The organism is Streptomyces sp. NPDC005811 (genome assembly GCF_040630405.1).
In the GTDB taxonomy this organism is placed as follows: domain Bacteria; phylum Actinomycetota; class Actinomycetes; order Streptomycetales; family Streptomycetaceae; genus Streptomyces.
The window spans coordinates 114,331-167,501 of the sequence record NZ_JBEXXK010000021.1; the positions used below are offsets into that span (position 1 = coordinate 114,331).

A 53,171-nucleotide genomic window follows, 5' to 3' on the forward strand; every position below is an offset into this window, starting at 1 on the left:
TCCCGCTACCTGCGGCACTTCCTCTCCCTCGTGCCGAGCGCCTGATGAGCGTCTGGCTGCCCGGCGCGCCCTGCACCCCGCGGGCGTGCGTGGAGGGTACGGCGTCCTGGACGGCCGTACCGCGGGCCGTACTGCGGCTCGTCGCGGTGGTCGTCCTGGTGCTGGCCGGGGTCGCCCTGTCCCCGCTCGGCCGGCGGATCCCGGCGGCGGCGATACGGCGCTGGAGCCGGGCCGTCGTCCGGGCGGCCGGGGTGCGGATCCGGGTGACCGGCGAGCGCGCGCCCGCCACCGGCGGACTGCTCCTGGTCGCCAACCACATTTCCTGGCTGGACATCCCGCTGCTGGCCGGGGTCCGCCCGGCCCGGATGCTGGCCAAGAAGGAGATCCGCGCGTGGCCGGTCGTGGGAGCGATGGCCGCGAACGGCTCCCTGTTCATCGACCGGGACCGGCTGCGCGCCCTGCCCGGCACGGTCGCCGCCATCGCCGGCGTGCTGCGCTCCGGGCAGGCGGTCGCGGTGTTCCCGGAGGGCAGTACCTGGTGCGGCCGCGCCCAGGGACACTTCCGGCGCGCGGTGTTCCAGGCCGCGCTCGACGCGGGGGTCCCGGTCCAGCCGGTCCGGATCCGCTACCGGGACGCCGCCGGGGCGGCCAGCACGGCGCCCGCCTACGTCGGCGACGACTCGCTGCTCGCCTCGCTGTGGCGGGTGACCTCGGCGCGCGGCCTGGTCGCGGAGGTCGAGGTGCTCCCGCTGCTCGCCCCGGACGGCGCCACCGACCGCAAGGCCCTCGCGGCGGCGGCCGGGGAACGCGTCCTGGCCGGTCCGCACGAGCACTGGCGCAGGTCCCCCGAGGACCGGCGGGCGGCCCGGGAATTCCCCGCAAGCGAGGGGCCGTCGGCCGCCCGGGATGGGATCATGGCGCGCGTCCCGACCACCTGAGGGGAGCGCGCGTGAGCACAAGCCCGGCCGGCCGAACGGTCCTGGTCACCGGAGGCAGCGGCTTCGTCGCGGCGCACCTGGTACGGCAGCTCCTCGAGCGCGGCCACCGGGTGCGCACGACGGTCCGCAGCAAGGCGAACACGGCGAAACTCGCCCCGCTGCGCGCCCTCCAGGACGCCCACCCCGGCCGGCTCGACCTCTTCGAGGCGGATCTGCTGCGGGAGGGCTCCTTCGACGAGCCGGCGCAGGGCTGCTCGGTCGTCTTCCACGTGGCCTCGCCCTTCCTGATGCCGGAGAGGATCAAGGACGGGCAGCGGGACGTCGTCGACCCGGCCCTGCACGGCACCCGTAACGTCGTCGGGGCCATGGACCGCGCGGAGACGGTGGAACGCCTGGTGTTCACCTCCACCGTGGGCGCGATCTTCGGCGACTACGCGGACGTCGACCGCATGGACGGGCGGGTCCTGTCGGAGAAGTACGTCAACACCACCAGCACGGTGGCGAACAACCCGTACCACTACGCCAAGACGGTCGCCGAGCAGGCCGCCTGGGACGCCGAGGCCGCGCAGAGCCGCTGGCGGATGGTCTCCCTCAACCCCGGCCTGATCCTCGGCCCCTCCCTCACCCCCGCCTCCGACTCGGGCAGCCTGTTCCTCCTCGACGAGCTGTTCAAGGGCTACTTCTTCTACGGCGCCCCCGACTTCAGCTTCACCACGGTCGACGTCCGGGACGTGGCCGCCGCCCACGTGGCCGCCGCCGAACACCCGGACGCCCACGGCCGGTACATCCTCGCGGCCGAGGAGATGACCTCCTTCCACCAGATGGCGACCCTGCTCCGCAAGCACCACCCGCGCGATCTGCGGCTGCCCCGCACCGCCCTCCCGCACTGGCCGGTCCGCATCCTCGGCCCCGCGTTCGGCCTCTCCCAGGACTACATACGCAAGCACCTCGGCATCCGCTTCCGCGTCGACAACCACCGCAGCACCGCCGAACTGGGCCTGACCTACCGCCCGGTCGAGGAGACCCTCGTGGACCACCACCGGTCCTGGAGCGAACAGCGCCGCCGCTGACCCCCTACCGGTGGACGATCCCGGCCAGCCGCCGGTGGGAGTCCAGCAGCGCCGTACGGTCGTACGTGCTGGTCGTGACGAGGACCTCCTGGGCGCCCGTCTCCTTCAGCAGGCTTTCCAGCTCGTCCGTCACCTGCTCCTCGGTACCGGCGATGTGGCCGGTCAGGCCGGACTCGTAGAAGCCGCGTTCCTTCGCGGTCATCGTGCGGGTCTCCACCGCCTCGGCGGGCGGGAGCGGCGGGAAGGTGCCATGGGTGCGGGAGTACGCCATCGACCAGGCCTCCGGGAGCAGCAGCCGGCGGGCCTCCTCGGGGCTCGCGGCCACGGCGACCGTGCCGGAGACGACGACGTACGGCTCGGACGCCCAGGGGGAGGGGCGGAACAGCGCGCGGTAGGTGTCGATGCCGTGCCGCATCCGCTCGCGGTTCCTGAGGTCGCCGATCACCAGGGGCAGGCCCGCGCGGGCCGCGATCGCCGCGCCCTCGCCCATGGCCAGCACGAACGGCGGCACGGTCAGCCCCTCGGCCGGGTAGGCGTGCACACCGGTCGGCGAAGTGCCCCGGAACCAGCCGAGGAGTTCCCCGAGCTGGGCGGCGAAGTCGTCGGCGTCGTCCTTGTCGCGGCCGAGCGCCCGGCGCACCCCGTCGGTGAAGCCCACCGACCGGCCCAGACCCATGTCGATCCGCCCCGGGAAGAGGGACTCCAGGACGCCGAACTGCTCGGCGACCACGAGGGGCCGGTGGTTGGGCAGCATCACCCCGCCGGTGCCGACCCGGATGGTGCGGGTCGCTCCGGCGACGGCGGCCGCCAGGACGGTGGGCGCGGAGCCCGCGACGCCGGGGACACCGTGGTGCTCCGAGACCCAGAACCGGTGGAAGCCGAGGCTCTCGGCCTCCCGGGCCAGCGCCACCGTGTCCCGCAGCGCCTGAGCCGTGGTGTGGCCCTCGCGGACCCGGGAGCGGTCGAGGACGGAGAAGCGGGCCGAGGCGATCACGGAGCTCATACCTCGTTCAACACCTGACGGGCCACGGGATTCCCGCGGGTCCGCCGCCGTGCGCGCTGGAGGAAGATGGGTCCGTGACCGACAGCAGCCGACGGCCGATCGCCGTGTTCGATCTGGACAACACCCTCGCCGACACGGCCCACCGCCAGCGGTTCCTGGAGCGCAGGCCGCGCGACTGGGCCGCGTTCTTCGCCGCCGCGCCCGAGGACCCGCCGATCCCGCAGGGCGTCGCCCTGGCGCGGGAGCAGGCCGAGGAGTGCGAGGTCGTCTACCTCACCGGCCGGCCGGAGCGCTGCCGACGGGACACGCTGGCGTGGCTCGCCGCGCAGGGGCTGCCCGAGGGGCGGGTGCACATGCGGCGCAACGACGACCGCAGGCCCGCCCGCCACACCAAACTGGAGATCCTGCGCCGGCTCGCCCGCGACCGTGAGGTGCGGATGCTCGTGGACGACGACGCGCTGGTGTGCGAGGACGCCGAACGGGCGGGATTCCGGGTCGTACTCGCGCGCTGGAGCGCGCCGTCGCCGGAACTGCGCGAGGCGCAGGAGGGGGAGGGCCGGACCTGATCGGCGCGTACCTGATCGTCGATCGGGTCCGTCACTCCGACTCGTCCAGGCGGAACCCCACCTTCAGCCCCACCTGCCAGTGCGCGATCTCGCCGTTCTCGAGCTGCCCGCGCACCTGCACGACCTCGAACCAGTCCAGGTTGTGCAGGGTCTGCGAGGCGCGGCCGATGCCGTTGCGGATGGCCTGGTCGACGCCGTCGGGCGAGGTGCCGACGATCTCCGTGACCCGGTAGGTGTGGTTCGACATCGGGTGCTCCTCTCGGCCGTGTCACTCCACCGTGCCCCAACCCGCGACGCACCGCCATGCCACGCCGCTCGAAACCACGCGATAAAAGCCTATTTTCCTACCCACGCGGTGATATAAGGATCATGTGAGGAATATGAGCTGCGAGTGGGGGTTCGAAGGAAACCATGCGCCGGTTCAGAATCGCGATGTCCCGGCAGACGCCGATGCCCGTGGCGCGCCACCCCGTCCCGCGTGTGCGGTCCAGGGCCCGCTGGTACGGCCCGTTCTCCGTCGGTGTCGACCTGGCCGCCGCGGCCCTGCCGGTCGCCGCGACCATCGTGGAGGTCCATGAGCCCCACCCCCTGCGGCTGGCGGCCGCCGCGGCCCTGCTGTGGCCTCTCATCGGGGTGGTGAGCAAGAGATACACCCCCGTCGCCTGGGGCGACGGAGGCGGGCTGCGCGCCGTGGCCCGGGACTGGCTGGTCCTGGTCGGCGCCCTGGCGACGCTGCGGGTGGTCTGCGGACTGCAGAGCGTGCCCGCCGAGGCGTTCACCGCGCTCATCCCCGCCCTGGTGGCCACCGGCGTCTGCCAGAAGCTGATCCACCGTCATCTGCTGGCCGCCCGCCGCAACGCCCGCGCCCTGCGCCATGTCCTGGTCGTCGGCGAGGCCTCGGCCCTCGACGCCGTGGTCGGACAGCTCGCCCAGCGCACCGACCACGAGTACGTCATCGTCGGCGCCTGCCCGGTGGGCGAGGACGAGGTGACCTCGGGCGTCCCCGTGTACGCGCAGCTGACCCGCGAGGCACCCGACACCCCCGACACGGACGCCGCCGTCGTCCTCGGCGCGGCCGACGAACTCGGCGCCGACCTGGTCTTCGTGGCACCCGGCCCGCACCTGGACGGCGAGCGGATGCGCCGGCTGTCCTGGGCGCTGCACGACCGGGGCCGCTCGCTCATGGTGCTGCCCGGCATCACCGACGTGGCCCGCCGCCGGGTGCGGCTGACCTCGGCGGCCGGTCTCACCCTGCTGCACATCGCCCCGCCGCTCCAGCGCGGTGCGCACACCGTCGCCAAGACGGCGGTGGACCGCACGGGCGCCCTGCTGCTGCTCCTGCTGCTCTCGCCGCTGCTGCTCCTGCTGGCGCTGGCCGTCCGGCTCGGCTCACCGGGCCCGGTCCTCTACCGCCAGACCAGGGTCGGCCGGCACGGGATGCGGTTCGCCATGTGGAAGTTCCGCACCATGGTGGTCGACGCGGACCGGCTCAAGGGCGGGCTGGAGCAGCAGAACGAGAACGACGGACACATGTTCAAGATGCGCCGCGACCCCCGCGTCACCCCCGTCGGACGCGTCCTGCGCCGCTACTCCCTGGACGAGCTGCCCCAGCTCTTCAACATCCTCTTCGGCCACATGTCCCTGGTGGGTCCCCGCCCGCCGCTGCCCGAGGAGGTCGTCAAGTACAACGGCGTCGAGATGCGCCGGCTCAACGTCCGGCCGGGCCTGACCGGTCTGTGGCAGGTCAGCGGACGTTCGGACCTGTCCTGGCGCGAGACGGTCGCGCTCGATCTGCGCTACGTCGACAACTGGTCGCTGTCCGGCGACGTCAACGTGATGGCCCGCACCGTCCGCGCGGTCCTCAACGGCCAGGGCGCCTACTAGCGGGGCGTCCCTCGGGAAGGAGCGATCGCGGCCCCCGGGTTCCGGCCCGGGGGCCGCGTCCGCCATCCGGGCAGGTCTGCCGTCAACACGCGGCCGGCGCGGGTCCTTCGTCCCCGCCGCCGTGAAGGATCGCGTCATGGTACAGACCACTTCCGTCGCGGACCCGGCGCACCGGCCCCTCGTGGACCGCCGGCTGCGCGGCTTCACCGGAGCCGGATACGACAAGGGCCGCCCCCCGCTGGTGCAGGCCGCCTGGTACGCCGCCCAGCATCTGCTCTTCACCCAGTGGTGGTTCCCCGCCCGCTGGCGGCCGCCGCTGCTGCGCGCCTTCGGCGCCCGGGTCGGCCGGCGGGTGCTGATCCGGCGCGGGGTGCGCATCCACTGGCCGTGGAAACTGGACGTCGGCGACGACGTCTGGATCGGCGAGGACGCCTGGATCCTCAACCTCGAACCGGTCACCATCGGCCACGACTGCTGTGTCTCGCAGAGCGCCCTGCTGTGCACCGGCAGCCACCGCCGCCGCAGCGCCACCTTCGAGTTCGACAACGGCCCCATCCGGCTGGAGCCGGGCAGCTGGGTCGCGGCCCGCGCGGTCGTGCTGCGCGGGGTCACCGTCGGCCCGGGCGCCGTCGTCGGCGCGGGCGCCGTCGCCCACCAGGACCTCGCGGCCGGCGCGGTGCTGACGACCAGCGCGTCGGCACCCACGCGGGGAGGGGCCGCATGAGGCTGGTCCACGTGGTCACGCTCGTCAGCGACGACGGGGCCTTCGGCGGTCCCACGAGCGTGGCGGCCGCCCAGCTCGAGGAGTGCGCCGCCCGCGGCCACGACGTCCGGCTGGTGTCGCTGTGGCGGGGCAGGGGCGCGGCGCCGGCCCCGCGGCGGGTCGGCACCGTTCCCTTCGTCTCCCGCCCGGCCCGGCGCCTCGTGCCCGGCCGCGGCTGCCTCGGCCTGATGCACCCGCTGCTGCTGTGGGACCTGTGGCGGGAGACCGGCCGCGCCGACGCCGTGCATCTGCACGCGGGCCGCGACCTCGTCTCCCTCGCCGCGCTCGCCGTGGCCCGGCTGCGGGGCAAGGACTACGTCACCCAGACCCACGGCATGGTCGAGCCCCGTGCCTCTGCCGTGGCGCGGGTCTTCGACCGGCTGTTCGTGCCCCTGCTGCGCGGCGCCCGCGCCTGTCTCGTGCTCACCGAGCGGGAGCGCCGCGAACTGGGCGCGGTCCTCGGCCCGGACGGCCCCCCGCTCGTCGACCTGCCCAACGGCCTGAAGGTGTCCACCGCGCCGGACACCGACCGGACGCGCACCGGCCACGAGGTGGTCTTCCTGGCCAGACTGCACCCGCGCAAACGCCCCGAGGCGTTCGTGGAGATGGCCGCCCTGGTCCACAAGGAGTCCGACGGGGCCCGCTTTACGCTCTACGGGGCCGACGAGGGCTCGCTGCCGGGGGTGCGCCGGCTGATCGAGGACCGGGGGATCGGCGACGTCGTCTCCTACGGCGGCGCGCTCGACCACGCGGCGGCCCTCGCGGCCTACCGCAGGGCCGCGGTGTACGTCCTGCCGAGCGTGCAGGAGCCGTTCCCGATGACGGTCCTGGAGGCGCTCGCCGAGGGAACCCCGGTCGTGTGCACGGACAGCAACGGCATCGCGGCCGAACTGGCCCGCAGGGAAGCCGCGTTGGTCACCGACGGCAGCCCGGAGGCGCTGGCCGGCGCGGTGGGCGGGCTGCTCGCCGACCCGGAGCTGAGGGCCCGGCTCGCCGCGGCAGGCCGGCGGGCGATCGACGAGGTCTTCTCCATCCGCGCGGTCGTGGACCGGCTGGAGAAGCTGTACCGGCAAGGGTGACGGAAGCGGTTCGGCCGCCGGGTGCGGCCGAACCGCCGCCCGTTCAGCGCCGCCGCGCGCGGCTCGCCGTACGGAGGATGTCCTCGAAACGCGAGGCACAGTCCTCCAGGGCGAACTCCCGCTCGGCCAGGGCCCGGCTCTCCTTGCCCAGCGACTCGGCGCGCGCCGGGTCGGACAGGATCTCCCGTGCCCAGGAGACGGCCTCGTCGAGCGAGCTCTCCTCCGGCGGGAACACCGCCGACCCGGCGCGGCGCAGCAGGTGCGCCGCCAGGTTGGCGGCCGGCATCAGCCCGAGCACGGGCCGTCCGGCGCACAGGTACGACAGGGTCTTCGACGGCACCGAGAACTCCCCGGCGTCCGTGCCCAGCAGCACCACGAGGAGATCGCCCGAGCCCAGCACCTCCGGCAGCCGCCCGTAGGGCTGGAAGGGCAGCAGGGTCAGCTCGACGCCCCGTTCGGCCGCCGCCCTGCGCAGCACCGGCACCGCCGGGCCGTCGTTGACGACGACCAGCCGCACCGGGGTGCCCCGCGCCCCGAGCCGCTCGGCCAGCCGCACCAGCAGCTCCGGGTTGTGCTTCAGGCCGAGGGTGCCGGAGTACAGCACCGTCCGCACGCCGTCCAGGCCCTGCTCCGCCGACCAGGCGTTGGCCCGGTCCACCGGCACGATCTCGTCCAGCGGCGCCCAGTTGGGGATGACCGTGACCTTGTCGGCCGTCCCCCACTCGCGGTGCACACGCAGGAACGACTCGGCGATCACCACGACGGCCGCGGCCTGCCGCGCCGACCACTTCTCGCCGGCCCCGAACACCTTCGCGGCGACGCCCATGGACCGCGCGACCTTCTCGGCGGCGAAGCTCTTCAGCGCCTCGGCCGTCACGTCCTGGTGCCACAGCACCCAGGGGACGCCCATCCGCCGCAGCACGCCCGCCGCGACCACCAGCACCGGGATCGGCATGTTCGACAGCAGCGCCACATCGGGCTTCTCCCGCCGTACCTGCCGGGCGAGCTCGAGGCCCAGCAGGGTCTCCTGGCGCAGCCGGCGGAAGTAGGCGTCCTTGCGCAGCGCGGTGCCGTCGCCGATGGTGACGAACCGCAGCCCGGGGGTGTCCCCGGCGAGGTTGCCCTTGCCGGAGACGTAGGCCGTGCAGGTCGAGTGGACGACGTCGTGACCGCGGCGCGCCAGTTCACGGCTGAGCTGGGCCTGGAAGGGGTGGCCGCTGTAGTCGTGGACGAGGATCCTCATGGGTTCACCGCCTCCTCTGCTCGCCCGCGGCTCACTGCTGGGAGCGCTTGACCTGGTCGTAGACCCAGGCGTAGGTCGTCTCCAGACCGTCGAGCAGGGTCACCGACGGCTCCCAGCCGTGGATCTCCTGGATCAGGGTGTTGTCGGAGTTGCGGCCGCGGACCCCCTGCGGGGCGTCGAGCCGGTACGTGCGCTCGCAGCGGACACCGGCGATCTCCTCGACGAGGTCGACGAGCTGGTTGATGGTGACCAGCTCCGAGGAGCCGAGGTTGACGGGGATCCCGCTGTCGCCGTTCAGGATCATCTGGCTGCCGTGCACGCAGTCGTCGATGTACATGAACGAACGGCTCTGGAGTCCGTCGCCCCAGATCTCGATCCGGTGCTCGCCGCTGAGGACCGCCTCGGCGATCTTCCGGCACACCGCGGCCGGCGCCTTCTCCCGGCCGCCGGTCCAGGTGCCGTGCGGGCCGTACACGTTGTGGTACCGGGCGACGCGGGTGACGAAGCCGTAGTCCTCGGCGTAGTGCCGGCACATGCGCTCGGAGAACAGCTTCTCCCATCCGTAGCCGTCCTCGGGCTGCGCCGGGTAGGCGTCCTCCTCCTTCAGGGCGGTCAGGGCCGGGTCGGTCTGCTTGCCGGCGGCGTACACGCAGGCGGAGGAGGAGTAGAAGTAGCGCTCCACACCGGCCTCGTGGGCGGCCTGGAGCATGTGCGTGCTGGTGAGCACCGACATCATGCAGGCGGCCTTGTTGTTCTCGATGAAGCCCATGCCGCCCATGTCGGCGGCCAGCATGTACACCTGGCGCGCGCCCCGGACGCCCGCCCGGGCGCTGTCCAGGAGCGAGAGGTCGGCGACCACGTTCTCGGCGTCGGGGTGGACCTGGTACCAGTCCTGGCGCGGCTTGATGTCGACGGAGCGGACGGTCAGGCCCTGGGCGAGAAGGTCGCCCACCAGGTGGCCGCCGATGAATCCCCCGCCCCCGGCGACGACGACGTCTACCTGCTGGCTCATGCGCAACTCCTCTGTGAATCGGGAGATCTGATGGCCGATAAGCTATGCAGACTTGTCATGATTTGGGGTAATTGGCACGCCGAGAATTTTGCGATTTCTGCGCGCCTGGGGTGATTAGGGCGATCTAAGCGCTATATATCCTTCAGTGATGTTTCAGCCTAAATATTCGCTCGACGGAGAGGCCGGGATGCAGGACGCTCGCGTCCGCAGTGTGGCTGCGGTCTCCCTCTGGGCCGTGGCACTGACGGTCCTGCTGCCGGGGCTGATCCTCCAGTCGCACGGTGCGCACCCGTCGGCCGCGCTCCTCCTGCAAGGCGTCGTCGTGGTGCACAGCGGCGGTGCGCTCGCCCGGGTGCTCACCGCGTCCCGGGTACGGTTCGTCGCCCTCGGCTTCTGGGTCTTCGCCTACATCTGGCTGGGGCTGGCGGGCCTGGCGATGCTCGCCGCCGACGCGTACCCCTGGCCGTACCGGACCGACGAGACCACCGCGCTCGTGGCCGTGGCCCTCGTCGAACTCGGCCTCCTCGCCCACAGCGCGGGAGCGGCCCTCGCCGCCCGCCGGGAACGCTCCCGCGGGGACACCGCCCCGCCCGGGCGCCTGGAGCGCGCCCTCGCCCGCCGGGTCGCGCCCTGGCGACTGCTCGCCCTGTGCGCGCTCGCCCTCGGCCTCGCCGCCGTGCTGATCGCCGGCCAACCCGGCCGACTGGGCGCCTACTTCACCAGCCGGCAGGCCATCACCGAGGCCGGCGGGGAGGACGCCTCCCTGCGCTCCCTGCTCAGCTGGTCGCTGTCGGTGCCCGCGTTCTGGGCCCTGCTCGGACTGCTGAGGGTGCCGTGCCGCCCCGGCGGCGACCGCTGGCTGCGCGCCGTGCGCTGGCTGCTGCTGCCGGTGCTGCTCGCGCTCAACGTGGTCGTCAACAACCCCATCAGCAAGCCGCGGTTCTGGGCCGGCATGGTCCTGCTGACCCTGCTGTTCTCGGTGCCCCGGCTGTGCCGGCCCCGGGCCTTCCGCGTCACCTCGGCCGCGATCCTGGCCGCACTGCTGTTCGTCTTCCCCTACAGCGACTACTTCCGCTACAGCGACCGGGAGACGCTCACCGTCGCCTCCCTCGCCGACCAGTTCACCTCCAACGGCGACTACGACGCCTTCCAGCAGATGCAGACCGGTGTCGACTACGCCCACGACCACGGGTTCTCCCCGCAGAACGTCCTCGGCCCGCCGCTGTTCATGGTGCCGCGCGCGATGTGGCCGGGGAAGCCCGAGGACACCGGCATCTCCCTGGCCGAATACGCCGGATACGACTTCCACAACCTGTCCGCGCCCCTGTGGATCGAGAGTTACCTGTGGGCCGGCCCCCTCGCGGTGATCCTCGTCTTCCTCCTGCTCGGCGCGTTCGGCCGGCGCGTGGACGACATCCGCCACCGGCTGCGCGAGAGCCCCGGCGCGCTCGCCGCCCTGCTCGTCCCCGCGTTCGCCTTCTACCAGATGGTCTTCCTGCGCGGCAGCCTGCTCGCCATCGCGGGTCCGCTGACCCTGCTGGTGGCCGTACCGCTGCTCATCACCACCCCCGTCGCCCGGGCATCCCGGTTCCGCTCATCGGCGATGCCGGCCGCAACCCCCCGTCACGCATCGATCCCCGGAACAGGAGGGCACCCGTGACCGGCCCCATCCATCTCGACGACCGGTACGACGAGCCGGACCAACTACGCGACCAACTGCGCCGCATCCTTCGCCACCGCGCCCTGATCGCGCTGGGCCTGGTCCTGGGACTGCTCGGCGGGCTGGCGCTGGCCGAGTACCGCGCGCACACCTACGCCGCCACCGGTGAGGTCCTGGTGCGCTCCACCGCCGACCCGTTCGGCGCGGTCGGGGTCTCCGCCGACAACCAGGTCAGCATGACCACCGAGCAGCAGGTCGCCACCAGCGCCGAGGTCGCCCGCCGCGTCGCCCGCGCGCTGCGCCTGCCCGAGAGCCAGGCGAACGGGCTCGCCTCCCGGCTGCGCGTCACCAACCCGATGAAGTCCAGGGTGCTGCGCTTCGAGTTCACCGCCGGCAGCCCCCGGCGCGCGGCGGAGGGCGCCAACGCCTTCGCCGAGGCCTACCTCACCGACCGCAAGAGCCGCAACGACGCCGCCGTCCGGCGCGCCACCGACGCCCTCGGCCAGCAGATCCGGGTGCTCAACCAGGATCTGGCCGAGGAGAAGCTGGAGCAGAAGGACGCCAAGACCGCCGCGCAGAGCCAGCTCTACACCCTGCAGAAGCGCGTCCTGGACATCAAGTCCCGGGACACCGACGCCGGTGACGTCGTCCGCCGGGCCACCGCCCCCCACCTGCCGGTCGGCCCCGGTCTGCGCATCCTGCTCGCCCTCGGGCTGGTGTGCGGCCTGCTGCTCGGCCTGGTGCTGGCCTGGCTGCGCTCCGCCCTGGACTCCCGGATCCGCTCGGTCGGCGAACTGCGCGGCGCGCTGCAGACCCCGGTGCTCGGCATCCTGCCCGACGACGAGGACGGCCACGACCAGCTGCTGAAGGTCGGCCGCACCGGCGGCGCCCGCGCGGAGGCGTTCCGCGCACTGGCCTTCCGGCTGCGCAAGACCGACGGCCCCTCGGGCCCCGGCCAGGTGCTCGTCGTCGCCCCGCGCGACGCGGAGGCCGCCGAGGAGGTCGCCGCCAACCTGGCCGCCGCCCTCGCCGAGTACGGCGGCGAGGTCCTGCTCGTCGACGCCGACTCCGACGCCTCCGGGCTCGCGGACCGGCTGCCGCTGATGCCGTACGAGGCACCCACCCTGGAGGAGGCGTTCCTGCCCAGCGGGAGCGTCCTCGTCGACGCCGACGTCTCCGGACGGCTGGCCTTCCGCTCCGGCGGCGGGATCGGCACGCACACCCGCTCCAGCCTGTCCACCGAGGCCCACCGGCTGCGCCCGGGCGTCGAGTCCACCACCGTCGTCGTGACGGGGCCGTTCCTCACCCACGCCGACGCGCTCGCCGTGGCCCAGCGCGTCGACGGCGTCGTGCTGGTCGTCGGCCTCGGCGCCACCCGGCAGGACGACCTCCGCCAGGTGCAGGAACTGGTCGACTGCTCCGGCGGACGCCTCCTCGGCACCGTCCTCGACGCCGCCCGGCCTCGCCGGCGCCTGCGGCTGCCGCGCCGCCGCCCGAAGTACCGTCCGGCGTCGCACCCCGCCGCGCCGATGGAACTTCCCGCCCAGGACGGCACCTTCTCCGTCTCCCGGCGGTGACCGCTGCCGACACGACCGCTCCCACCCGCGCCGGGGCCGAGGCCCCGCGCGCGGTGGCGGCGGTCGCCCGGGGCGGGTGGTGGGGGATGGCGGGCTCCGCCGCGAACGCCGTCTTCTCCTTCCTGCTGGTCGGCCTGTTCACCCGCGCCGTCGGCGCGGACGGCTCGGGCGTGGTCTTCACCGGCGTCGCCCTGTTCACCATCCTCAGCAACACCTGCAAGCTCGGCGCCGACGCCGGGCTCATTCGTTTCGTCCCCCGGGACCTCGCCCTGCACGACGGCCGCTCGGTCCCCGACCTGCTGCGGATGGCCGTACTGCCCGCAGCCGTGGTCTCCACCGCGGCCGCCGCGCCCCTGCTGCTGTCCTCCACCGCGGCCCGCCTGCTGCTGCCCCAACTGCCCCCGGCGGACGCCGTCTCCCTGGTGCGGCTCTTCGGTGTCTTCCTGCCCGTAGCCACCGTCGGCATGGTCCTGCTCGGCGCCACCCGGGCCTACGGCACGGTCGTCCCGTTCGTCGCCGTGGAGCAGATCGGCAAGCCCGTGCTGCGGCTGCTGATCGCCCTCCCCGTCGCCTTCCTGCTGCCCAGCCTGACCGCGCTGGCCTCGGCGTGGCTGCTGCCCGCGCTGGCCGGTTCGGTGGCCGCCTGGTTCACCCTGCGCCGCTGCCGGGCCGGCCGGGGCCCGACGACGCCCCCGGCCGACGGCGGGTCCGTGTCCTGGCGGACGTTCTGGGGCTTCGCCGCGCCCCGCGCGGTCTCCTCCGTCTTCGACATCAGCGCCGTGTGGGTCGGCGTCATCCTGCTGTCGGCCATGGCCACCGCGGGGGAGGCCGGCGTCTACACCGCGATCGGCCGCGTGGTCACCGCGGGCACCCTCCTGCAACTCGCCGTACGGCTCGCCGTGGCGCCGGAGGTCAGCCGGCTGCTCGCCCTCGACGAGGACACCGAGGCCCACGCCCTGCACCGCGTGTCGACCTGCTGGATCGTGCTGTTCTCCTGGCCGCTGTTCGCCCTTCTCGCGGCCTTCCCCGGCACCTTCCTGTCCGCCTTCGGGCCGGAGTTCGTCCGCGGCGCACCCGCCCTGGTCGTCCTGTGCGCGGCCTCGATGGTCAATGTCGCCGTCGGCAACGCCCAGACCGTGCTGCTGATGGCCGGCCGCAGTTCCTGGCATCTGGCCGTCACCGCGGTCGCGTTCACGGTGCAGCTGACCGTCGGGGTGCTCGCCGTCCCGGCCCGGGGCGTGCTCGGCGCCGCCGTGTCCTGGGGCGCGGCCATCGTCGTGGAGAACCTCGCGGCGGCCCTGCTGATCCGATGGCGCCTCGGCTTCACCACCGTCGACCGCGGCTATGTCACCGCCCTCGGCATCGCCCTCACCGTCTCCGTGGTGCTGGGAGCCGCCCGTACGAGGGAAGGTGACACTCCATCAGGACTCGCCGTGGGGATGGCCTTGGGAATGTGTGTATTTGCTATTAGTTTGTGGCGATATCGGACGTCGCTGAGAGTGACCGAGCTGGCCGGAGTGCTGCGCCGCCGCGCCGCATGAGGCCGGCCCCGGCCGCAGCGTTCCGGCCCACTCGGTGGGCGTCTTCCGACTCCGTATCTCTCCCACCAACTGCCACCCGGGGTTCCCTTGCACCTGAGAAAGCTCCGTTCGAAGCCGGTCACCAGGGTCGCCGTCACCGCCCTCGTGTGCTCCGCAGCCCTGCTCGACGCCTCCCTCGCCGCGGCCGCCGACAGCGGCCCGAAGACGTTCTCCGCCGATGCGCTGCCGACCTGGCAGACCGAAGGCATCGTCTGGTCGATGGCCGCCGCGAACGGCGTCGTCTACGTCGGAGGATCCTTCGAGGCGGTCCGCCCGCCGGGTGCGGCGCCGGGCCGGAAGCTGGTGGCCCGCCGCAACTTCGCCGCCTTCGACGCGGTGACCGGCAAACTCCTGCCCTGCGCCCCGGCCTTCACCGGGCACAACCACACCGTGCGGGCCATGAAGGCCTCCGCGGACGGCCGGGTGCTGTACATCGGCGGGTCCTTCGACACCGTCGGCTCCGAGAAGGCGGCCAACGTGGTCGCGCTCAACACCGCCGACTGCTCGGTGCGCAAGGACTTCAAGCCGACCGTGTCCTCGACCGTGCGGGCCGTCGAGCCCACGGACCGGGCGATCTACCTCGGCGGTGACTTCGGCCGGGTCTCCGGCGAGACCAGGAGCCGTATCGCCGCCCTCACGCCCAAGGGCGCGCTGCTGCCCTTCAAGGCCGAACTCGACCAGCCGGTGCGCGCCCTGTCGGCCGCGATCTCGCAGGGGCGCCTCTTCGTGGGCGGCGACTTCGAGAGGGTCAACGGACAGTCGGCCCGCTCCCTGGTCACCCTGAACCCCGTCACCGGCGCCACCGTCCTCGCCTACCCCGGCTGGTTCCCGAGCCAGTCGTCGGTGAAGACGATCGCCCAGGACAACTCCCGCTTCTTCGTGGGCGCCGAGGGCCACGGCCCCGGCATCTACGACGGCCGGATCGCGGGCCGGACCGCCACCGGCATCATGGTGTGGAACGACACCTGCCGCGGCGCCACCCAGTCCGTCCTGCCCTACAACGGCGTGCTCTACAGCGCCTCGCACGCCCACGACTGCAACGAGACGCCGGGCGGCTTCCCCGACCGGGGCGACCGTCAGCACTTCCTGGCCCAGCGGGTCGACGACCGCAGGATCCTGCACTGGTTCCCCGACACCAACGGCGGCCTCGGCGAGCAGGTCGGCCCCCGTGTCCTGGTCGCGTCGCGCGGCTACCTCTGGGCGGGCGGTGAGTTCACCGAGGTCAACGAGGCGCCCCAGCAGGGCCTGACCCGCTTCGGCGACAAGGACACGGGTGCTCCGGAGGAGCCGCCCACGCTGTCCCTGTCGGCGGCCGAGCCCGGCAAGGTCACCCTCGCCTGGCGGGCCGCGTGGGACCGCGACGACGCCGTCCTGACGTACCGGATCTACCGCGACGGCAAGCTCGTCGTGACCAAGGCGAAGTCCTCCGCCTTCTGGGACCGCCCGAAGATGACCTGGACCGACTCGGTCGCGGCGGGCTCCCGCCACCAGTACGCCATCGAGGTCACGGACGGCACCAACACCGCGGCCCGGTCCCGTGCGCTGACCGTGAACGTGCCGAAGCCGGCGCAGCAGACCACGACGGCACCGAAGCAGACGGCCGAGGGCGGCGCCCAGACCGGCCAGACCGCCCAGTCCGGCCAGACCGCCCAGTCCGGCCAGACCGCCCAGTCCGGCCAGACCGCCCAGTCCGGCCGGACGGCCCAGGCGGGCAAGTCCGCCCACGCGGGCAAGGCCACCCACTCCGCCCGGACGGCCCACCGTGGAAAGGGTGAGGCGCGATGACCCGCATCGGATTCGCCCCCGGCGTGTACGACCTGTTCCACATCGGCCACCTCAACATCCTGCGCGAGGCCCGGCGCCACTGCGACCGGCTCGTCGCGGGGGTGAGCTCCGACGAGATGACGGCACGGCTCAAGGGCAAGGTCCCGGTCGTCCCGCTCGCCGAGCGGCTCGACATCGTCCGCAGTGTGAAGTACGTCGACGACGCCATCGTGGAGACGGAGGTCGACAAGCTCAACACCTGGAAGCGGGTCGGCTTCCACGTCATCTTCAAGGGCGACGACTGGCGCGGGACCCCCAAGTGGCTGGAGTACGAGCGGCGGTTCGGGGAGGTCGGCGTGCAGGTCGTCTACTTCCCGTACACCATGCACACCTCCAGCACCCTGCTGCGCAGCGCGCTCAGGATGCTGGCCGCCCACGAGCCGCCGTCGATCCCCTCAGCGCAGCTCCCGGAACCACTTCACCAGGAAGGCGGCCATGAACAGGACGTGTGCCAGCAGCAGCGCGGAGTACACCGCAAGGAAGACGTCCTGACTGCCCAGGACTAGGAAGGCCAGACAGGTCAGGCCGTAGTCGACGGGCAGCAGCAGGACGGCCCTGAAGGCCGGGGGCGCACCGGGCGGAACCTCGCCCGGTGTCCGCCGCTTCAGCTTCTCCGTCAGGATCCCGGCGAAGAAGATCACCACGGCCGCCAGCTGGAAGACCATCGGCGCCAGCAGCCAGAGCGGGCTCGGCAGATGGAAGAACCGGTAGAACGACACCAGCACCACCAGGTGCAGGGCGAGGATCTTGACGCAGTCCAGGACATGGTCGAGCCACTCGCCCGACGGACTCCCCGACCGCTGGCCGCGCGCCAGCTGACCGTCCGCCGAGTCCAGGAAGAACCCCACGGCCAGGGCCGCGCCCACGCAGACCGCCATCGACGGCGTGGGCGGCAGCAGGGCCACCGCGGCCAGCGCGGGGAAGGTGAACAGGGCTCCGAGGACGGTCAGTTGATTGGGCGTCGCCCCCACCTGATAGGCCAGCGCGGCCAGGACCCGCCCGGCCGGGCGATTGACGAACCGGGTGTAGAGCGAGACCCCCTTCGCGGGCTTCTGTGCCGCAGACAGGTGGCGGAGAACCTCGACGAACTCGGCCATTACCCTCCTTATTCATAATAATTCGCACTCATTGGGCAAATCGCTGGAAAGAAGGCAATTATGGCAGAGCGGGAAGGCGAGATGTCCCGTGTGAGCCGTCGGCAGCTTCTGCGTGGCGGGGTGACCCTGCTGGGTGCGACGGTCCTCACCGCGCACAGCGCGTCCGCGGCGTCGGGCCCCGCCGGTGCGGTGCGGGCGCCGGCCTCCGCCGGTCTGCTGTCCCGGGTGATCAACGTGCGCGACCTCGGCGCGGTGGGCGACGGACTCGCCGACGACACCGCCGCGTTCGAGTACGCCTACGCCCTCGCCGCCGCCCGGGTCTCCCGGGGCATCGGCCGCACCGTGATCGAGATCCCGCCCGGCGAGTTCCTCATCACCCGCCCGAACGCCCTGCTCAACGGGGCCGCGCCGCTGCGCCCGGCCAACGGGCTGCGCTTCTCCGGCGCGGGCAAGCGCATGACCACCCTCGTCTTCCGCCCGCCGGTCGGCCCCGGCTCCTACCTCTGCCGCAACGAGGACATCTGGGCCAACCTGTCCTTCGAACGCATCCAGTTCCGCTCGGCGACCCCGGGCGCCTCCTTCTTCAGCTCCTATTCCACCGGCCAGGCGCAGGACTACCGGTTCTCAGAGTGCGAGTGGATGGGGGAGTGGGAGTACGGCATCCAGCTGGACGGCACCGACACCAACTCCGAGATGCGCTGGGAGGCGTGCCGGGTCGGCGGCGCCTACCGCAGGGCGTTCCTCTACTCGGGCGTCACCGGCCGGGGGCAACAGCCCAACGACCAGGACCAGTTCCTCAACTACTGGTTCACCGACATGAAGGTCGAGTACGACTGGGGCAACTTCCTGGAGTTCCCCTACGGAGGCTCCATCACCTGCCGCGGCGGCTCGTACATCATCACGGGCACCCGGCCGCCGAGCCAGGAGTACGGCACCACGAGCACGTTCTTCCGGTTCCCCGTCGCCCAGCACCACGACTCGGTGCAGCGCTTCCACGCCCAGGACATCCGGTTCGAGGTGCGCAACCCCGACGCGCGGGTCATCGACTGTGTGTGGAAGAGCGGCACGGTCCACTTCAGCGACTGCGACGACACCGGGCTGGCCTTCAAGGACTTCGCGCCCGAAGTACGGCCGCACCGCTATGTCGTGGGGCCGCGCGGGCCGCTGATCCGGTACGACTCCTGCCAGTTGGTGGGCCGGCACGAGTACCGCACGGACGGGGCGCGCGACTCCCTGCCGACCGTCGCCCGCTACGACATGTGTCTGCTGCGCAGCCATCCGCAGGAGGAGTTCGCGGTCACCGACGGCACCGCGACCCCCGCGTTCGTCAGCTTCGTCGACTGCCTGGACGTCGCCGCCGATCCCGCCGACGCGACGACGGCCCGCACCCCGGAGCCGACGGGCGACGCCCCGCCGTCGGCTCCGGCGGCGCAGGCGGCCCCCGGCACGGCCCCGACCGGTCCGGCCGGAACCGCGAGCCCGTCGGCGGCCCCGGCGCGGACGCCTCCGCCGGCGTGACGGCGCGAGGTCAGCGGACGGTGTGCAGCGTAGGGGAGGCCTACGGTTCCCGGCCCCCCGGGCGGTGGCACCGGGAGCCGGGGCAGGGCGTGCTGCCGCGGCCGGGCCGCGAGCCGAGCGTGATGCTGCTCGTGGTGCAACGGCACGACCCCTGCGATGAGTTCACCGATCACATCCGGCGACAGCCGGGTGATGCGGTACTCCACCACGACCAACTCACACACCCCGGCCCACCGTGCCCGAGGTCGCTAGACCGTGGTGAGGCTGACACTTCCGAAGCTGGGCTGCGGTGCGGGCGCCTCGGGGGCGGCTTCGGCGGCACCCGCCACCGGCTGGGAGACGGACGGCGCGATGGAGATGGTGACCGGCCCGTCCGGCAGCAGGCCCTGCTCGCGCAGCCGCTGGACCTGATCGGTGACGTCGAAGCTCACGTCGTGGCTGCCGTGGTCGTGTGCTGTACCGCCGACGTCGGCCGCGCCGAAGAAGGAGATCCAGCCGACGAAGTAGGGGCCCTCCGGGTCGAGTTCACCGCTGGGGCCGTTGAGGAAGACGTGGAACGGTGTTCCGGGCGGCACGTCGGTGCGCACATTGTGCACGGTGAGGATCAGGGTCTGCGGCGCGCTGCGGGCGGTCATGGATCGCATGGCCTCGCTGACGTCGCCGGCCGGCTCCAGGGACACCTCGGTCGGCCCGTGGACGCTGAGAAGCTGCCGAGGGTTGCCGGCGGCGGACGCCAGAACCCGTTCGCCGGGTGCGGGAGCCGGGGCGGGCGGCACCACCACGGGCCGTGTCCCCGTTCCGTCGGTCAACGACTCGTATCCGTAGTCGAGCGGGTCGACCCCCAGGAACTCCCTGGGGGTGGGCTCCTGGAGCTGCCCGTTCTCGTCGAAGAACATGAACTTGTGGTCCAGCCAGGACGCGTCGTCCGGGTTGCGGTTGTCCTTGCTCAGCCAACTGGACCAGAGCCGGTCGATGTTGCTGTGGTGCAGCCAGAAGATCGGATCACGGGCCGAGCCCTCCACGGTGCCCATCCAGCCGCCGATTCCATCGTGGACCTGATTGTGCGGGACGCTCTCCAGCTCACCGAATTTGTCGGGGCGGAAGTGCTCCATGGAGGTGTAGGTGATCTCACTGCCGAAGCTCGGCTGAACCGTCCGACGGCTGTGCGTCGCGGAGAAGACCGTCTGGCTCATGGCGACGAAGGGATTGATGTCCTTGTAGGGGAGCACTTCGAAAGCCGAGTTCGTCTTCAGGCTGCGGTGCGGCGTCTTCCAGAAGTCTGCCTGAGGCACCTGCATCTCCGGCAGGTAGAGCGGGTTGTCGATCGTCAGGTCCGTGCCGTCCGGCTCGCTCGGCATCATCGGACTGCGGAAGGCTGCCGGAAGGGCGCGCGAGGTGAAGTCCTCGAGCGGGCGCGAGGCGGGAGCGTTCAGCGCGTAGTCCCAGTAGGGCAGGGCCCAGCTTGTGGAGGGGTCGGGGGTGATGTTCTCCTCGGCGGCGATCTCCTTGATGGTCGCCCTGACGATCCGCTCGAAGTACCACAGGTAGCCCCGGTGCCACGGCAGGAAGAACCAGCCACCGTGCGGACACTGGCTGAAGGCCGCGTTCGTCTCGGTGATGGTGGGTGGGACACCGTGGATGCACCCCTGGAAGACCCAGCTCGTCGGGTCCGTGGCCGGCCGCTGCTGCATCCTCCCCACGGCCCGGGCGTACCAGTACAGCGCTGGATCCCAGTCGCTCATGTTGCTCGCGTCTCGCCGCACAAACGCGACACCGTTGGCCATGTTGCTCCTAGCTCTGGTCGGGGCGCCCGAGTGGGACGCCCCAGATCCGTACCGGCGTCGGCGGCCGCCCCACCGCGTTTCGCCCAGAAACGTTCTGAGAGGTGAACCCCGCCGTGCCATCCAGACGAGCGGTACGCGCGGAGCGGGGAACGCCTTCCGTTCGGCGCTGACGCACCCTCGCGTACGGCATGCGGGTGGCATTCCTGCGGTCGCGGAGTCGGGGCGGTCGCAGCACCCACGACTTCAACAAGCTCCGGTTCGCGCAGTTGGAGCTCAGGCTCGCGGTCGATCCGGACGGTGCAATCAGCGGGGAGCTGGTCTTCCCGGAGGAGCCGGGAGCCGACCCGCTCGCCATGGACATGGTCGGCCGGGCATCGGGCTCGTCTCCCTTGGCGTTCACCCTGACCGGCAAGGGCCGGCAGGGTGGCCCCATCGCGGACTTCCACTACGAGTACGACGGCATCGTCCTGCGCCACTGGGAGACCGGGATCGGCCAGCGCATGACCCTCGCCGGGACGGTACTGCGCGCCGAGGACCACGGGAGTGGTCCCACCCTGGCCAAGGCCGGACAGACGGCCGGCTTCCTGGCGGTGAAGCGCGAGGCCTGACCCGGCGGGCTGTTCCGGCTCGGTCCGGTTCCTTTTCGAAGCGGCGTGGTCAGCGCATGACGAGCAGAGCCGTCATGGTGACGAGGGCAGCCGTCCCGAGCGCCAGCAGCACGGGCGGCCCCGCCAGCTCCCCTGTCAGGCGTCGGCGCTGGGCCAGCGCCAGGGACGTACCGGCACCCCGCAGCATCACCCCCGCGACCGCTGCCAGCAGCAGCACATGCACCCATTCCTGAACGGGAGCCACTTCGGTGATCCAGCCGCCCAGGAGCGGGCTCAGGCAGACGGCGAGCAGCCACGGCGTCAGGCGCCGCCGGCCCCGTGCGTCGAGGACCGCCGTCAGCGCGAGTCCCTCACTGACGGAGTGCACGACCAGCGCGGCCACCACGAGAACCGAGGTCAGCAGGACCACCGTCATGCCCTCCACCAGCCGGTGCAGCATGAGGGCCAGGGCTGTCCCGGTACTCACGAGACGCCCCGGCTCACCCCGTCTGTGCATCAGATGCCCCGCCGAGGCGAGTGCGAAAGCCGTCAGCGTGGTCACCGGCACAGCCCAGGCGGACAGCCCCACCTCGCTCGCCTCATGAAGCGCATGCGGCACGATGTCGAACCCGGCCACTGCCAGCAGCACACCCGACGCAGCCCCGAGCAGCACCGTCGAATGCCGCGACCAACGTCGTCCCGACCAGGCTCCGACCAGTGTTCCCGCCGTGATCAGCACCAGCCCCACGTACTGCCCCACACCGAACTCTCCCCATGACGCCGCGACCTGTGCACCTGCCTCGACAACCGCACCAACCACCGTTCGCCTTTCCTGAAGCAAGGGCACCAGCACCGTCGACAAGCCGGGGCCCCGAAGCCCGGCGAGGAAGTGCTGAACGCCGGACTACGGCACTGGGCCGGGTTTTCGTGACGCTGCCACAGCTGCTGCCCGGCCGCATGTTGGCGGCCTGCTCCAGGGGCACTCGGGTGAAGGATTTGACCCGGCGCCGACGACCACGTCCCGTCGACGAGGTCGGTCAGCCGGAGCCACGCGTAGACCCGTGCGGCGGGCGGTCGCGGATCGTCCCGCTCGTGGGCCGGAGGGACCGGGCGAGGAGCCTCGATCTCCTCAGTCGGACTCCTGTGTCGGTCCCGGCATCCCCGCGCCGTCCCCGGTGACGCTGACGCCTGGGACACGGGCCCGCAGGGAGCCCGTGTCCAGTGAGCGAGGAGAGCCCTGTCAGCGGCGGCGAGAATCCCCGTCAGCCGTCCGGCGACAAGGCTGTCGGTCAGGGTATGGATTCGACCGCAGCTGCCGCGTCCACCTTGCCCGCGCCCCAGTCGTTGTTGGGCGCCCCGACGGTGAACGGGTCCAGCCGGGCCGTCTTGGTCAGGAGGAGGACGAGGTCGTCCTGGGTCAGCGTGGGAGTCGACTGCAACATGAGGGCACACACCCCGGTGAGGTGCGGTGCGGCCATGCTCGTGCCCGACATGGGCTGGTATTGGTTCGCACCCGCGGCCCCTACCAGTGCCGAGGTGATGGCCTGGCCCGGCGCGGCGAGTGTCGGCGCGTGGCGGCCGTCGCGCGTGGGGCCCCGACTGGAGAACGTGGAAAGGTTGCCCTGCCCCGCGCCCTTGGTGATGTAGGAGGCGGCGGTGACGACCTTTCGACTGGTCCCTGGTACCGAGATGGTCATCTCGTCGTTTCGGTGTGAGCCGATGAACTGGGGAACGGTCTGGCCTCGTTCTATCCAGGCGTGCCAGCGGCCGTCGTCGGCCACGGTCTGGCCGATGAGCGTGAGGCTCCAGGTGCCGGGCCGGATGGCGGTCTGACTGCCCGGGCTCAGCTGAACGTAGATCCGGTTGTCGCCGTTCTGGGGGTGGTGCACGACCGAGTCGACGAAGGCCGTGTTGCCACCGGGAAGCGCCAGATCGGGGACAGTGGTGCCGGGCGTGACTTCGGCGCTCGCCGTGCCGTTGGGGGTGGTGATCCGCAGGGAGAGACGGTCGGCGCCGGGGTACCAGATGTCCACCGTGTCCGGCGTGTTGTCGCCTACGGGTACCAGGAACTGCACGACGTCGGATTCTCCCTGCGTCACCTGGCCCGTCGCGTGCACGCCGGCGTTCGCCGCGTTGCCCGCGGACTTCACGAGGGCGTGCCCCGGGGCGTTCAGCAGGTTGTCGATTCCGCGTTCCAGCAGGCTGGAACCATCGTGCGGTCCCAGATTGTCGCCCTGACTGATGTTGACGACCGCGGGCCGCCCGAGGGTCTCGGCGACCTTGAAGACGTAACCGACGGCCTCGAGCGTGCTCATGGAATCGCCCAGTGCTTCCGTCGTCGTCTGGTTGGCGACGACGACCAGGTCCGCCTCGGGTGCGACTCCGACAAAGGTGAAGGCCGGTTTGCCGTTGCCGGCCGACGAGCCGTCACCGGCGGCGATGCCCGCCACATGGGTGCCATGGCCGACACTGTCGTCCATGTGTCGCACCACGCTCATCGGGTCCGGAGAGCCCAATGCGGTGTCGATCGCGGAACGTGCGTATTCCACTCCGTGATTGAACGGTGCCGGCGAGGACTCTCCGGGTTCCGGAGCGAGGTTCTGGTCCCAGATGCGCAGAATGCGGGTCTTCCCGGTCGGGTCCCGGAAGCAGCCGTGGCGCCAGTCGATGCCGCTGTCGACCACGCCCACGATCACACCGGCCCCTCGGAGTCCGGGCGGCCCGGTGTGGACCTTGTCGGCCTTGGTCTCGGGCACGGCGGCGTCCAGTTCCGGGTGGGTCGGCCGGGACGCCTCGACGTAGCCGACGGCTTCCAGCTCGTCGAGCTCCGTCAGACGGTCGATTCCGATGTCTCCGCCCACCACGTCCCCAGCCTGGACGAGCACGGTCAGACCCGTCTGCCGGGAGAGGTCTGCCAGGTCGTCGGCGCCGTGTCCCTCGGCCATGTGCAGGAGTACGCGTACACGGGGCCTTCTCACCCCTTCGGTCGTGAGCGCGAAACGGCCGGTGGACTCCAGGTCCGCCAGCTCTGCCGGGCCTTCCTCGGCCCGGGACGTCAGGAACTTCAGCCGTGAGTCGAGCATGAGCGGCCTTCTCTCTGGGGAAATCACCGGCCTGTCACGGTGGCAGGCGGGTGATCACTCTCTCTGGTGTGGCCGGGCGCCTGTCTCGGGGTGGAGGGGCTCGGCCAGCTCCACGTAGTCGACGCAGTCGACCTCCGTCAGGCGTCCGAGATCGCCGGGGGCGATCACCGCGGTCAGGACATCGCCCGCGGCCATCCCCACCCGTGCGCCGGCGTCGGTTATCTGCCGATGCTGTTCCTCGCCAGGCTCCCCTTTCACCCGGATGAGCACCCGGAAGGGAAGGGCGGCGACCGACTCACCGGCGTTCGCCAGCGCACGCCGTGCGGCGGAGCCGAGTTTGTCCGCGCGCATCGTCCCCACCTGCTCCGGTGAGTGGCCCTCGTCCGTAGGAACGCGGTGCGTCGACGTGCTGCTGTCGGCGACTGTTCCGCATTGCCTCTGTTACCACCGTAGGCATGACATGCGTCGCACGCCATTCCGCCGCGGACGGCCTCGGGCGGCTCCTTCAAGCACACCAACTGCCCACCCTCGACACAGGATCGCTTGCATCCGTGTCCCTCCGCGCCCGTCCGGCTTCCCGGCGGAACGCCCGCGCCTCGAGTCGCTGCGCCGATGGAGCCGGAGGCCGAGGTGTGCCACGGGAGGGGCGGGGCGGGCCAGGGCGACGAGCAGGACACGCATCGTCAGGCGACGGGCTCGCGGCAGGTCGTCCCGACCCTCACGCACGGTGGCGTACCCGACCTTCCTCGTGCGCCATGGACGGGGGACACCGGTGGCGTTCTCGTCCAGTAGTCAACCCATCGTGTACCTGCGGCGGTTGACGCACCGCCCTTGCGGCGACCGACGTAGCAGAGGGCGAACCACGCCAAGTTGAACGAGAAACCTCACGGTTGAACCGTGAAACTCTTTCCACGGTCGGCGGCTTGCCACCCTGCTCTGAGCAGCAGAAACTGTAGGTGATGACGTAGAGCCCACCTGCACATCATCCTCACCGAAGAGGACGCGGAAGCCGAACACGTCACGGAGCTGACCGGCTACCTGCGCGAAGAACTGCTCGATCTCGACGTGGACGACGTCACGGCGCTGTCCGGTGGACAGGTCCCGCCCGGAGCCCGGGCCGTGGACGTCACTCAGATCGGTGCCCTGCTGGTGTCCCTGGGCAGCTCGGCAACCGCCCTGAACCAGGTGATGACCGTGATCCGGTCATGGCTGGGCCGGCGCCATGACACCCACCCGTCCTCGCACCTGCAGCTGGGCGACGACGTCCTGGAGGTGTCCGAGGCGACCGGCGATCAGGTCGACGGGCAGAGTCGCTGGGGACCGGGCCGACGATGCTGACCGCCGCCGGCGTCGCCCTCGGGGGCGCGGTGCTGTCGCAGGTGCTGGCCCCCGAGACGAAGGGGAGGAGCCTCAGCGAGGCGGCGGCCGGATATGGGCACTGACGTGCGGTCGGCCGGCGTGGTGCAGTCGGTCCGGGTGCCCTGGACGACGGAGCATCCCCTGGTCGCGGCAGGTCACAGCTCGGGGTGCCGGGTGTGCCAGTCGGTCGCGCGCTGGTAGCGCGCGGCGACCGAGATCACGTCGGCATCGGCCCACAGGTGCCCGATGAACTGGAGGCCGATCGGCAGCCCCTCGGAGCCGAAGCCGCAGGGGACACTGATCGCGGGGAGCCCCGCGTGGCTGGGCGGCTCCGTCATCTGGTGGATCAGCAGGCCCAGCGGCATGGTCTCCCGGCCGTCGACCAGGCGCGTGGGGCCGTAGTCGCCGCCGTGCGGGAAGGCGGGGACGGGGGTGGTCGGGGTCACCAGCACGTCGGCCCCGGTCATCGCCGCGGCGAAGGCGTTGTAGATGTCGGTCTTCCCCTGCCGGAAGGCGGCGCTGACCTGACGCCCGGTGACGCTCTTGGCTCGTTCGGCCAGTTCCAGGATCATCGGCCACAGCTCCACGCCGTCGGCCTGCATCTGCTCGGCGAACTCCAGGTACTCGTATCCGTTGACGTGGTCGAAGAACCGCATCGTGTCGGGCAGCTGGATGCCGACCTCCTCGACGGTGGCGCCGGCGGCGCGCAGGTCGTCGAGGGCCTGGGTGAAGAGCCTGCGCACGTCGGGGTCGAGGACCCCCTGCCCGAGGTCGTGGCAGGCGGCGACGCGCACCCCGGTCAGGTCTCCCGGGGTGAGGGCGGCCTCGATGTAGTCGCGGGTGTCCCGGGGCACGGAGAACCGGTCGGAGGGATGGTGGCCGGCGGTCGCCTCCAGGACCGTCGCCGCGTCCAGCACGGTGCGGGCGAGGGGGCCGTCGGTGCTGTCGCCGTCCACGCCGGAGGCGGTGGGGACGCGGCCGATGGACGGCTTGATCCCCACCGCGCCGCACAAGGACGACGGCACCCGGATGGAGCCGCCACCGTCCGAGCCCCAGGCGACGGGGCCGACTCCGGCGACGACGGCCGCCGCGGCGCCGCCGCTGGAGCCGCCCGCGTTGTACCCCGGTCGCCAGGGCGTGCTGGTCGAGCCGGTCAGCTTGCTCTCGGTGACTCCGAGCAGTCCGAACTCGGGCGTGGTGGTCTTGCCCAGCAGGATGACGCCCTGTGCCTTGAGCCGCGCCCAGCCGATCGCGTCCTGTTCCGGCACGTTCTCGGCGAAGGCCGTGCATCCGTAGGTCGTCCGCACACCGGCGGTCTCGGCGAGGTCCTTCACCGTCATCGGGACCCCGAACAGCGGCGGCAGTTCCTCGCCGGCCCGCAGGCGCCGCTCGGCCTCCTCGGCGTCCGCCCGCGCCTGGTCGGCCGTCACCGTGACCATGATGTTCAGCACCGGATCCACCTGGTCCATCCGGTCGAGGGCGGCGTCGACCGCTTCGACCGGGGAGACTTCGCGGCGCCGGTACAGCTCACCGAGTTCTGCGGCGCTCTTCCAGCAAAGGTCGTCCGACATGCTGCCTCCTGGGCGGGGAATGATCGACGTTCGTGTCCTGGGGCGTTGGCGATGCAACGCGGGGAGGGTCTGCGGGGAGGGGCGGCGTCCGGTCGCGGTGCATGAGCCCACGGCACGATCACGCGCGGGAGGAGGCGTCACGCCGGGACGGAGATGGTGGGAAGGACGAGCCGCGCGCCCGAGAGGCCTCCGACGGCGAGGCACTGCGTGCTCGGGAGCCGCTTCGTCGTAAGCCAAGGGTTGCCCGCGGTGCCCGGATGGACGGCGGAGTGGGGGAAGTCGCTCGACTGGATCTGCAACTGGAGGCAGTGGCCCCTGCGCAGCCGGTACGCGTTGTCGTCCAGGGCCAGCGTCAGAGCGCCACCCGCCTGTTCGGACAGGACGGCGCGCCCCCACGAGATCGGGCGCGTCGTGCCGTCGGGGTGCACGTCCTGCAGCTTCGCGAAGACGTGCGTGGAGGGAGCCGAGAACGAGAGGGACCCCGTGAAGACGGGCTGACCGGCGAAGTCGACGTGGTCGCTCAAGGGTTCCGTCCGGAAGGACAGGACGTCGGGCCGGTCGGTGAGGTCCCGCTCGTCGGGGTACGACGCCAGCAGGTACCAGATCGCCTCGATGCCGGTGCTCGACGGGACAGGGTGGTCCGGGTCGTGGGTCCAGGTCAGCGAGGTCGTCTCGTCGTCCGGGGCAAGGCTCAGGGCGTACGTCCCGGTGAGGTGGAAGGTGAGCGGTTCGCTCGGCGGCGGGTACTCCTGCGAGGACTGCCAGCCCACGTGTCCGACGTGCCAGCGGGCGCGCGGGCGGGGCTTCGCCGGCCGTACGCCGTTGAGATGCTCGTCGAAGAAGTCCGCCACCTCGCCGCACTCGGTCTCGATCTTCTCGGCCAGGGCGGTGTCGCTGAGGTACGGGTTGCGGTCGTCCCCGGCGCCCACGTCCTGGAGCAGGTAACCCGAGTGGTCGGCCGATCCGGCGCGCAGGAAGTGCAGGTCGCGTTGGCCGGCCAGGGAGCGGAAGTGCCTCCAGTCGTGCAGTCCCAGGGGTGCCAGGCCGGGGTCGTACCAGTTCTGCCAGTGCAGGATGGGAATGGACGTGGTGTGGTACGGGTGCCGGTCGCCGTACGGGTTGTACCAGCCCTGGTCGACGGAGCGCTCCAGCATGTCCGTGGCCGCCCGGCACGCGCCGATCCGCGCGCGGGCCGCGGCGACGACGTTCTCGACGGAGTCCGCGCTCCAGTCGACGTCGGCGAGGTAGCCGTTGCGGTCGGTCCAGATCTGCAGGAGGTCGTTGAGCCCCGCGAGGTAGGGGACCTGCCGGCTCCACTGCGCGCCCACGTGGCCGGCGCCCATGTCGATGCCCGTCACCATCGGGACGGCCGCCCCGATGGCCGGATGGCCGCTCGCCACGGCGGCCCAGGTCGTGAAGCCGTAGTACGACTGGCCGGTCACCCCGACGCGGCCGTTGGACCAGGGCTGACGGATGATCCAGTCGACCGTGTCGTAGCCGTCGGCGACGTCGTGGGCGTAGGGCAGCGTCTCGCCGCCCGAGCGGAACTTGCCCCGCACGTCCTGGGTGACGAAGACGAAGCCGCGCGAGCGGTAGTACTCGGCCTCGAAGGTCAGGGCGGTGTAGCGGCTCGACTTGTCGTAGCAGGTCCGCACGAGAACGGCGGAATGGCTGGTAGCGCTGTCCGGCAGGTACACGTCCGTGGCGAGTGCGACACCGTCACGCATGGCGACCATGTGTTCGCGGGCGTGTTCGGACGGTGGTTCGGACGTCATGGTTTCGACGAGGGTGAAGCTCATGGCGTGCCTCCGAGATATATTTCGGTTGCTATACAACGGCGTCTGTGCAGCGTGCCAGACGAGGGTGGGCGTGACGGGCAAGGAGGTCCTGGTGCCGCGGTACGTGGATCCGGAGGAGCGTGTGCGCGACATCGTCGCGGCCTCGTTGCGGGCTTTGAGCGAGGGGGGACTGGCCGAGCTGACCCTGCGGAAGATCGCGCAGCGGATGGGCGGGTCCATCACGCTGATCACGCACTACTTCGCCAACCGCGAGGCCCTGCTCGACGCCGTGCTGGAGTACGTGCTGGCCGACGCGGACGCCATCCTCGGTGATCTGGAGCAGATCGCGGACCCGCGGGAACGTCTGCGGGTCGCGCTGGAGTGGTTCCTGCCGGACACCGAGGAGGCGCTGACGCAGGAGCGCGCACGCGTGGCGTTGCTGACGCATCAGGGCGCGGAGCCCGTCATCGGACGGCACCTCCAGCGCATGGAGCCGGCGATGCGGGCGGTCCTGGTGCGGGCCGTGGAGGAGCTGGTGCCGGCCGACGAACTGGACGGCACGGTCGACATGGTGCGGGTGTGGGTGTCCGGCATAGCCCTCTCCGTGGTCGAGCACCCGGAGATCTGGACGCCCGAGCGTCAACGGGCCACGCTGGAGCGCTTTCTGAAGGTGCTGTCGTTCGTGGAAGTCCCGGCCCGCTGAGGGTGGGCGGCGGGGAAGCGGACCGGCCGGTGCTCGCCGGTCGGTCCGCCGCCCCGGTTCAGGAGGCACGCAGGTCCACGACATGGTCGCCGTGCGGTTCGGCGCGGAGCTCCGCCTTCGCGATCTTCCCGCTGGCGGTGTAGGGGAGGCTGTCGCGGAACTCGACATAGCGCGGCACCTTGAAACGGGCGAGCCCCTGAAGGCACCACGCCTCGATCTCCCGGGCGGTCAGGGTCGCCCCCGGCTTGAGGACGACGACGGCCTTGACCTCTTCGTCGCGCTGGGGGTCGGGCACCGGGACGACGCCGACCTCGTCCACCTCCGGCAGGGCCATGATCTGCAGCTCGACCTCGGCGGCGGCGATGTTCTCGCCGCTGCGGCGGATGACGTCGCGGAGGCGGCCCTCGTAGAAGTGCTGCCCGTCGGCGTTCTTGCGGACGATGTCGCCGGTGCGGAACCAGCCGCCGGGCAGGAAGAGTTCGGCGTTGGCCTCGGGGCGGTTGTGGTAGCCGAGCATCATGCCGGGGCCGCGCAGGCACAGCTCGCCGGAGCGGCCCGGTTCGACCTCGTCGCCGCCCCGGTCGATGATCTTCGACTCCCGCAGGGGGAAGCACCAGCCCATGGATCCGGTGCCGACCGTGTCGGTGCGGTCGTAGGGGACGTAGGTGCCGTTGCCGACCTCCGTACTGGCGTACACCTCGCGGGCCCGCAGACCGAAGCGCCGCTCCAGGGGCTCGTGCAGCGAGGGCGGCAGCGCGGCCACGGGCGCCTTCGTCAGGGCGAGCCGCCGGTCGGCCGCGCTCTCCGGGAGGTCGAGCATGCCCTCGTCGATCCACGCCATGTCGATCCGGTGGTCGACCAGCCAGTTCATGAACTTGCGCCGGCTCAGCCCCGCGGTGACGTACAGGCCCCCTCCGCCGGCCAGCGCCATCATCAGATAGGCCTGGTTCTGCATGTAGTAGAAGGGATGGTCCGCCAGGATCCGCCGCGCGTCGCCCAGTGCCGAGCCGTAGACGCCGATGTGGATCCAGTAGGTGTGGGTGAGCAGACACCCCTTGGGCAGTCCGGTCGTGCCGGACGTGAACTGGATGTTGACCACCTCCCCGGGATCGGCCCGGTGGCTGCGCGGTTCCGGCTCCTGTGCCGTGAGCGCCCCGAAGCCGTGCCCGCCCCCGACGGGCTCACCGACGGCGATGATCCGTTCGCTCGGGACGGGGCCGATGTGTCCCTCGGCGAGCGCACCGGTCACGACATCGTCGGCGGCGACGAGCCAGCGGGCGCCGGCGTCGCTCAGCACGAAGTCGATCTCCCGTGGCGTGTACCTGGGGTTCATCGGCACGGCGACCGCGCCCGCTTCGATGACCGCGAGCCAGGTCAGCGGGAACTCCACCTGGTTGCGCAGCATGATGCCGACCTTGTCGCCGGGGGTGATGCCGAGGCGTTCGAGGCCGGTACGCACCCGGCTGATCCCCTCACGCAGTTCCGCCCAGGTCAGGGTGGGGCCGCCGCCCTCGATGTGGGTGAGCGCGAGGTGGTCAGGCCACTGCTCGGCGGCGTAGTCCAGCGCCTCGGGGATGGTCATGTCCGCGAGGTGTCGCTGGTGTGCGTTCAGTTCCATGCTTCGTGCCTCTCTACGGCGGTTCAGACGGTGGACCACAGGGCGCGCTGCGTGGCGACGAATCCGGGCCGCTCCCGGCCTTTGACCTCGGCGCGCAGGTCGGTGACGACGAGGTGGCCCTGTTCCCCGCGGTCGATGACCTCGCGGACGTGGCCGTGGACGCGGAACGGGTCGCTGGTGCGGATCACCGAGACGAAGCGGACGTTGTCGAGTCCGTAGTTCCAGGCGATCCACGGGCCTTCGGACCACACGGAGTGGTTGCACAGCACGTCCAGCAGGCTGAGCAGGTGGAAGCCCTCCACCAGGTCGTCGCCGTAGCCGCCCTCGCCCTCGTAGGCGTGGGGGTACTCGTCGTGGTAGGACGCCTTCTCGAAGTCCTTCGTGCGGTCGTCGTCGACGACGAACCAGGGCGTGGTGAACGTCCCGCCCAGCAGTGCCGGTGCCTGGGAGGGGTGGGCAACGGTCAGGGTCGTGGCTCCCTCGGTGGAGAGGATGCCCATGAGCGGCTCCTTTGTGTAGCGATTGCTTTATTACGAGGTCATGGGTCCGCCCGGTGCAGGCGGACCGGGGGATGTCAGGCGCTTCGGCGGCGGGGCTGCCAGCCGGGCCTGGGTACGGCGTCCAGCAGTTCCTGGGTGTACGGGTCCTGGGGGTGGTCCAGCACGTCGGCGGTGCGTCCCCGTTCGACGACGCGACCGCCCCGCATGACCAGGCAGTGGTCGGTGATCTGGCGGACCACGGCCAGGTCGTGCGAGACGAACAGGAAGGCCACCGTGGTGCGTTCGCGGATGTCGGTGAGCAGGTTCAATACCTGTGCCTGCACGCTGACGTCGAGGGCGGCGACGGCCTCGTCGAGGATGAGGATCTCCGGTTCCAGGGCCAAGGCCCTTGCGATGGCCACGCGTTGCCGTTGCCCGCCCGACAGGTCGCGCGGGAGCCGCTGCGCGTGCTGTTCGTCGAGCCCGACCTCGGTCAGCAGGCCCACCGCCCGTTCCATGGCCGCGGCGCGCCCGAGACCGATGCGCACGCGCAGCAGTTCCGTCAGCCCGGCGCCGATGCGCTGGCGTGGGTCGAGGGAGGCGAAGGGATCCTGGAAGACCATCTGCACGGGGCGTGCGGCGGTGTCCTTCCGGCGGCCGGAGACGGTGACGGTGCCGCTCGTGGCGCGCTCCAGCCCGGCGACGATGCGCGCGGTCGTGGTCTTGCCCGAGCCGGACTCGCCCACGACGGCCAGCGAGCCACCGCGTTCCAGCGTGAAGCCGACGTCGTCGACGGCGACGAGTGTCTCCGCCGCCCGCGAGCGTGCGGGGAACTCCTTGCGCAGATGCTCCACGACGAGCACGGGACCGGCGTCCCGGGGCGGGACGATCGCCTCGGTCATGAGTGCACCACCCGGGGAAGCTCGGCGGCGATCTCTTCCACTCGGTGGCAGGCGACCAACCGGTCCTCCACGGTGCGTAGTCGGGGCCGGTCCTGCCGGCATTCCTCGGTGGCGAAACGGCAGCGCGCGGCGAACGCGCAGCCCGGTCCCGCCTCGTACGCCGAAATCGGCCGGCCGGGGATCGGCTCCAGCCGGGTCACCGCCGTCGCGCTCGGCCGGCAGGCGAGCAGCCCTGCCGTGTACGGGTGCAGGGGGCGTGAGTGGACCTTCGCCGTGGCTCCTCGTTCGACGACCGTCCCCGCGTACATGACGGCGAGGGTGTCCGTCACGGCGGCGGCCAGATCCAGGTCGTGGGAGATGAAGAGCAGACCGAGGTTCCGCTCCCGGATCTGTTCCTGGAGGATCGCCACGACCTCCGACTGCACGGTCACGTCCAGCGCCGTGGTGGGTTCGTCCGCGAAGACCAGCTTGGGTGAGGGCAGCAGTGCCGCGACGATCATCATGCGTTGCAGCAGGCCGCCGGAGAGCTGGTGCGGGTACTGGGCCAGGCGGTGTTCGGGATCGGCGATACCGATCCCGGCCATGATCTCGCACGCGCGCTGCCGGGCCTCCCGCGCTCCGAGTAGCTTGCCCGCCACGACTCCTTCGACGAGGAAGTCGCCGATCGTGCGCAGGGGGTTGGTGTGGGCGCGCGGATCCTGGTGGACGAGTGCGACGTCGCGCGAGCGGTAGGCGGCGAGTTCGCGACGCGGGAGACCGAGCACCGACCGCCCCTCGAAATCGATCCGTCCGGACGTCACGGCGTGCCGGGGAAGCAGCCGCATCGCGGACTTGACCAGCATCGACTTGCCCGAGCCGGATTCGCCCACCAGGCCGACGGTCTCGCCTGCCGCCACCGTCAGATCCACGCCATGGACCAACGTGCGACGGTGTGCGCGGTCGCCGGCCGTGATGCCGACGTCCCGCATCTCCAGCAGTGGCGCGCTGTTCATCGGGCCCCTCCGAACCGCTGGGTCAGGCGTTCGCCCAGCATGTTGAACGCCACCACGGAGACGACGATGCACAGGCCCGCCGCCATGCTCTGCTGGACGGCCCCGTCCAGCACCTCGGACCGGCCGTCGGCCACCATCACGCCCCATTCCGCCGTGGGCGGTTGAATGCCGAGCCCCAGGAACGACACCGCTCCGAAGTCCATCAGCGCGGAGCCGAAGCCGATCGTCGCCTGGGCCAGCACGATCGGCGCCACGTTGGGCAGCAGGTGCCGGGTGCAGATCCGCCAGGTCGACAGGCCCGCCAACTGGAGCGCTTCGACATAGGGCAGCTGCCGCTGCCGTACCGCGACACTGCGCACCACCCGGGCGACGTACGGCGTGTAGACGAGGGTGAGGGCCAGGACCGGTGCCCAGAAGCCGGCGCCGAAGACCGCCGCGGCGACGACGGCCACCAGCACGCCCGGGATCGCGAACAGCAGGGTCAGGGCCCGGTTCAGCAGCCGGTCCACCCAGCCACCGTGCCAGGCCGCGGCGAGCGCCAGCAGGGTGCCGAGGCCGGCGCTGCCCAGCACGATGATGCCCGGGCCCGCGAAGCTCAGCCGGGTTCCGGCCAGCGCCCGCGAGAAGACGTCACGGCCCAGGGAGTCGGTGCCGAACAGGTGCGTGCCGCTCGGGCCCTCGCTCGCGGCGAGGAGGTCGGTGGCCGCCGGGTCGTGCGGGGCGATCCAGGGTCCGGTCACCGCGAGGACCAACAGAGCGGCGGCCACCGCGGCCGAGACCAGGAACAGCGGGTCACCGAGACGCGCGCGGCCGGCGCTTCGCAGACGGAGGGTTGCTGTGAGGGTGGCCATCGGTCAGCGTCCTTTCCTCAGCCGGGGGTCCAGCAGGTGCTGACCGGCGTCGAGCAGTGTGGTGACGACGACGAACACGCCGACGATCAGGACGCTGACTCCCGTCACCACGGGGTAGTCCTTGGCGGAGACGCTTCTGATCAGCAGTGAGCCGATGCCGTCGATGCCGAAGGCGGGCTCCACGACCACGGCGCCGGCCACCAGACCGGCCACGGTCAGCCCGGACGCGGTCAGGAGGGGCAGGGCGGCGTTGCGCAGGATGTGCCGCCGGAAGATCCAGGAGCGGGGCAGGCCCCGCCCGCGGCCGGTCTGGACGTGTTCGGCCTCGGCCTCCTCGCCGATCGCGCTGGAGGTCAACTGGCTGAGATAGGCGGCGTATCCGATCGACAGGGCGATCGCGGGGAGGGTCAGGTGCCACAGCCGGTCGGTGAAGCCGCCGCCCGCGCCGCTGGTCGGGAACCACCCGAGGTTCACCGCGAAGACGCTGATCAGAAGAGTGGTGGCGACGAAGGACGGAACGGCGACCCCCAGCCCGGACAGGGCGTTGACCACGGGGCGCCACCGTGGACTCGTCCCCCCGATCCCGCCCAGGAGCAGGCCCGCGGCGAGGATGAGGAGCGCGGACATGCCCACGAGCAGGAACGTGGTGAGCAGCCTGGGTGCCAGCAGATCGGAGACCGGCTGCCGGTAGGTCAGCGAGGTGCCGAGGTCCCCGTGCAGCGCGCCGGTCAGCCAGTGCCGGTAGCGCTCCGGCATCGGCTCGTCCAGGCCGAGTTCGGTGCGCATCGCGGCGCGCGCGGAGTCCGAGGCGTGCGGTCCCAACAGCTGGGCCACCGGGTCACCGGGAGCCCGGGCGAGCACGGCGAACAGGAGGAAGGAGGCGCACAGGACGGTGGCCGCGGGGCCGAGGACGTACTTCGCCATCAGGGTCAGGGCGGGGTGGCGCCAGGGGGTGCGGAGCCGGGCCGGGGGACCGGCCACGGAGAGGGACACGGACATGACTGGCTCCTACTTGTGTGCGGCGCCGACGTACGCCATCTGCGGCATGGACCAGTAGGCGAACGAGGTGATCGCCCCGGTCAGCCGGTTGTTCAGGAAGGTCGTGGTGTTCGTGGAGACCAGCGGGATGATCGCGTCGGCCTTCTCGTACAGGGCCTGCATCGCGACGACCGTCCGGGCCCGGCGTGCCCCGTCGAAGGTGCTGCGGGCTTCGTCGAAGAGCTGGGTGACCTGGGGGTCGTCGTAGTCGGTGTAGTTGTAGGTCACCTTCGGCAGGTAGCAGAAGCCGATCGTCTCCAGCGGGTCGGGTGCGGCGCTGAAGTTCGACGACAGCATGAGGTCGACGCCCTTGCGCTGGGAGGCGTCGTAGCCCGCCTGCGCGTAGACCAACGGCTGCATGCTCTGGATCCTGATGTCCAGGCCCGCCTGCCGGCCCTGCTGTTGCAGCAACTGAGCCGTCCGGGACTGGGTGTCGTCGCCGGCGGAGATCGCCAGGACGATCCGCTGTCCCTTGTAGGAGGAGGCCTTGATCAGCTTCTTCGCCGCGTCCATGTCGTAGGACCGTGTCGTCTCGAAGGTCCTGTACGCCTTCTCGTAGACGGCGCGTTGGGCGTTCGGCCAGGTCGCGGGGGCCGTCATGGTGTACAGCGGGGTGGCGGCCCCGTGGAACACGGCCTTGGCGAGGGCCGCGCGGTCGATGATCCGCTGAAGGGCGGCACGCAGCTTGCCGTCGGCCATCACGCCGTCCGGGCGGGAGACGTAGATTCCCACCGACTGGGGGGACGGGCCGAAGGTCAGCCGTCCCTTCGTGGACCTGCGAAGAGCGGGCACGGAGGAGGCGGTCAGTTCGTAGGCGCCGTCGATCTCGCCGGCGTCCAGTGACTGGGCGAGGGACGTGGCGTCGGTGATGAAGGTGAACTTGACCGACTTGGCGAACGGGCGCCGGTCGGGGTTCCAGTAGGCGTCGTTACGGGTCATGGTGATGCTGTCGCCGCTGACCCACTTGTCGAGCCTGTACGGCCCGCTGCACATCAGGCCGCCGGCCGGTGTGCCGAGCCTGGAGCCCGCCTTCTCGGTGAACGTCTTCTTCATGACGGCCACGTTGGCCAGTTCGCTGGTGAACATCTCGTCCGGTCGCCTGAACGTGACGACGACCTCGTCGGCGGCCGTTGCCTTGATGGACCGGACGTCGGCGAAGAGGTAGCTGGCGATCTTCGACGGATCGGCGCCCCAGCGCAGGCTGTAGGCGACGTCCTCCGCGGTGACGGTGGATCCGTCCCAGAACGTGACGTCAGGGCGGATCGTGAGCACGAGCTTGGTCGGCGACTGCTGCCGGTAGGTCGCGAGGCCGGGCCCGAGGTTGAACTTCGCGTCCAGGGTCAGCACGGAGTCGCAGAGATTGCGGACCACCTGACCGCTCTGAGGGGTCGCCGCGTTGCCCGGATCCAGTGTGTCCGGTTCCCCGCCGGTGAGGTTCCAGGTGATCCGGTCGACGTCCCCCTTCGCCGGGGGAAGTGCGGAGACCAGGTCCCCGGCGGCGACCGGTGTCTGTCCGCCCGACGTGCCGCCGGAACACGCCGTGAGCGTGGACGCGGCCAGCACGAGGCCGGCCATCGCGGCCCTCGGGAGGTGTCGTGTCGCCATCGGGACGCTCCTTCGTCGCAGCCTGTGGCCACTTCCGAGCCAAGGTGACGGCGAATGTATAGCGAGTGATGTACAACAGGCAATGTGTGATCCGGGGATTTCTCAGGTCGTGACCTTCGGCCGCTGGTGCGGCGTGGCCGTGCAGGCGGCGGACTCTGGTGGGGCCCTCGGCGCCACCGGGTGTCGATTGCCGGTGCTGCGAAGCGGCCCGGTGCTACGAAGTGCAGCCTTCAGGGCGTACGGGTGAACACGATTTCCCCGGGCCTGGTCGACACCTCCGGCTACTCGGACCCCGACGGCACGGTCGCCCGGTGGACCGCCGCATCCGGCATGAGCCTCGCCGACTTCCGCCGGCAGCTGGTGAAGGGTCAGAACGTCACGACCGGCCGCATGGCCGAGCCCATCGACGGCGGTACCCTCAAGACCGTCTGAAGCGAGATCGGCAGGCGTTCGGCCACCTTCACCCTGCGAAAGGAGGGCAAGGTGGCCGAACGGCTCCGATTCCTCGCGGCCTGAACGGGGATGGAGCCTCAGGCGCGTGGCACTAGCCGGCAGTGGCGAGCATCAGCGCGAAGCCGGCCTCGGAGTCGGCCCAGAGCTGCTCCGTGCGCAGCCCCGCCCCGGCCATCTCCTCCCGCAGGCCTTCCGTGGTGAACTTGGCGCTGCGTTCGGTGATCCATTCCTCGCCGCGCTCGAACTGCACCGCCAGGTCGAGTTCGCGGATCTTGACCAGTTGCTCGGCCCGGCTGCGCAGCCGCATCTCGATGTGGCTCTCCGTGGCGTTCCACACGGCGACGTGCTCGAAGGCGTCCGGGTCGAAGTCGGCGTCCAGTTCCCGGTTCAGGACGTACAGCAGATGTTTGTCGAACTCGGCCGTGACGCCCTGGGCGTCGTCGTAGGCGGCGATCATCTCCTGCTCGTCCTTCACCAGGTCGGCGCCGATCAGCAGGAAGTCCTGGGGGCGGAGGATGTCCCGGAGCCCGCGGAGGAAGGGGCCGCGGGCGGGCCGGCGGAAGTTGCCCAGCGTGCTGCCCAGGAAGGCGACGAGCCGGGGGCCGGCCTCGGGCAGCTCCGGCAGGACGAGCGGAGCCGTGAAGTCGGTGCGCAGGGCGTGCAGGTGGATCCCCGGGTAGTCCCGGACGAGTTGTGCGCCGGCCTGGTGGAGCGCGTCCGCGCTGACGTCGACCGGCACGTAGTGCAGGCCCGTCGGCCCCAGTGCCTCGATGATCAGCTTGGTCTTGGTCGAACTTCCGGATCCGAGCTCGACAAGGCTGCGCGCGCCGGTTCGCGTGGCGATGTCCCGGGAGTGCAGCTGCAGCAGCCCCAGTTCGGCTCGCCACAGGGGGTACTCCGGGAGCTGGGTGATCTCCTCGAACAGCTCGCTGCCCCGGGCGTCGTAGAACCACGTGGGCGCGGTGGACTTCGGGGTGCGGCTCAGCCCGTCGCTGATGTCGGCGCGCAGCGCCCTGTCGTAGTGCTCGGCCTCGAGAGTGTCGGTGTAGCCGTAGGCGCGGGTGTTGGTCATGATTTCCTCACTTCAGTCGACGTCCTGCCGGTGGGTACGTGGAGTGACGGCGGGAACCGGAAGTCAGGCCCGGCTGTCTCCCCGGGGCGGATGCCCTGCTCAGCGGAGGGTCTGACCCTGAGGCCGCTGCATCACCCACTGGGGTCGACTGGCATTTCTGAAAGGGACACGGTGCGGGAGTGCAACACGACAAGGGCGAGGACCTCTGGCCGTCGCTGAGGCGACACGACCCGTGCGGGACACGGTCGATGCCACGACCACCCGCAGTTCGGTGATGCGCTCGAACAGCTCGCTGCCGCGGACGTCGTAGAACCACTTGGGCGGACTCACGTGCGGGGCTCCTTGGGTGGTGCGGATACCGGGTCCTTGAGGGGGGTGAGGAGGACCTCGGTGCGGTTCGCGGTGAGGAGGGTGTGGTCGGGGACCTCCCGCCAGAGCGGATCGTCGTCGTACGGTTCGGAGGCCACGACCGTGCTCCGGCCGGGGCCGCCGCGGTACCAGAGGGAGTCGCCCCAGGCGGTGGCGGTGATGCTCGCGCCGTCGGTGAGCAGCAGGTTGAGCCGGGAGCCGGGGGCCGCCGCGGCGACCTCCAGGACGGTGTCGGCCAGGGCCTGCCCGCCGGGGTCGCCGGCCCGCAGCCGGGCCAGGACCAGCGCCCAGACGAACGCGGAGTCGGTCCGGGCCTCCATCGACAGCAGATCCGCCGCGGGCAGGGTGTGCGCGAGGACCGCGAGGGAGTCGGGCCAGCCCGGCACCGCCCCGTTGTGGCTGAACAGCCAGGGCCCGCCCGCGAACGGCGCCGCGGCGGCCTCCGCGTCGGCCCCGGCGAGCGTCGCGTCCCGTACGGCGGCCAGCACCGCGCCGGAGCGCACCACGCGCGCCAGGTCGGCGAAGGACAGGTCGGCCCAGACCGGCCCGGCCCGGCGGTAGCGGGCCGGGACCGGATCGCCCTCGGCGTACCAGCCGACGCCGAAACCGTCGGCGTTGACCGTCCCGTACCGCTGCCGCCTCGGCGCCCACGACTGCCGGTACAGACCGTGCGGGGGGTCCACCAGGATCCGGCCGAGCGGCTCCGGGGGCCCGAGACACGCGAGATGTCGGCACATCAGAGGGCCCCCGAGCGGGCGGTGCGGAAGCCGGAGAAGATCTGCCGCCGGATCGGCAGGTCCCAGTTGCGGAACGTGCCCCGGCAGGCCACCGGGTCCACCGCGAACGAACCGCCGCGCAGCACCTTGTACTCGGGGCCGAAGAACACCTCCGAGTACTCCTTGTAGGGGAAGGCGGTGAATCCGGGGTAGGGGAGGAAGTCGCTCGCCGTCCACTCCCACACGTCGCCGATCAACTGGCGTACGCCGAGCGGGGACTCGCCCCCGGGGTAGCTGCCGGCGGGCGCGGGGCGCAGATGGCGCTGGCCCAGGTTGGCGTGCTCGGGCGCGGGGTCGGCGTCGCCCCAGGGGTAGCGCATCGAGCCGCCGGTCGCCGGGTCGAAGCGGGCCGCCTTCTCCCACTCGGCCTCGGTGGGCAGCCGGCGCCCGGCCCAGCGGGCGTAGGCGTCGGCCTCGTACCAGCACACATGCAGGACCGGCTCGTCGGGCGGGACGACCTCGGTGATCCCGAACCGGCGGCGCAGCCACTGCCCGGCGTCGCGGTGCCAGAACAGCGGGGCGTGGAGGCCGTGCCGGCGGACGTGCGCCCAGCCCTCCTTCGTCCACCAGCGCGGGTCGTCGTAGCCGCCGTCGTCGATGAACGCCTGGTAGGCGGCGTTGGTGACTGGGGTGGTGTCGATGTGGAAGGGGGCCACCTCCCGCTGGTGCGCCGGGCGTTCGTTGTCCAGCGCCCAGGGCTCGGCGGAGGTGCCCATGGTGAACGGGCCGCCGGGAACGAGGACTTCGGCCGGACCGGTGAACAGCGGCGCCGGCTCCGGATCGGGAGCGGTGAGGACCTGCGGGCCCAGCCGCAGCTGATGGGTGATCAGCATGGTCTCGTCGTGCTGCTGTTCGTGCTGGGCGATCATCCCGAAGGCGAACCCCGCCTCGGTGAGCCGGGTGCCGTGGAAGTCGGCAGACTCCAGTACGTCCGTCACCCGCCCGCGCACCTCCGCCGCGTAGGCGCGGGCCTCGGCGGGCGGCAGCAGCGGCAGCGAGGGGCGTTCGGCGCGCGGGTGCTCGAAGGCGTCGTACAGGCCGTCGATCTCGGGGCGCAGCGGCTCCCGGCCGCCCACCGTGCGCAGCAGCCAGAGCTCCTCCTGGTTGCCGATGTGCGCGAGGTCCCACACCAGCGGGGACATCAGCGGTGAGTGCTGGGCGGTGAGGTCCGGGTCCTCGACGCAGGAGGTCAGCAGGGTGGTGCGGTCCCGGGCGGTGATCAGCGTGGTCAGCGCGCGCTCGCGGAGCGTTTCGGCGTCCGGGAGGTGCTCGGTGGTCATGGGCGCGGATCCTTCCCGTACGCGCGGGTGTCCGTGCCGCGCAGGCTGTCCAGCTGGTCGTCGGCGGGGGTGCGGCCCTTGAGCACATAGCGGTCCCGGTACTCCGCGACGGCGTCCACGATCGCGGCGGGGGCGCCGAGCCGCGGCAGGGCGCGCAGGGCCGCGGCGAAGCAGGCCACGGCGGCCGTGTGCAGTCCGGGGTCGGCCAGGCCGTACCGGGCCGCCTCGATCCACAGCGGATTGTGCGGGGCGGGCTGCGGCAGACCCCGCGGGGCCAGGGGCTCCACGGCGCGGCAGGCGTCCTCGGCGGCCTCCGGGTCGTCGAAGAGGGCCGTCGTCACGGCGACCGGCACGATCCAGCCGTCCTCGCCGGGCTGGGCGTCGATCATCCGCAGCTCCAGATGGCCGCGTGGTCTGACCGGCGGGAACAGCGTGGTCAGGTGGTAGTCGAGGTCCGCCCGGGTCGGCTGCCCGGTGCGGGTCCACTCACGGAACGTCATCCGCTCGGGCACGTCCCACGGCCCGCTGTCGCGCCGTACGCACATCACCGGCGCGTCCAGCACATGGCGGGCCCAGGCGTCCCGGGGATCGCCGTCCAGGGCGGGGGCGCCCGCGCGGCCGGCGCCGATCTCCATCCACAGCAGCTGCCGGGTGGAGCGCCAGCCGGTCGGGTCGCCGCGCAGCAGCGGGGAGTTGGCGAAGGCCGCCACCAGGACCGCGCCCAGGGTGTGCGCCAGCCACCAGCGGCGGCCGTGCCCCAGCGGGCCGGACCCCTCGTAGCCGGCGTCCAGGCAGACCTGCACGGAGGCCGAGGTGCACATCATGGCCCGGCCGGCCGGGCCGGTGCGGTCGAGACAGGCCTCCATGGCGTCGTAACGCGGCTCGTGGAGGAACCGGCGGGGGGTCTGCCAGGGATCGGTGCCGAGGCCGGTGAGGACCAGCTCGTGCTCGCGCAGGACCGCGCGGACGGCGTCCAGGTCGGCGGAGAGGGTGCCCACGCACTCGGTGAGGGAGGCGGCGGGCGGAGAGCTGAGCTCCAGCTGGCCGCCGGGCTCGACGGTGAGCGCCGACCGCAGGGGCACGCTCTCCAGTGCGGCGTAGGCCGCCGCGAGTCGTTCGGGTGTCACGGGGAGCTGCGGGGCCCGCAGCTCGTGGACGAGCCATTCGAGTTCCACGCCGACCGTCCTGGGCGGGCCGGTCTTGAAGCAGATGCCCCTGACCAGGGCCTCCACCTCGGCTTCGGAGAGAGACGTGCGAGGCGCCGTACAGTCGGTGTTGTCGGACTTTTCGGTACAACCACTGACCGAATCTGACATGTCTGGATCCTCCTGAGGTACCACCATGCCACCTGTCCGGCGATCGGGCCGCCGGACCGGCAATCACCCGGTCCACCCAAGACCCTCGAACCCCATCGCACAAGAGTGCATATCGGGGCCTATGGCCTGGGGAACCTTCGATTCCGTGCTGGTCGCCCGGTGTTTCCGGGGAGTTCCCGGGGTGTTCCGGACACCGGAAATCTCGTTGCACGGCCGGTCCGCCGTCGCCCACGATGCGTGCATGAGCACAACAACGGGGGAATCACGCACGGTCATGGCGTCCACGGGGGTGGCGCCATGAGCGCGCGCCTGCGGGGCATCGCCCGTGAGACCGAGGGGATCGTCGCGGCCGGGGGCTATCGCTCGCCCGGCGGCCGTGAGGTGGACCTGTCGGCACTGATCGGGGCTGCCCGGGCCGGGACCCGGATGCGGGGACCGGAGCCCGTTCCGGTCCCGCGGTCACCCTCCGTGGTCACGTCCGTCGAGGTCACCGGCGAGAGCAGCACCGAGGCCGCCCGCCGTCTCGCGGACGCGCCGGTGGCCGTCCTGAACTTCGCCTCCGCCCGCAACCCCGGCGGCGGTTATCTGAACGGCGCCCAGGCGCAGGAGGAGGCCCTGTGCCGGGCCTCCGCGCTGTACACCTGTCTGCTCGAGGCCCGGGAGTTCTACGAGCACCACCGCGCCCACCGTGATCCGTTCTACACGGACCGGGTCGTCCATGCGCCGGCCGTGCCCGTGTTCCGGGACGACCGGGGCCGGCTGCTGGACGCGCCCTTCACCGCCGGGTTCCTGACCTCGGCCGCGCCGAACGCGGGCGTCGTGCTGCGGACGGTGCCCGAGCGGGCGGCGGAGCTGCCGGGTGCCCTCACGGCCCGCGCCGAGCGGGTCCTGCAGACGGCCGCCGCGCACGGCTACCGGCGGCTGGTGCTGGGGGCGTGGGGCTGCGGGGTGTTCCGCAACGACCCCGCGCAGGTGGCGGGGGCGTTCCGGGCGCTGCTGGGCCCCGGCGGCACCTTCGAGCGCACGTTCGAGCAGGTGGTGTTCGGGGTGCTGGACCGCACGCCGGGGGCTGTGGTGCGGGCCGCCTTCGAGCGGGTGTTCGAGGGCGAGAGCCGCAGGGCTCAGGTCCAGCCGTAGCGCTCGTGCAGCCGCTGCCGGACGAGATTGAACCGGCCGCGGTCCAGCGCGCAGGCCTCGCGGCGCATGCCGTCCTCGTGCAGCCGCAGGACGCGGTCGACGTCCACCCAGGAGTCCCGTCCGGTGCGGTCCCAGGGACCGCTGCCGATCCCGACCCACTCCCGGTCGTCGTCGTGCCGCTTGCTCGACAGCTGGACCGCGAGGAGCGTGCCGGCCGCCTCACGGGCGACGACGAGCACCGGGCGGTCCTTGCCCCGGCCGTCGTTCTCCTCGAAGGGCACCCACGTCCAGACGATCTCACCGGGGTCCGGGTCGCCGTCGTGCGCGGGGGAGTACTCGGTGCGGACCCGGCCCACCTCGCGCGGGTCGGCCTCGGTGGTGGCGGAGGGGCCGAAGCGCCCCGGGACGTATCCATCGGTGAAAGCGGTCACGGGGGCACCCTAATCGCAGGCTCCGGGACACCCGGAGGGCACCCACCGGGTCACCCCGGGCGCATCTTCCGAAGCACCCTCGACACCCTCTGAACGCACCCGTGGGGGCGACCCGGAGGCCGCCCCCAAAGGCATCTCACCTGCGTGTCACGCTCCCTCGACCGGCACCTTCTGCGACGGCGGTGCCCCGGCCCCGTTCAGGGGCGAAGTCCCGGCCGGGGCCTGCCCGTTCTGGTTCATGGACGCCAGCAGCTGACGCGCGAGCCCGAGCCCGGTGCCGCCCATGGTGAGCGCCTTCGCGAACACCTCGGCCATGCCGTCGGCACCGTTGAGCAGCACCATGTTGTCGACGTTGCCGAACGCGGACGCGCCCGCCTGGACGATCTCCGGCCACTTCTCGGCGAGTTGCTGGGCGACGACGGCCTCCTGGTTCTCGGCGAGGGCCGCGGCCCGTGCCTTGATGGCCTCCGCCTCCGCGAGACCCTGCGCCTTCGTCGCCGCGGCCTCCGCCAGACCGCGGGCCTGCGCGGCGGCCGCCTCGGCCTCACCGGTGGCCCGGGTCGCCGCCGCGGTGGCGGCACCCCGGGTCTTGGTGGCCTCGGCCTCGGCGCCGGCGGCGGTCTTCACCCGGGTCGCCTCGGCGGCGGCCGCGAGTTCCGTCTCCCTCGCCTTGGCCTCGGCCGCCGAGATCCGCGCGTCGCGCTCGGCCTCGGCCAGCGTGCGCTTCTCGTACGCCTGCGCGTCCGCCGGCTTGCGGACATCGGCCTGGAGCTGCTGTTCGCGCCGGTGCGCCTCCAGTTCGGCGACCCGGGTCTCCTGGACGACGACCTCCTGCCGGGCGGCCGCCTCGGCGTGCGGGCCCGCCTGACGGGCCTTGGCCGCCGCCTTGTCCCGCTCGGCCTGGTAGCCGGCCTGGAGGATCTCGCTGTCCCGGGTGGCCTCGGCCATCCGGGCGAACGAGGCCTGCTCGGCCTCCGTGGCGAGCCGGTTCGCCTCCGCCTGGGCGATACGGGCGTCCCGCTGCACGGCCGCCGCGTGCGGCATCGCCAGGTTCTGGATGTACCCGGTCGGGTCCTCGATCTCGTGGATCTGGAGGGAGTCCACGATCAGACCGAGCTTCTCCATCTCCGTGCCGCAGGCGGCACGGGTCTGCCCCGTGAGCTTCTCCCGGTCCCGGATCATGTCCTCGACCGTCAACCCGCCCACGATGGAGCGGAGATGACCGGCGAACACGTTGTGCACCCGCTCCGACATCATCCTCTGCTGGTCGAGGAAGCGCCGGGCGGCGTTGGCGATCGACACGAAGTCGTCGCCCACCTTGAAGATGACCACGCCCCGCACCTTCAGCGGAATGCCCTGGTGCGTCACGCAGTCCACGTGCAGTTCGGTCTCGTTCAGGTCGAGCGACAGCTTGCGCACCACCTGCACGCCGGGCATCACCAGCGTGCCGCGCCCCGTGACGATGCGGAAGCCCATGCCCTCCTCCAGCCCCTCCACACGGTGCTTGGAGCCGGAGATGACGAGTGCCTCGTTGGGTTCCGCGACTCGCCACATCAACTTGAACAGACCGATCACAACGAGAACGGCGGCGACCGCCATCCCCGCAACGACGCCGACAACCATCGGCATACGCCCCCTTTGCATGGTGCCCTTTCGGCACCGAACGAAGGGAGTGTGCGCCTGCCGGGGCCCCGGGTGAAGACGCAGACGAATCCTTGTTGCAATCTTGACGCATACCTGGCCGACACGGCTCTCACCTGCGCCGCAGTCGGCTCAACTGTCGTACGCCTCCGTGACGTAGACGGTCCTCGGCGCCAGGTACTCCACCACCATGACGACCCTGCCGCGCTCGATCCGGCCGGTGCCGTCCGCGGCGTAGGCGAGGAAGTGCTCGGCCCCGCCGCGCACCCGGACGATCACCTCGCCGACCAGTCCCGGCCCGATCGTCCCGGTGACCCGCCCCATCAGCCCGACCATCGGCGCATCGTCCATGGTCACAGCGTACGGGCGGCAGGACCGCGGGTCACCGGGAAGGGCACGGTCAGACGGCCGGGGAGTCCGCCACGAGCGGCTCGGGCCAGTGCTCGTGCCAGCGCAGCTCCGCCTCCAGCTGGGCGGCGAGCGAGAGGAGCAGCGGCTCGCTGTGGGCCGGGCCGAGCAGTTGCGCGCCGACCGGCAGTCCGCCGGGCGCGAAGCCCGCGGGGACGTTGACACCGGGCCAGCCGAGCACGTTCCACGGCCAGGCGTAGGGGCAGGCCGCGATCATCGCGCGGTCGGTGGCGAATCCGCTCAGGTGCAGCATGGCGCCGATGCGCGGCGGGGGAGCGGCCGTGGTCGGCGCGAGGACGACGTCGTACGAGGTGAAGAAGGAGCCGATACGGCGGTGCAGGACCGCCTCCGCGCGCCGGGCCGCCTTCAGCGGGGCGCCGCCGAGCAGCCGGCCGAGCCGTGCGGCGTCCCGGGTGCGGGGGTCGAGGAGCGCGGGAAAGGGGGCGTCGGCCACGAACTCGGCGATGCCCGCGGTCGCCCGGGGCACGAAGGTGAGCCCGATCCGCCCGTACGGCGGGTCCGCCTCCTCGACCTCGTGCCCCAGGTCGGCGAGGCGCCCGGCCAGCTCGACGACCCGCGCCCGCACCTCGGGCGTCAGCCGGGCGGGGACCGCGGTGAACGGGGGCTTCAGCGAGAGCGCGATCCGCAGCCGGCCGGGGTCGCGGCGCACGGCCGCCGAGGCGTCGATCGCGGCGGGCCGGTGCGGATCGAGGTCGTGGTTGCCGCTCGCCGCGTCGAGGAGCAGGGCCGCGTCCTCCACCGTCCGGGCGAGGGTGCCGTTGACGGTGATGCCCTGGAAGGACTCGCCGCGCGGCCAGGTGGAGACCCGGCCCCGCTGCGGCTTCACGCCGACGAGATGGGTCCAGGAGGCGGGGATGCGGACCGAGCCGGCGCCGTCCGAGCCCAGCGCGGCCGGCACCAGGCCCGCCGCCACCGCGGCCGCCGAGCCGCCGGAGGAGCCGCCCGGGGTGTGCCCGGTGCTCCACGGGTTGCGGGTCGCGCCGAAGGCCGGGCCCTCGGTGAAGGGCCACTGCCCCAGTTCGCAGGTGTTGGTCTTGCCGACGACGACGGCCCCGGCGGCGCGCAGCCGCCGTACGGCCTCCCCGTCCCGGGCGACCGGCGGGTGCTCGCCCGCGCAGCCGAACGCGGTCGGCGAACCCGCCACGTCCATGTCGTCCTTGACGGCGACCGGCACCCCCAGCAGCGGCCTGCGCGCTCCGGCCGCCAGCTCCCGGTCGGCGGCCTCGGCCTCGGCGAGCGCGGCCTCGGCACGGACGATCCGGAACGCGTTGAGGGTGCCCTGGGTGGCCTCGATCCGGGCCAGGGTCTGTTCGACCAGCATGCGCGAGGAGACCTCGCCCGCGGCGAGCGCCCGGGCGGTCTCGGCGAGGCCGGCGGCACGGTCGGGCGTCATACGGGGCACCTCCGGGACGACGTCGTCTGACACTACCGAACGGTAACGTCTCGGGGGCGGATGACGGAACGGCGCGCGGGGAGCGGTGATTGGCGGATCGTCACACCGGCGGTTGGCGCGCCGTCACAGCGGCAACACAGGCATCACCTGTTCCTGCGCAAAGCATTGACGTGTCCCTGACTCGCGCTTACCTTCTGACCGACTTTCCGAACCTTGTTCGGTATGTCGGACTACTGAGCCGTAGTGAAGAGAGCCGACCATGACCTCACCCCGCCCCGCCGCGTCCCCGTCCCGCCGAGCCCTGCTGCGCGCGATGGCCGTCCTGCCCGCCTCGGCGTTCGTCCTGGGCGAGCTGCCCGGCCTGCTCGGCAGCGCCCTCGCCGCGGCCCCGGCCGCCGGCTCCGCCACCCGCTACACCATCGTGCCGTTCCTCAACAGCAACGACGGCACGGTCAACGTCTACCAGTCCGACGACGCCACCGACTTCCGGCTGGTGCAGTCCTCCGCGTACACCCCGCCCTCGAACCGCATCCGCGACGCGAGCGTGTTCAAGCACACCGACGGCTACTACTACCTCACCTACACCACCCACACCTGGCAGGACGTCAGCACCACGATCGGCTTCGCCCGCAGCTCCGACCGGGTCGCCTGGACGTTCCTGTACGACTACACGGTCCCGATCACCAACCTCTCCCGCGCCTGGGCGCCGGAGTGGTTCGTGGACAGCGACGGCAGCGTCAACGTCATCGTGTCCTGCTCGCTGACCAGCGACGAGTGGATCTTCACCCCGTATCTGCTGAAGGCCACCAACACGGCTCTGACGGCCTGGAGTTCACCGGTCGCCCTGTCCGGCATCGGCTCCAACCACATCGACACCTACCTCGTGAAGGTCGGCTCGACCTACCACGCCTTCACCAAGAACGAGACGACGAAGTACATCGAGTACGCCACCGCGAGCAGCCTCACCGGGCCCTACACGATCTCCAGAACCGGCGACTGGGCCGGCTGGGGAAGCTACCGCGAGGGCCCCTCGGTGATCCAGCTCGACAACGGCACCTGGCGGATCTTCTTCGACGGCTACGGCGACGGCAACTACTACTACAGCGACAGCACCGACTCCTTCGCCACCTGGAGCGCCCCCAAGGCCCTGCCGTCGATCTCGGGCACCGCACGCCACTTCACCGTCGTCAAGGAGACGGTGTCCGGCGGCCCGAGCATCACCAAGAACGCCACGCGCTCCTTCCAGTCCGCCAACTACACGACGCGGTACTGGCAGACGCAGTCCTCGCTGCTCAACCTCCCGGTGGTGACCAGCTCCAGCACCAGCACCGAGAAGACCGCGTCCACCTTCACGGTCGTCGCGGGCCTCGCCGACTCCAATGGCTACTCGTTCCGCGACTCCTCGGGCAACTACCTGCGGCACTACAACTTCCGCGCCCGCTTCGACGCGAACGACGGCACCACGACGTTCGCCAAGGACGCCACGTTCGTGGCCCGCACCGGCACGGCGAGCGGCTCGGTGCGCTTCGAGTCGTACAACTACCCGGGCTACTACCTGCGCCACTACAACTACCAGCTGAGCGTGGTGGCGTCGGACGGGACGGACCTGTTCCGCCAGGACAGCTCCTTCACCCCGGTGACGGCCTGGGCCTGAGCACCCGCCGGGCCGGCGGTCACCGCGGCTCGCGCAGTCCCGCGACGAGGAGGCCGACCAGACGGCGGGCGTCGTAACGGGCGTCGTGCTCCGCGCCGATGCAGAGATTGCCGGTGCCGCGCATGAGTTCGTAGGCGGTGATGCCGGGGCGGATCTCGCCGGCGGCGGCCGCGGCCTCGATCAGCTCGGTGCACACCGGCATCAGCCGGTCGAGGAAATAGTGGTGCAGGCCCTCGAAACCGGCGTCGTCGGACTGGAGCACGGCTGCGAGCCCGTGCTTGGTGACCAGGAAGTCGGTGAAGAGGTCGATCCACCGGCCGAGCGCCGCGTACGGGGTCGGGCCGGCCGCGAGCAGCGCCGGCCCGGCCTCGGCACAGGCCTCGACCTGGTGCCGGTAGACCGCGATGATCAGATCGGCCCGGGTCGGGAAGTGGCGGTAGATCGTGGCCGTACCGACGCCCGCCCTCGCCGCGATGTCACGGACCGGCGCCTCCACGCCCGACTCCACGAAGATCGCGGCGGCCGCGTCGAGCAGGCTCTCCTTGTTGCGCCGCGCGTCCGCCCGCTGCGTCCGCCCCGCCTGCCCCGCGCCGCCCGTGCCGTCGTCCACCGCGCCCTGCCTCCCCCTCCGGGTCCATGTCCGGGTCCGTGAAGCGAGACGCCGTTCCGTTTGCCCATGATGGCACGGTGGCGGGGGAGGTGCTCTAGGGGCGTGGCCAGGGGCGGCCGCCGATGGCCTCGATGCCGTTGTTGAAGCGGCGCAGATAGCCCGCGAAGGCGGCGATGTCGTCCTGTGACCAGTCGTGCATCACCTGGTCCAGGATGTCGACGATCCCCTCCCGCTCCGCGTCCACCAGCCGCAGCCCCTCGTCGGTGAGCCGGAACTTGCGGGCCATCCCGCCCTCGGGGTCGGGGATGCGCTCGATCAGCCCCGCCCGCATCGCCGCCGCCGTCTGCCGGTTCAGCGTGGAGGCGTCCAGGCCGAAGGCGTCGCTCAGCTCTCCGATCGACATCGGCCCCTGGATCTGGATCCGGCTCAGCAGGATGTACGCGCTGCGCTCCAGGAGGCTGTTCTTGCGGCGGCCGCCCCGCTGGTTCAGGAACGTATGACGGCTGAGCAGCAGCTGCTCGTACTCGACCTCATGGGTGGGCGTCTCCATGGGGTCATCCTGGCATATGGGTGTGCACGGGCCACATCATGTGGTGGATACATACGGCATGTACGATGCACATCTTCCCGTACGTCCGTTCCCGCACGCGCGTCCAGCGCGGCGGGCCTGCCCCCCTTCACCGAGGAGAGTCGCCCATGGGCGCCCCCGTTCCCCAGCCCACGGCCCGCCCCGGAGCCGTGATCGCCACGCTGGCCTTCGCCGGCACCACGGCGGCGATCATGCAGACGCTGGTCACCCCCCTCATCGCCGAGCTGCCCCAGATCCTGGGCACCTCGTCCTCGAACGCGGCCTGGGTGATCACGGTCACGCTGCTGGTGGCGGCGGTGTGCGTCCCGGTCGTCGGCCGTCTCGGCGACCTGGTGGGCAAGCGGCGCATGCTGCTCGCCTGTTCCGTGCCGCTGGTCGTCGGCTCGGTGGTCTGCGCGTTCGCCTCCGACGTCGTGACGATGATCGTCGGGCGTGGCCTCCAGGGCATGGGCATGGGCATGGTGCCGCTCGGCATCGCGCTGCTGCGCGACGTCGTACCGGCCGAGAAGCTCAGCGGTTCCATCGCGCTGGTCAGCGCCTCCATGGGTATCGGCGGCGCCATCGGACTGCCGCTGGCCGCCGCCGTCGCCCAGTACGCCGACTGGCGCGCCCTGTTCTGGGGTTCGGCCGCGCTCGCCGCCGTCGTCGCCGTCCTGATCTACCTGCTGGTCCCCGACGTCCCCGCCGGCGCCAAGGGCCAGCGCTTCGACCTGCCCGGCGCGATCGGCCTCGGTGTCGGCCTGGTCTGTCTGCTGCTCGCCGTCTCGAAGGGCGCCGACTGGGGCTGGGCCTCGGGCACCACGCTCGGGCTGTTCGCCGCCGCCCTCGTGGTGGTGCTCGGCTGGGGATTCTGGGAGATGCGCACCACCGACCCGCTGATCGACCTGCGCACCACCGCCCGCCCCCGGGTGCTCCTCACCAACCTCGCCTCGGTCTTCATCGGCTTCGGCATGTACGCGAGCATGCTGGTGATGCCGCAGCTGCTCCAGTTCCCGGAGGCCACCGGCTACGGCCTCGGCCAGTCGATGCTCGCCGCCGGTCTGTGGATGGCCCCCGGCGGCCTGATGATGATGATCGTCTCGCCGCTCGGCGGGAAGCTCACCAACGCCCGCGGCCCGAAGTTCACCCTGATCTGCGGCGCCCTGGTGCTGGCCGCCGGCTACTTCGCCTCGATGGCCCTGATCGGCTCCGCCTGGGGCGTCATGGTCGTCACCATCATCACCAGCAGCGGCGTCGGCCTCGCCTACGGCGCCATGCCCGCGCTGATCATGAGCTCGGTGCCGCTGACCGAGACCGCCGCCGCGAACGCCTTCAACACCCTGATGCGCTCGCTCGGCACCTCGATCGGTTCCGCCGTCATCGGGGTGATCCTCTCCCAGATGACCACCACCCTGGGCGGCTACACCTTCGCCTCCGAGGACGGCTTCCGCACCGCGCTCCTCGTCGGCGGCTGCCTCGCCCTGGTCTCCGGCGCCATCGCCGCCGTCATCCCGGCCGCCCGCGCCACGGCCGCCGGCCAGGAGAGCACGGACCCGGCCACCGAGCCGGAGCAGCCCGCCAAGGTCTGACCCACCGCGAGGGGCGCCCGGCCACCGGGCGCCCCTCTTCGTCACCCCAGGTCCAGCAGCCCCCGGCGCACCGCCTCCGACACCGCCGCCGCCCGGTTGTCCGCACCCAGCTTGCGGTAGAGGCGCACCAGATGCGTCTTGATGGTGGCCTCGCTCAGGAACAGCGCCCCGGCGATGCCCCGGTTGCTCAGCCCCTCGGCCAGCAGCCGCACCACCTCCACCTCCCGGCCGCTCAACTCCCGCTCGGGCGCGACCACGTGGCCCACCAGCTCGTCCATGACCTCCGGCGCGAGCCCCAACGCCCCGGCGGCCGCGCCGCGCACCGCCCGGAACAGCTCCTCGGGCGGCCCCGCCTTCAGCACGTACCCCCGCGCCCCGGCCTCCAGCGCGCGCACCACGTCCGCCCGGCCGGAGTAGCTCGTCAGCATCACCGCCGGCACCCCCGGCGCCTCGGCCGCGAGCCGGCGCACCGCCTCGATCCCGTCGACGCCGCCCCCGCCGCCGAACCGCAGGTCCATCAGCACCACATCGGGCCGCAGCCGCGCCGCGAGCCCCACGGCCTCCTCCCCGCTGCCCGCCTCCGCCACCACCTCGACGTCCGGCTCCCCCTCCAGCAGCGCCCGCAACCCGGCCCGTACGACGGCATGGTCGTCCGCGAGCAGCACCCGCAACGGCCCGCCGCTCATCGTGCGGCCACCGGCGCCGGGCGGGCCGAGGGGGCCAAGGGAACCGTGGCCCGGACGCAGGTGCCGTGGCCGGGAGTGCTGCCGACGGCGAGGTCGCCGCCGCACTCGCGCAGCCGGGCACGGGCGGCCGGCAGCCCCAGCCCCCGGCCCGCCGGGGAGGGACCGGTGACCCGGCCGGGCTCGAACCCGCCGCCGTCGTCCCGCACTTCGAGTTCCACGCGGTCCGCCCCGGCGCGCAGGGTGACCTGGACGTTCACCGCGTGGGCGTGCTCCCGCACATTGGCCAGCGTGTTCTGCGCGACCCGGAACAGCGTCGCGGCGGCCTGCGCGTCGAGACCCACGGTCGGGCCGAGGGGGCCCGCGGTCGGGCCGACGGGGCCCGCGGTCGGGCCGACGGGGCCCGCGGCCTGTGGTTCCACCGGGCCCGCGGGCTGTGCTCCGACCGGGCCCGCGGCCTGTGGTTCCACCGGGCCCGCGGGCTGTGCTCCGACCGGGCCCGCGGCCTGTGGTTCCACCGGGCCCGCGGGCTGTGCTCCGACGGGGCCCGCGGCCTGTGGTTCCACTGGGCCCGCGGGCTGTGGTCCGACCGGGCCCGCGGGCTGT

49 protein-coding genes and 1 pseudogene (1 of these 50 running past the window's edge) are annotated in these 53,171 nt (G+C 71.9%); 20 read left to right on the plus strand and 30 right to left on the minus strand.

The window, feature by feature from the left end; translation table 11 throughout:
* The 3 genes in view from ABZ490_RS23400 to ABZ490_RS23410 are tightly spaced (at most 11 nt apart) and all read left to right on the plus strand, a layout consistent with a single transcriptional unit that may run on beyond the window.
* Positions 1-45, plus strand: the end of a protein-coding gene (locus ABZ490_RS23400; protein WP_358992976.1) for a GNAT family N-acyltransferase. 741 nt of this gene lie to the left of the window's left edge; 45 of the gene's 786 nt are visible here — the last part of the coding sequence; its start codon lies off the left edge, out of view; the stop codon is at positions 43-45.
* Positions 45-938 carry a lysophospholipid acyltransferase family protein gene (locus tag ABZ490_RS23405; RefSeq protein ID WP_358992978.1) on the plus strand — a complete coding sequence of 298 codons (894 nt, stop codon included), beginning with the start codon at positions 45-47 and terminating at the stop codon, positions 936-938. The genes ABZ490_RS23400 and ABZ490_RS23405 overlap by 1 nt, the downstream gene beginning before the upstream one ends.
* Before the next feature lie 11 nt (positions 939-949).
* A complete protein-coding gene (locus ABZ490_RS23410; protein ID WP_358992980.1) occupies positions 950-2,008 on the plus strand; it encodes an NAD-dependent epimerase/dehydratase family protein in 1,059 nt (352 codons plus the stop codon).
* Positions 2,009-2,012: 4 nt separating this feature from the next.
* On the opposite strand, the gene ABZ490_RS23415 is transcribed toward ABZ490_RS23410, so the two are convergent.
* Positions 2,013-3,011 carry an LLM class flavin-dependent oxidoreductase gene (locus ABZ490_RS23415; protein ID WP_358992982.1) on the minus strand — a complete coding sequence of 333 codons (999 nt, stop codon included), beginning with the start codon at positions 3,009-3,011 and terminating at the stop codon, positions 2,013-2,015.
* Between the two features lie 74 nt (positions 3,012-3,085).
* On the opposite strand from ABZ490_RS23415, the gene ABZ490_RS23420 reads away from it, so the two are divergent.
* A complete protein-coding gene (locus tag ABZ490_RS23420) occupies positions 3,086-3,577 on the plus strand; it encodes a hypothetical protein (RefSeq protein WP_358992984.1) in 492 nt (163 codons plus the stop codon).
* 31 nt (positions 3,578-3,608) lie between these two features.
* On the opposite strand, the gene ABZ490_RS23425 is transcribed toward ABZ490_RS23420, so the two are convergent.
* The gene (locus tag ABZ490_RS23425; protein ID WP_358992986.1) at positions 3,609-3,824 is read right to left on the minus strand and encodes a dodecin; all 216 of its coding nucleotides are present in this window, start codon (positions 3,822-3,824) and stop codon (positions 3,609-3,611) included.
* A 164-nt stretch (positions 3,825-3,988) separates the two neighbouring features.
* Here ABZ490_RS23425 and ABZ490_RS23430 point away from each other — a divergent pair, with 164 nt between their 5' ends.
* From ABZ490_RS23430 to ABZ490_RS23440, 3 genes are all read left to right on the plus strand, one after another.
* Positions 3,989-5,461 carry a sugar transferase gene (locus ABZ490_RS23430; protein WP_358992988.1) on the plus strand — a complete coding sequence of 491 codons (1,473 nt, stop codon included), beginning with the start codon at positions 3,989-3,991 and terminating at the stop codon, positions 5,459-5,461.
* A gap of 136 nt (positions 5,462-5,597) precedes the next feature.
* Complete coding sequence (locus ABZ490_RS23435) at positions 5,598-6,185, plus strand: putative colanic acid biosynthesis acetyltransferase (protein WP_358992990.1); 588 nt, start codon at positions 5,598-5,600, stop codon at positions 6,183-6,185.
* On the plus strand, positions 6,182-7,303 hold the full coding sequence (locus ABZ490_RS23440) for a glycosyltransferase (RefSeq protein ID WP_358992992.1): 1,122 nt from the start codon (positions 6,182-6,184) through the stop codon (positions 7,301-7,303). Before ABZ490_RS23435 ends, ABZ490_RS23440 begins: the two co-directional genes overlap by 4 nt.
* A 43-nt stretch (positions 7,304-7,346) precedes the next feature.
* Here ABZ490_RS23440 and ABZ490_RS23445 read toward each other — a convergent pair whose 3' ends face one another.
* Positions 7,347-8,546, minus strand: coding sequence for a glycosyltransferase family 4 protein (locus ABZ490_RS23445; RefSeq protein ID WP_358992994.1), 1,200 nt, complete (start codon positions 8,544-8,546; stop codon positions 7,347-7,349).
* A 31-nt stretch (positions 8,547-8,577) separates the two neighbouring features.
* The gene (locus ABZ490_RS23450; protein ID WP_358992996.1) at positions 8,578-9,558 is read right to left on the minus strand and encodes an NAD-dependent epimerase/dehydratase family protein; all 981 of its coding nucleotides are present in this window, start codon (positions 9,556-9,558) and stop codon (positions 8,578-8,580) included.
* 187 nt (positions 9,559-9,745) lie between these two features.
* On the opposite strand from ABZ490_RS23450, the gene ABZ490_RS23455 reads away from it, so the two are divergent.
* The 5 genes and pseudogenes from ABZ490_RS23455 to ABZ490_RS23475 form a co-directional block, all read left to right on the plus strand.
* Positions 9,746-11,218 (plus strand): hypothetical protein, encoded by a 1,473-nt coding sequence (locus ABZ490_RS23455; protein ID WP_358992998.1) that lies wholly within the window; start codon positions 9,746-9,748, stop codon positions 11,216-11,218.
* Positions 11,215-12,795 (plus strand): hypothetical protein, encoded by a 1,581-nt coding sequence (locus ABZ490_RS23460; protein ID WP_358993000.1) that lies wholly within the window; start codon positions 11,215-11,217, stop codon positions 12,793-12,795. Before ABZ490_RS23455 ends, ABZ490_RS23460 begins: the two co-directional genes overlap by 4 nt.
* Positions 12,792-14,336, plus strand: a complete 1,545-nt coding sequence (locus ABZ490_RS23465; protein WP_358993002.1) for an oligosaccharide flippase family protein — start codon at positions 12,792-12,794, stop codon at positions 14,334-14,336. The genes ABZ490_RS23460 and ABZ490_RS23465 overlap by 4 nt, the downstream gene beginning before the upstream one ends.
* An 87-nt stretch (positions 14,337-14,423) precedes the next feature.
* Entirely contained in the window at positions 14,424-16,160 is a 1,737-nt protein-coding gene (locus tag ABZ490_RS23470) for a fibronectin type III domain-containing protein (protein WP_358993005.1), read from the plus strand.
* Positions 16,157-16,573 (plus strand): annotated as a pseudogene (locus ABZ490_RS23475) (adenylyltransferase/cytidyltransferase family protein); the annotation flags it as partial. The gene ABZ490_RS23470 and the pseudogene ABZ490_RS23475, both read left to right, overlap by 4 nt.
* A gap of 21 nt (positions 16,574-16,594) precedes the next feature.
* Here ABZ490_RS23475 and ABZ490_RS23480 read toward each other — a convergent pair.
* Complete coding sequence (locus tag ABZ490_RS23480) at positions 16,595-17,296, minus strand: CDP-alcohol phosphatidyltransferase family protein (RefSeq protein ID WP_358993006.1); 702 nt, start codon at positions 17,294-17,296, stop codon at positions 16,595-16,597.
* 60 nt (positions 17,297-17,356) lie between these two features.
* Here ABZ490_RS23480 and ABZ490_RS23485 point away from each other — a divergent pair, with 60 nt between their 5' ends.
* On the plus strand, positions 17,357-18,814 hold the full coding sequence (locus tag ABZ490_RS23485; protein WP_358993008.1) for a glycosyl hydrolase family 28-related protein: 1,458 nt from the start codon (positions 17,357-17,359) through the stop codon (positions 18,812-18,814).
* Positions 18,815-19,062: 248 nt separating this feature from the next.
* On the opposite strand, the gene ABZ490_RS23490 is transcribed toward ABZ490_RS23485, so the two are convergent.
* Positions 19,063-20,598 carry a tyrosinase family protein gene (locus ABZ490_RS23490; RefSeq protein ID WP_358993010.1) on the minus strand — a complete coding sequence of 512 codons (1,536 nt, stop codon included), beginning with the start codon at positions 20,596-20,598 and terminating at the stop codon, positions 19,063-19,065.
* A 188-nt stretch (positions 20,599-20,786) separates the two neighbouring features.
* On the opposite strand from ABZ490_RS23490, the gene ABZ490_RS23495 reads away from it, so the two are divergent.
* Complete coding sequence (locus tag ABZ490_RS23495) at positions 20,787-21,206, plus strand: hypothetical protein (protein ID WP_358993012.1); 420 nt, start codon at positions 20,787-20,789, stop codon at positions 21,204-21,206.
* A 49-nt stretch (positions 21,207-21,255) separates the two neighbouring features.
* Here the strand turns inward: ABZ490_RS23495 and ABZ490_RS23500 are convergent, their stop codons facing one another.
* The 3 genes from ABZ490_RS23500 to ABZ490_RS23510 all read right to left on the minus strand — a co-directional run bounded on the left by ABZ490_RS23500 (position 21,256) and on the right by ABZ490_RS23510 (position 24,619).
* Positions 21,256-21,945 carry a hypothetical protein gene (locus tag ABZ490_RS23500; protein ID WP_358993014.1) on the minus strand — a complete coding sequence of 230 codons (690 nt, stop codon included), beginning with the start codon at positions 21,943-21,945 and terminating at the stop codon, positions 21,256-21,258.
* Between the two features lie 529 nt (positions 21,946-22,474).
* The gene (locus tag ABZ490_RS23505; protein WP_358993016.1) at positions 22,475-24,268 is read right to left on the minus strand and encodes a S8 family peptidase; all 1,794 of its coding nucleotides are present in this window, start codon (positions 24,266-24,268) and stop codon (positions 22,475-22,477) included.
* A gap of 54 nt (positions 24,269-24,322) precedes the next feature.
* A complete protein-coding gene (locus tag ABZ490_RS23510; protein WP_358993018.1) occupies positions 24,323-24,619 on the minus strand; it encodes a hypothetical protein in 297 nt (98 codons plus the stop codon).
* A gap of 714 nt (positions 24,620-25,333) precedes the next feature.
* Between ABZ490_RS23510 and ABZ490_RS23515 the strand changes: the two genes are divergently transcribed.
* On the plus strand, positions 25,334-25,606 hold the full coding sequence (locus tag ABZ490_RS23515) for a hypothetical protein (RefSeq protein ID WP_358993020.1): 273 nt from the start codon (positions 25,334-25,336) through the stop codon (positions 25,604-25,606).
* Between the two features lie 176 nt (positions 25,607-25,782).
* Here the strand turns inward: ABZ490_RS23515 and ABZ490_RS23520 are convergent, their stop codons facing one another.
* Together ABZ490_RS23520 and ABZ490_RS23525 are read right to left on the minus strand one after the other, a co-directional pair.
* Positions 25,783-27,198: an amidase gene (locus tag ABZ490_RS23520; protein ID WP_358993022.1), complete on the minus strand. Its 1,416-nt coding sequence runs from the start codon at positions 27,196-27,198 to the stop codon at positions 25,783-25,785.
* A 137-nt stretch (positions 27,199-27,335) separates the two neighbouring features.
* Complete coding sequence (locus ABZ490_RS23525) at positions 27,336-28,997, minus strand: CocE/NonD family hydrolase (protein ID WP_358993024.1); 1,662 nt, start codon at positions 28,995-28,997, stop codon at positions 27,336-27,338.
* 70 nt (positions 28,998-29,067) lie between these two features.
* Here ABZ490_RS23525 and ABZ490_RS23530 point away from each other — a divergent pair, with 70 nt between their 5' ends.
* The gene (locus ABZ490_RS23530; RefSeq protein WP_358993026.1) at positions 29,068-29,679 is read left to right on the plus strand and encodes a TetR/AcrR family transcriptional regulator; all 612 of its coding nucleotides are present in this window, start codon (positions 29,068-29,070) and stop codon (positions 29,677-29,679) included.
* A gap of 58 nt (positions 29,680-29,737) precedes the next feature.
* Here ABZ490_RS23530 and ABZ490_RS23535 read toward each other — a convergent pair whose 3' ends face one another.
* From ABZ490_RS23535 to ABZ490_RS23565, 7 genes are all read right to left on the minus strand, one after another.
* Entirely contained in the window at positions 29,738-31,297 is a 1,560-nt protein-coding gene (locus ABZ490_RS23535) for a class I adenylate-forming enzyme family protein (protein ID WP_358993028.1), read from the minus strand.
* 23 nt (positions 31,298-31,320) lie between these two features.
* Positions 31,321-31,797 carry a hypothetical protein gene (locus ABZ490_RS23540; protein WP_358993030.1) on the minus strand — a complete coding sequence of 159 codons (477 nt, stop codon included), beginning with the start codon at positions 31,795-31,797 and terminating at the stop codon, positions 31,321-31,323.
* Positions 31,798-31,871: 74 nt separating this feature from the next.
* Positions 31,872-32,678, minus strand: coding sequence for an ATP-binding cassette domain-containing protein (locus tag ABZ490_RS23545; protein ID WP_358993033.1), 807 nt, complete (start codon positions 32,676-32,678; stop codon positions 31,872-31,874).
* Complete coding sequence (locus ABZ490_RS23550; protein ID WP_358993035.1) at positions 32,675-33,670, minus strand: ABC transporter ATP-binding protein; 996 nt, start codon at positions 33,668-33,670, stop codon at positions 32,675-32,677. The genes ABZ490_RS23545 and ABZ490_RS23550 overlap by 4 nt, the downstream gene beginning before the upstream one ends.
* Complete coding sequence (locus ABZ490_RS23555; RefSeq protein WP_358993037.1) at positions 33,667-34,521, minus strand: ABC transporter permease; 855 nt, start codon at positions 34,519-34,521, stop codon at positions 33,667-33,669. Before ABZ490_RS23555 ends, ABZ490_RS23550 begins: the two co-directional genes overlap by 4 nt.
* Positions 34,522-34,524: 3 nt before the next feature.
* A complete protein-coding gene (locus ABZ490_RS23560) occupies positions 34,525-35,520 on the minus strand; it encodes an ABC transporter permease (protein WP_358993039.1) in 996 nt (331 codons plus the stop codon).
* 9 nt (positions 35,521-35,529) lie between these two features.
* Positions 35,530-37,164 carry an ABC transporter substrate-binding protein gene (locus ABZ490_RS23565; protein ID WP_358993041.1) on the minus strand — a complete coding sequence of 545 codons (1,635 nt, stop codon included), beginning with the start codon at positions 37,162-37,164 and terminating at the stop codon, positions 35,530-35,532.
* Positions 37,165-37,407: 243 nt separating this feature from the next.
* Here ABZ490_RS23565 and ABZ490_RS23570 point away from each other — a divergent pair, with 243 nt between their 5' ends.
* Positions 37,408-37,596 (plus strand): hypothetical protein, encoded by a 189-nt coding sequence (locus ABZ490_RS23570; protein ID WP_358993043.1) that lies wholly within the window; start codon positions 37,408-37,410, stop codon positions 37,594-37,596.
* Positions 37,597-37,708: 112 nt separating this feature from the next.
* On the opposite strand, the gene egtD is transcribed toward ABZ490_RS23570, so the two are convergent.
* The 4 genes from egtD to egtA all read right to left on the minus strand — a co-directional run bounded on the left by egtD (position 37,709) and on the right by egtA (position 42,430).
* Positions 37,709-38,689, minus strand: a complete 981-nt coding sequence (egtD, locus tag ABZ490_RS23575) for an L-histidine N(alpha)-methyltransferase (protein WP_358993045.1) — start codon at positions 38,687-38,689, stop codon at positions 37,709-37,711.
* Between the two features lie 326 nt (positions 38,690-39,015).
* Positions 39,016-39,795, minus strand: a complete 780-nt coding sequence (gene egtC, locus ABZ490_RS23580) for an ergothioneine biosynthesis protein EgtC (protein ID WP_358993047.1) — start codon at positions 39,793-39,795, stop codon at positions 39,016-39,018.
* Entirely contained in the window at positions 39,795-41,114 is a 1,320-nt protein-coding gene (gene egtB / locus ABZ490_RS23585; RefSeq protein WP_358993049.1) for an ergothioneine biosynthesis protein EgtB, read from the minus strand. Before egtB ends, egtC begins: the two co-directional genes overlap by 1 nt.
* Complete coding sequence (egtA, locus tag ABZ490_RS23590; protein ID WP_358993051.1) at positions 41,111-42,430, minus strand: ergothioneine biosynthesis glutamate--cysteine ligase EgtA; 1,320 nt, start codon at positions 42,428-42,430, stop codon at positions 41,111-41,113. The genes egtB and egtA overlap by 4 nt, the downstream gene beginning before the upstream one ends.
* A 297-nt stretch (positions 42,431-42,727) precedes the next feature.
* Here egtA and ABZ490_RS23595 point away from each other — a divergent pair, with 297 nt between their 5' ends.
* On the plus strand, positions 42,728-43,567 hold the full coding sequence (locus ABZ490_RS23595) for a TIGR02452 family protein (RefSeq protein ID WP_358993053.1): 840 nt from the start codon (positions 42,728-42,730) through the stop codon (positions 43,565-43,567).
* On the opposite strand, the gene ABZ490_RS23600 is transcribed toward ABZ490_RS23595, so the two are convergent.
* From ABZ490_RS23600 to ABZ490_RS23615, 4 genes are all read right to left on the minus strand, one after another.
* Complete coding sequence (locus tag ABZ490_RS23600) at positions 43,552-43,998, minus strand: type II toxin-antitoxin system PemK/MazF family toxin (protein ID WP_358993056.1); 447 nt, start codon at positions 43,996-43,998, stop codon at positions 43,552-43,554. The two genes, ABZ490_RS23595 and ABZ490_RS23600, sit on opposite strands and share 16 nt — an antisense overlap.
* Positions 43,999-44,145: 147 nt before the next feature.
* Positions 44,146-45,627, minus strand: coding sequence for an SPFH domain-containing protein (locus ABZ490_RS23605; protein ID WP_358993058.1), 1,482 nt, complete (start codon positions 45,625-45,627; stop codon positions 44,146-44,148).
* Between the two features lie 144 nt (positions 45,628-45,771).
* Complete coding sequence (locus ABZ490_RS23610) at positions 45,772-45,990, minus strand: hypothetical protein (RefSeq protein ID WP_358993060.1); 219 nt, start codon at positions 45,988-45,990, stop codon at positions 45,772-45,774.
* A gap of 49 nt (positions 45,991-46,039) precedes the next feature.
* The gene (locus tag ABZ490_RS23615) at positions 46,040-47,461 is read right to left on the minus strand and encodes an amidase (RefSeq protein ID WP_358993087.1); all 1,422 of its coding nucleotides are present in this window, start codon (positions 47,459-47,461) and stop codon (positions 46,040-46,042) included.
* 259 nt (positions 47,462-47,720) lie between these two features.
* Here ABZ490_RS23615 and ABZ490_RS23620 point away from each other — a divergent pair, with 259 nt between their 5' ends.
* Entirely contained in the window at positions 47,721-49,115 is a 1,395-nt protein-coding gene (locus ABZ490_RS23620; protein WP_358993062.1) for a glycoside hydrolase family 43 protein, read from the plus strand.
* A 19-nt stretch (positions 49,116-49,134) separates the two neighbouring features.
* On the opposite strand, the gene ABZ490_RS23625 is transcribed toward ABZ490_RS23620, so the two are convergent.
* Together ABZ490_RS23625 and ABZ490_RS23630 are read right to left on the minus strand one after the other, a co-directional pair.
* Entirely contained in the window at positions 49,135-49,725 is a 591-nt protein-coding gene (locus tag ABZ490_RS23625; RefSeq protein WP_358993064.1) for a helix-turn-helix domain-containing protein, read from the minus strand.
* 94 nt (positions 49,726-49,819) lie between these two features.
* Positions 49,820-50,275 (minus strand): MarR family transcriptional regulator, encoded by a 456-nt coding sequence (locus ABZ490_RS23630; protein WP_358993066.1) that lies wholly within the window; start codon positions 50,273-50,275, stop codon positions 49,820-49,822.
* Between the two features lie 146 nt (positions 50,276-50,421).
* Between ABZ490_RS23630 and ABZ490_RS23635 the strand changes: the two genes are divergently transcribed.
* A complete protein-coding gene (locus ABZ490_RS23635; RefSeq protein ID WP_358993068.1) occupies positions 50,422-51,882 on the plus strand; it encodes an MFS transporter in 1,461 nt (486 codons plus the stop codon).
* Positions 51,883-51,923: 41 nt separating this feature from the next.
* Here the strand turns inward: ABZ490_RS23635 and ABZ490_RS23640 are convergent, their stop codons facing one another.
* Entirely contained in the window at positions 51,924-52,568 is a 645-nt protein-coding gene (locus ABZ490_RS23640; protein WP_358993071.1) for a response regulator transcription factor, read from the minus strand.
* Positions 52,565-53,171, minus strand: a 607-nt coding sequence (locus ABZ490_RS23645) for an ATP-binding protein (RefSeq protein WP_358993073.1), incomplete at its 5' end; no start/stop codon positions are given. The genes ABZ490_RS23645 and ABZ490_RS23640, both read right to left, overlap by 4 nt.

What these genes read in the sequence shown, in the direction of transcription:
- ABZ490_RS23405 (WP_358992978.1), top strand. Translation starts at nt 45, where the DNA reads ATGAGCGTCTGGCTGCCCGGCGCGCCCTGCACCCCGCGGGCGTGCGTG.
- ABZ490_RS23415 (WP_358992982.1), bottom strand. Translation starts at nt 3,011, where the DNA reads ATGAGCTCCGTGATCGCCTCGGCCCGCTTCTCCGTCCTCGACCGCTCC.
- ABZ490_RS23425 (WP_358992986.1), bottom strand. Translation starts at nt 3,824, where the DNA reads ATGTCGAACCACACCTACCGGGTCACGGAGATCGTCGGCACCTCGCCC.
- ABZ490_RS23430 (WP_358992988.1), top strand. Translation starts at nt 3,989, where the DNA reads ATGCGCCGGTTCAGAATCGCGATGTCCCGGCAGACGCCGATGCCCGTG.
- ABZ490_RS23435 (WP_358992990.1), top strand. Translation starts at nt 5,598, where the DNA reads ATGGTACAGACCACTTCCGTCGCGGACCCGGCGCACCGGCCCCTCGTG.
- ABZ490_RS23440 (WP_358992992.1), top strand. Translation starts at nt 6,182, where the DNA reads ATGAGGCTGGTCCACGTGGTCACGCTCGTCAGCGACGACGGGGCCTTC.
- ABZ490_RS23445 (WP_358992994.1), bottom strand. Translation starts at nt 8,546, where the DNA reads ATGAGGATCCTCGTCCACGACTACAGCGGCCACCCCTTCCAGGCCCAG.
- ABZ490_RS23450 (WP_358992996.1), bottom strand. Translation starts at nt 9,558, where the DNA reads ATGAGCCAGCAGGTAGACGTCGTCGTCGCCGGGGGCGGGGGATTCATC.
- ABZ490_RS23455 (WP_358992998.1), top strand. Translation starts at nt 9,746, where the DNA reads ATGCAGGACGCTCGCGTCCGCAGTGTGGCTGCGGTCTCCCTCTGGGCC.
- ABZ490_RS23480 (WP_358993006.1), bottom strand. Translation starts at nt 17,296, where the DNA reads ATGGCCGAGTTCGTCGAGGTTCTCCGCCACCTGTCTGCGGCACAGAAG.
- ABZ490_RS23485 (WP_358993008.1), top strand. Translation starts at nt 17,357, where the DNA reads ATGGCAGAGCGGGAAGGCGAGATGTCCCGTGTGAGCCGTCGGCAGCTT.
- ABZ490_RS23490 (WP_358993010.1), bottom strand. Translation starts at nt 20,598, where the DNA reads ATGGCCAACGGTGTCGCGTTTGTGCGGCGAGACGCGAGCAACATGAGC.
- ABZ490_RS23495 (WP_358993012.1), top strand. Translation starts at nt 20,787, where the DNA reads ATGCGGGTGGCATTCCTGCGGTCGCGGAGTCGGGGCGGTCGCAGCACC.
- ABZ490_RS23505 (WP_358993016.1), bottom strand. Translation starts at nt 24,268, where the DNA reads ATGCTCGACTCACGGCTGAAGTTCCTGACGTCCCGGGCCGAGGAAGGC.
- ABZ490_RS23510 (WP_358993018.1), bottom strand. Translation starts at nt 24,619, where the DNA reads ATGCGCGCGGACAAACTCGGCTCCGCCGCACGGCGTGCGCTGGCGAAC.
- ABZ490_RS23520 (WP_358993022.1), bottom strand. Translation starts at nt 27,198, where the DNA reads ATGTCGGACGACCTTTGCTGGAAGAGCGCCGCAGAACTCGGTGAGCTG.
- ABZ490_RS23525 (WP_358993024.1), bottom strand. Translation starts at nt 28,997, where the DNA reads ATGAGCTTCACCCTCGTCGAAACCATGACGTCCGAACCACCGTCCGAA.
- ABZ490_RS23535 (WP_358993028.1), bottom strand. Translation starts at nt 31,297, where the DNA reads ATGGAACTGAACGCACACCAGCGACACCTCGCGGACATGACCATCCCC.
- ABZ490_RS23540 (WP_358993030.1), bottom strand. Translation starts at nt 31,797, where the DNA reads ATGGGCATCCTCTCCACCGAGGGAGCCACGACCCTGACCGTTGCCCAC.
- ABZ490_RS23545 (WP_358993033.1), bottom strand. Translation starts at nt 32,678, where the DNA reads ATGACCGAGGCGATCGTCCCGCCCCGGGACGCCGGTCCCGTGCTCGTC.
- ABZ490_RS23550 (WP_358993035.1), bottom strand. Translation starts at nt 33,670, where the DNA reads ATGAACAGCGCGCCACTGCTGGAGATGCGGGACGTCGGCATCACGGCC.
- ABZ490_RS23555 (WP_358993037.1), bottom strand. Translation starts at nt 34,521, where the DNA reads ATGGCCACCCTCACAGCAACCCTCCGTCTGCGAAGCGCCGGCCGCGCG.
- ABZ490_RS23560 (WP_358993039.1), bottom strand. Translation starts at nt 35,520, where the DNA reads ATGTCCGTGTCCCTCTCCGTGGCCGGTCCCCCGGCCCGGCTCCGCACC.
- ABZ490_RS23565 (WP_358993041.1), bottom strand. Translation starts at nt 37,164, where the DNA reads ATGGCGACACGACACCTCCCGAGGGCCGCGATGGCCGGCCTCGTGCTG.
- egtD (WP_358993045.1), bottom strand. Translation starts at nt 38,689, where the DNA reads ATGACCAACACCCGCGCCTACGGCTACACCGACACTCTCGAGGCCGAG.
- egtC (WP_358993047.1), bottom strand. Translation starts at nt 39,795, where the DNA reads ATGTGCCGACATCTCGCGTGTCTCGGGCCCCCGGAGCCGCTCGGCCGG.
- egtB (WP_358993049.1), bottom strand. Translation starts at nt 41,114, where the DNA reads ATGACCACCGAGCACCTCCCGGACGCCGAAACGCTCCGCGAGCGCGCG.
- egtA (WP_358993051.1), bottom strand. Translation starts at nt 42,430, where the DNA reads ATGTCAGATTCGGTCAGTGGTTGTACCGAAAAGTCCGACAACACCGAC.
- ABZ490_RS23595 (WP_358993053.1), top strand. Translation starts at nt 42,728, where the DNA reads ATGAGCGCGCGCCTGCGGGGCATCGCCCGTGAGACCGAGGGGATCGTC.
- ABZ490_RS23605 (WP_358993058.1), bottom strand. Translation starts at nt 45,627, where the DNA reads ATGCCGATGGTTGTCGGCGTCGTTGCGGGGATGGCGGTCGCCGCCGTT.
- ABZ490_RS23610 (WP_358993060.1), bottom strand. Translation starts at nt 45,990, where the DNA reads ATGGACGATGCGCCGATGGTCGGGCTGATGGGGCGGGTCACCGGGACG.
- ABZ490_RS23615 (WP_358993087.1), bottom strand. Translation starts at nt 47,461, where the DNA reads ATGACGCCCGACCGTGCCGCCGGCCTCGCCGAGACCGCCCGGGCGCTC.
- ABZ490_RS23620 (WP_358993062.1), top strand. Translation starts at nt 47,721, where the DNA reads ATGACCTCACCCCGCCCCGCCGCGTCCCCGTCCCGCCGAGCCCTGCTG.
- ABZ490_RS23630 (WP_358993066.1), bottom strand. Translation starts at nt 50,275, where the DNA reads ATGGAGACGCCCACCCATGAGGTCGAGTACGAGCAGCTGCTGCTCAGC.
- ABZ490_RS23635 (WP_358993068.1), top strand. Translation starts at nt 50,422, where the DNA reads ATGGGCGCCCCCGTTCCCCAGCCCACGGCCCGCCCCGGAGCCGTGATC.
- ABZ490_RS23640 (WP_358993071.1), bottom strand. Translation starts at nt 52,568, where the DNA reads ATGAGCGGCGGGCCGTTGCGGGTGCTGCTCGCGGACGACCATGCCGTC.